Below are 54,678 nucleotides of genomic sequence, written 5' to 3' on the forward strand. Positions count from 1 at the left end.
GCTGGGCCGGCTCACGCCGGCCCTCTTTTTTCGGCGGCACCGTCAGGCCGGTGGACCGCTACGGCGCCACTTCGTCCATGCCCGTGCCCTGCGTCTGCGCCATATGCAGGCGGCGATAGATGCCGTCGCGGGCGAGGAGCCGGTCATGCGGGCCATCCTCGGCGATGCCCTCCGGCGTGACCACCACGATGCGGTCGGCATGGCGGATGGTGGCAAGGCGATGGGCGATGACCAGCGTGGTGCGTCCCTGCGACAGTTCGTCGAGCGAGAGCTGGATCTCCCGCTCGGTCTCGGTGTCCAGCGCCGAGGTCGCTTCGTCGAGGATCAGGATCGGCGGGTTCTTCAGGAAGATGCGGGCGATGGCCAGCCGTTGCTTCTGTCCACCGGAAAGCTTCACGCCGCGCTCGCCGACAACGGTATCGAGGCCATCCGGCAGGCCGGCGAGCAGGCTGTCGAGCCGGGCGCGCCGGGCCGCCTCGACGATCTCCGCCTCCGAGGCGTCGAGCCGGCCATAGGCGATGTTCTCGCGGATGGTGCCGCCGAACAGGAAGATGTCCTGCTGCACGATGCCGATGTTCTGCCGGAGCGAGGCAAGCGTCATGTCGGCAATGTCGATGCCGTCAATGGTGATGCGCCCGCCGGTCGGCTCGTAGAAGCGCGGCACCAGCGACAACAAGGTGGTCTTGCCGGCACCCGAGGGGCCGACAAACGCCGCCGTCTCGCCGGCGCGGATGGAAAGGTCGATGCCGGAGAGCACCGGCCGGCCGGGCGTGTAGCCGAAGCTCACCTGCTCGAAGCGTATGTCGCCGGCAAGCGCGTCCACCGCCACCGCGCCGGGCCGGTCGGCGATGTCGGGCGCGGTCGCCAGCAATTCCTGATAGCGGCGAAAGCCGGCAATACCCTTGGGATAGGTCTCCATCACCGCCGCGATCTTGTCGAGCGGGCGGTAGAACACCCCGACCAGCAGCAGGAAGCCGACGAAGCCGCCGATCGAGAGCTCGCCGCGCACCACATACCAGGCGCCGGCCAGCATCACCGCGAGCTGGACGAGGCGCATCGCCATGTAGTTCAGCGCCTGCCCCACCGCCATCAGGCGGTAGGCGTCGAGCTTGGTGGCACGGTAGCGTGCATTGTCGAGGGCGAAGAGATCGCGCTCATGCGCCTCGTTGGCGAAGGCCTGCACCACGCGCATGCCGCCGATATTCTCCTCCAGCCGGACATTGAAGGCACCGACGCGGCCGAACTGCGTCTGCCAGTTCCGCGTCATCCGCCCGCCATAGCGGGCCACCAGCAGCACGGTGACGGGCACGATCAGCGCGGTGAGGAAGGCGAGCGGCGGGTGCACGTAGAGCATCAGCACGAAGGCCCCGACGAAGGTCATCACCGCGATGAAAAGGTCCTCCGGCCCGTGATGGGCGATCTCGCCGATCTCCTCCAGGTCCTTGGTGACGCGGGCGACGAGATGGCCGGTCTTCACATTGTCGAAGAAGCGGAAGGACAGCTTCTGCAGATGGCCGAAGGCGCGGGCGCGCATCTCGGTCTCGATGTTGATGCCGAGCACATGGCCCCAATAGGTCACGACGGCCATCAGCCCGCTATTGACGGCATAGATCGCCAGCAGAGCCACCGCGGCCAGCAGTATGAGCTGGAGATCGCCGCCCGGCAGCAGCCGGTCGACGAACAGCTTCATCGCCATCGGGAAGCCAAGCTCGAGCACGCCCGAAAGCACCGCGCAGCCAAAATCGAGGACGAACAGACGCCAATGCGGACGGTAATACGAGAAAAACGCCTTGATCATCATTCACTCCGGCGACGCCCCGCGCCGAAACGCGGCAGGGTACATCGCGACGCATGGCTCCCTTTCAGGTCCGGGTCCTGCGAGGGAGGTCGGGCGAGGCGGTCTCGCCACCGCCACCCTGACGAAATTGTTATCCCCCATACGAAAAAACCCGCAGGGGGTCCATCGCCCCATTGGGTAGCCTGTTCCGGCCTTCCGAGGCCGGTCTCGGCGGAGCAAACGGGGAAGCAGGCGGCATGGGGCAGCAAATGGCGACGACGTCCCCGGAGCGCATGCTGGCGCGCCCGGCGGCCGAGCCCCATGGCGAAACCGGCGAGCCTCTCTGGCATGCCTTGCCGCATCACGACGTCGCCCGCCACCTCGGCGTGACCGCCGACGGCCTGTCGCGAGGCGAGGCGAGCGCCCGCCTCGCCCGCCACGGCCCCAACCGCCTGCCGGAGCCGCCGCGCCGGCATCCGCTGCTGCGCTTCCTGGCGCAGTTCAACAGCATGTTGATCTATTTCCTGCTGGCGGGCGCACTGGCCGCCTCGCTGATCGGCCACGGCGTCGATGCCGGCGTCATCCTGGCGGTGGTGCTGGCCAACGCGATCATCGGCTATGTGCAGGAGGGCAAGGCGGAAGAAGCGCTGCACGCGATCCGCGAGATGATCACCCCGCATGCGACCGCCCTCCGCGACGGACAGCGCGTCAGCATCGGCGCGCATGAGCTGGTTCCCGGCGACGTGGTCCTGCTCGAACCCGGCGACCGCGTGCCCGCCGATGCGCGGCTGATGCGCGCCCGCGGCATGCGCATCGACGAATCGGTGCTCACCGGCGAATCGGTCGCCGCCGAGAAGCATGAGGAACCCGCGCCGGTAGCCGCGGCGCTGGGCGACCGGCATTCCATGGCGTTTTCCGGCACCACGGTCGCGGCCGGACAGGGGGCCGCGGTGGTGGTGGCCACCGGAACCCGCAGCGAAATCGGCCGCATCGGCAAGCTGATGGCCGAAGTCGAGCCGATGGCGACGCCGTTGCTGCGCCAGATCGACGGCTTTGCGAGGCGCTTCACCTGGCTCGCCTTCGGCGGCGCCGCGCTGCTGTTCGGCTTCGCCGTCGCCTTCCGCGGCCATGACTGGGCGGATGCGCTGATCGCGGTGGTCGCGCTCGCGGTCGGCGTGGTGCCGGAGGGCCTGCCGGCGGTCATCACCATCACGCTGGCCATCGGCGTACGCCGCATGGCCGCCCGCAATGCGGTGATCCGCCTGCTGCCGGCGGTGGAAACCTTGGGGGCGACCTCGGTTATCTGCTCCGACAAGACCGGCACCCTGACCCGCAACGAGATGACCGCCCGGCGGATCTTCGTGCCGGAAGGCGAGGTCGAGGTGGAAGGCGCCGGCTACAGGCCGGAAGGGCGGATGGACTGGGCCGGCGGCTCCAAGGCCGGCAGCGCGACGCACACGGTACGGCCGCTGATCCGGGCGGGGCTGTTGTGCAACGACGCGCAGTTGCGCCACGAGGCCGGTCATTGGAGCGTCGAGGGCGACCCGATGGAGGGGGCGCTGGTGACGCTGGCGATCAAGGCCGGGCTCGACCCGGCTATGGAGCGCAGCCTCTGGACCCGGCGTGACGAAATCCCCTTCGATGCCGCCTACCGCTTCATGGCCACCGCACATGAAGGCCCCGCCGGCGAGAAGACCCTCTTCATCAAGGGCGCGCCGGAGGCCTTGCTGCCGCGCTGCGGCGCCGATGCCAAACGGTGGGGGGCGTCTATCGAGGCGGCGGCCGGCCATGGCGAGCGCGTGCTCGCCTTCGCCGCCAAAACCGTGGCGCAGCTGCCGGACCGGCTGGATTTCGACGATGCGAACGAGGGCTTCGACTTCCTCGGCCTCGTCGGCTTTATCGATCCGCCGCGCCCCGAGGCGGTGGCGGCCATCGCCGAATGCCGCTCCGCCGGCATCGAGGTGAAGATGATCACCGGCGACCACGCCGCCACCGCGGTCGCCATCGCCCGCCAGCTCGGCATCGCCGAGGAGCCGCTGGCGGCGACCGGCGCCGAGGTCGACGCGGCCGATGACGCGGCGCTGATCGGCATTGCCCGCCGCATCTCGGTCTTCGCCCGTACCAGCCCGGAAAACAAGCTGCGCATCGTGCGGGCGCTGCAATCGACCGGCGCGGTGGTGGCGATGACCGGCGACGGGGTGAACGACGCCCCCTCGCTGCGGCAGGCCGATGTCGGCATCGCCATGGGTCGCAAGGGCACGGAGGCCGCCAAGCAGGCGGCCGAGATCGTTCTGGTCGACGACAATTTCGCCTCCATCGTCGCCGCCGTGCGCGAGGGGCGTACCGTCTACGACAACATACGCAAGATGATCGCCTGGACGCTGCCGACCAATGGCGGCGAGGTTTTGTGCGTCATCGTCGCCATTCTCGCCGGCGCGCTCATGCCGATGTCACCGGCGCAGATCCTGTGGATCAATCTGGCGCTTTCGGCGACGCTCGGCCTCGCCCTCGCCTTCGAGCCGACCGAGCCGGGAATCATGCAGCGGCCGCCACGCCCGGCAAAGGCCGGGCTGCTCTCGCCGTTCATGATATGGCGCATCGTCTTCGTATCGCTGCTGTTCCTGGTCGCGGCGCTGGGGCTGTTCCAGCTGTCGCTGGCGCGCGGTCAGGGTGTCGACCTCGCCCGCACCATCGTGGTGAACGCCATCGTGGTGATGGAGATCTTCTACCTGTTCAATGTACGCTACATCCGCGGCAGTTCGCTGACCTGGACCGGCGTGGTCGGCACGCCGGCGGTCATCGCCGCCCTCGCCGCCGTGGTGGTGGCGCAGTTCGCCTTCACCTATCTGCCGCTGATGCAGGAGGTCTTCCTCACCCGACCGGTGGCGCTGCTCGATGGCCTCATGATCATCGGCGTCGGCGTGGCGCTGATGGCCGTGCTGGAGACCGAGAAACTGGTGCTGCGCCGGCTTGGCCTGTTTACCGCCGAGAATATCTGAGGGATGACGAACGCATCGGGAGCATGGACGGAAGTGGATGGCATGCAGACTGTGACGACGCCGAGCCGGCTGGTGCTTGCCACCGATCTGAGCCCACGCTGCGACCGGGCGCTCGACCGCGCCCGCCAGCTCGCTGCGCAGTGGCACGCCCAATTATTCGCCGTCCACGCGCTCGAGCCGGGCGAGGCCGACGGCTGGAGTGGCCCCACGACAGACACCACCGCTTCCAGTCCGCTTGTCCTCGCCAATCGGCGGCTGCGCCGGAGCCTCGGCGATGCCATCGACGATATCGAAGTGATGGTCGTCGCGGGGCGGTGCGAGGCGGTGGTGAGCGAGATCGCGCTGGCGCGCGACGCCGGGCTGGTGATCACCGGTGTTGCCCGCGACGAGGTGCTCGGGCGCCGGCTTATCGGCCGCAGCGTCGCCGCACTGGTGCACGAGGCGCGCCTGCCGTTGCTGATCGTGCGTGACCGCCCGCGCGACGCCTATCTGCGGGTGGTGGTCGCCAGCGATTTCAGTGATGGCTCCGCCCTCCCGCTGGTCACCGCCGCCACCTGGTTCCCCACCTCGCGGCTGGCGCTGCTGCACGCTTATGAGCCGCCTTTCGCCGGAATGACCGCCGATCGCGCCGCCTATGAGGCGGATTATCGAGCCGTGGTGGCGAAGGAGGCCGATGCCTTCCTCGCCACCACCCCGCTCTCGCGCGGTCAGATGGAGGTGGTGCTGGAGCCGGGCGACGCTCCCGCCGTGCTCACCGAGCACGTGGAAGCCCGCAACATCGATCTGGTGGTGATCGGCAGCGGGGAGAAGGGCCTGCTCCACCGGCTGCTCGCCGGCAGCACCGATACCTCCATCCTTGCCGAAGTGCCCTGCGACATCCTCGTCGTGCCGAAAGGCTCGCCGTTCGAGGAGAAGGCCTGACCCTGGTCTCCCCCCGCCCGGCACCCCGCTCCGCCGCAAGGCACGAACCGTGCGCTGCGTGACGCAACGGCCCATCGCTTCGCAGCTGCAGCAAGTCGAAATGTAATCATTGCAAAATTACGACAGATTCTATTCCCAATAGATCAAAACAAAATCTGCAAAATGGTAACATGGGGTCTCGAACGCCGCCGATCAGCAAAGGTTCCATCGACGATCATTAATTTGTTGATTGACGAGATCGGCGATCTGGTTTCTTGTCGCCGCAGCAATGAGCTTCGCGGCATCTCCGCAGGCCGAATCACTTCTTGATGGCGCAAGCTACCCCCGCATCTCGACGATGGCGGGGTGATGGCATGTGGCTTGATTCGATCCCGGAAAAGCGCGCGAGGACAATACGGCCTGCCGCATGGCAGGCGCCGCAGGCATGGAGGATCGCAGAGATGTCGATTGAACCCCCGAACAGCTCCCGCCCTCAGATAGAGACGGCTTACACGCTTTATTTCACCGGGCCGCTTTCCGACGATCCACTCCAGCCGATGAAGCGATTGCGCTTCGCTTCCATTCCCGACGCCGTCGACCGCGCCCTGCAGATGAAGCGCGAAGGCCAGTTGAAGCCGGTAGAGGTGCGCGACCAGCAGGGCCGCCTCGTCACCTGCGAACTGATCGGCTGGCGCTTCTCGCCGCTCGCCACGCGCGCGCCGATGCCGGAGCGTGTGGAAACCCGCGGGCGTTTCACCGCCTGAGCCCTGCTTCTCCGTGCATGCGCCGGATCCCGGCTGGATCCGGCGCCGAGATGCCTGCTCCCCAGCAGCCGACTAGGCCTTCCGGCGCGGCGGGGGGGCGGGCTCCGTCCCCGTCCGCTTGGCCGTCGCCTTCCGCTGCACCGGCGGCGCCTGGGGCGAGTCTTTGCCGGCCGCGGCGCTGCCGTCCTCGTTCGCCGCACGGCTGCGACAGGCCCGTTCCTCGAACTCGGCCCGGATGCGCTCTAGCTCGTCCTCGTCCAGTTCCTCGAGGTCCATCAGCTTTTCGCGGGGCCCGTCGAGGCGGGAGATCAGTTCGTCCAGCTTGATGTGCACCGCCGCGGTGTCGCGATTCTGGCTGTTCTGGATCACGAACACCATCAGGAAGGTTATGATGGTGGTCGAGGTGTTGATGATCAGCTGCCAGGTGTCGTTGAAGCCGACGAATGGCCCGGTGACCGCCCAAATCATGATGATGCCCACCGCCCCGATGAAGGTCGCCGGGTGCCCGGTCCAGTGGGCGACCGTCTGGGTGAAGCGGGTGAAGGCGGAGCGCTTGGGGGCGCCGGAGCGGCGATCGGCCGGGGATGTCGCGGGCATAGCGGGTTTCCATTCCAAACGGGCGGCAGTCACCCGCCCATGCAGCTGTCTCAGGCGGTAGGCGATGTCATGGCGGTACAATGAGCGGCGTCGTGTCACGGTTCCGCGATGAGGTCGCCTTCCGCGATTCCGTCAGCCGCACGTCGGCGATCACCGGCAGATGATCTGAGGCGTCCGCCGCTTCCGGATCGCTGAAGCAGGCGAGCACGGCCAGCCCGTCATTGCAGTAGAGCCGGTCGAGGCGCAGCAGCGGCCGGTGCGCCGGAAAGGTGCGCAGCCGGCTGCGCCAGCCGAACACGCCGGCGAGCCGCCGGCGGGCCTGGCCGAAGGAAGCCCAGTCGTTGAAATCGCCGAGCATCAGCGTCGGCTCGTCCCGGCCGCGCGCGCCCAGCCGGGCGAGGGTTCGCACCTGGCTCATCCGTTCGCCGATGGCGAGACCGAGATGCACCGAAACCACGTTGATCGGCCCGTCATCGGTGGCGATACGCGCCGAAATGGCAAAGCGCGGCTCGCGCCGCCGCACCGAGAGATCGTGCAGTTCCACCCCGCTGGTCTCCCAGCGGCTGAACAAAGCGTGGCCGTAATGCCCGTCCGGCGCGACGATGGTGCGCGCCTCGGCGAAATAGCCGGCGCGCAGGCCGCGCAGCGGAGCGAGGCAATCGACATCGCGCCCGCGGGTGTCGATCTCCTGCAGCGCCACGATATCCGGCCGGTGGCGGGCGATCAGCGCGGCGATGCGATCGAGATCGAAACGCCGGTCCGGGCCTATGCCACCATGGATATTCCAGCTCATCAGCCGGATGGTGCCGCTCATGGCATGTCGCCGATCAGTTTGCCGGCCACGCCCGGTTCACCAGCAGCTGGAAGCTGAGCGACAGCACGATCCACAGCGCCACGAAGCCGACCAGCAGCGCCATCGCGCCCAGCGACGGATCGGCAAGCACGCCGACGATCTGTCGGCCCAGCGCCGTCATCACGATCAGTCCCGGAGCCAGGCCTAGAATGGTGCCGGCGAGATAATCCACGAAAGGGATGCCCACGGCGCCGGCGACCAGATTGACGAAGGTGAAGGGCGCCGCCGGCACGAGCCGCACCGTGGTGACCGCCAGCACGCCGCGATTGGCGAGGCCGCGGCGGATGCGGTTGATCCGCGGGCCGATGAAGCGGCGCACCAGCCGCGCCCCGAGCGTGCGTCCCACGGCATAGGTGGCGAGCGCGCTGGCCAGGGCGCCGGTGCCGGCAAGCACGGCGCCGGCCCAGCCGTCGAACACCGCCACCGTCGCGACGATGAGGAGGGTGACCGGAAACGCCACGAAGCCGCCGGCGACGAAGGCGGCGATCACCGCCGCCGGCGCCCAGGGCGCGTCGGCCAAGTGCTCGAAGGCCTGCATGATGCGATCCGGCTCGGCAAAGGGCGAATAGCTCCAGGCCAGGGCGAGACCGCCGATCACCGCCAGGGCGGCGACCAGGCAGAGCAGCCGGCGCCAGTGGCGAGGTGCCGGTACCGCGATGCCGGATTCCTCGTAGAGCGGCTCGATGGGATCGGCGAGCGCGTCGATCATCGGCAGCGGCAATTCGGCTGTATCGGGCTCATAGGGCACCGCGGCGAGGCGGCGATCCGGCGCGGGGGCCTCGAGCAGCGCCGTCAGCCCAGCCCCGGCAAGCGCCTTGCCGACGGCTTCCGGGGTGAGGCCGAGATGCTCGCCGAGGAGGAGGTTGCGCACCCGCGCGATCCCGGCACGTTCCGTGTCGTCCCTCGCCTCCACCACCAGGTCGCATTCGCTGTCGAACCCCATGGAGCGGTTGCACAGATTGGCCGAGCCGATACGCATCAGCCGGTCGTCGACGATGATGATCTTGGAATGCACCATCACCCGGCCGGCGGCATCCTCGGGGCCCACTTCCGGATAGACGAAGCGCAGGCGATCGGTCAGTCCGGCCTCGGCGACCATGCGCATCACCCGGTTGCGGCCAACGCCCATGGCCCGATGCTCGAACCAGGAGCGGTAGCCCATCGGCATCACCACGACCGCCTCCAGCTGCGGCCGCTCGCGCAGCCGCGCGATCAGCCGCTCGGTGGTGCGTCGGCAGGTGAAGAACTGGTTCTCGATGTAGACGTAGCGTTCGGCGGCATCGATCATGTCGAAGAACAGCGCCTCGACCTCGCGAACGCTCGGCTGCCTGCCATATGCCGGCAGCGTGCGGCTGATGCCGACGGCGATGTCCTCGAACTCCGGTGCCAGCCCGTCCGGCCACGGCGAGGGGCTCGATCGCCCATCGTCATCGCCGCGCGGCGGCGCCAGCCTTTCGCAGGCTGCGCGGCGCCAGCGCTCGCGCAGCATGTCACCAAGCGCCGCCGCCGCCGGTCCCTCGACCAGCATCTGCACGTCATGGAACGCGCCATAGACGGTACCGGCGGGATCGACCCTGAGATCATGCGCCGGCAGATGCTCCGGCGTGTCCCAGCGCCGGCCGGTAAGGTCGAGGCCACCGGAAAATGCCACCCGGTCGTCGATCACCACGATCTTCTGGTGGTGCGAGGCGCCGAAGGGCAGCGCATCGTCGAGGCAGATCTCGATCTGCGGCGGGGTGTTCCACAAAAACGAATAGAGCGGCATCAGCTCCCGCTCGAAGGCGAACACCATCGAATAGTCCCAGAGCAGCAGGCGAATGCGCAGTTCCGGCCGGCGCTTCACCAGCGCCGAGAGAAAGTCGGCGAGTTGCTCGGGCAAGCCATCCTCCGCGTGGCCGCTGGGGCCGACCAGCTTCATCCGGCTGTCGAGATCCCAGCCGGCGATGTACACGGAGTTCCTCGCCTGCATCAGCGCCGAGCGCAGCGCCTCGAAATAGGCCGCGCCATCCACCAGCACCGCCGCCCGCTCGGCCGTTTCGATGCGCCAGACGTTGCGCTCCTCGCGCAATACCGGCGCGGAGGACCGCTCGGCGGGGGTTTCGAGGGGCAAACGCTGAACGCGGTCGAGCATGGCGGGACGTTTCTCCGTAACCGGTGGCGTGGGTCAACGGTGGCGGCGGCGCCGGGTTCCGCGTTGTCCTGCCGGGGAGCCCTCGCCACGGCCGGCATGCGCTGCTACAGCGCTTCGGTCATGAATCCGATGCTGGACATTCGCTGCGAACGCCCCTGGCTGGTGCTGCGCCTGGCCGCCCCCCACCGGATGGTGAGCTGGTCGCTCAACCGGCCGGGGCTGGTGGAAGCGACGGCCATAGCCTGGCGACAGGTCGCGACTGACGAGCTGACGCCCGAGCTCGACCCGGCGGGCTGGTTCGCGAACGAACTCGCGACCGCCGGGCTGGAGGGCGCGGTCGGCCTGATAACCGCCCGCGACATCGCCACCCATGTCCACCGCGCCGCCGAGGTCGAGGGCGCCCGCGCCGATTGCGTGGTGACCGCGGGCCTCAATAATGGCGAGCGCATCGGCCACCGCCATGCGGCGGCGCCGGCGCTCGCGGGCACGGTGAACATCGTCTGCCGCTCGGCGGTGCCGCTGACCGAGGCGGCGCTGCTGGAGGCCGCCTCGCTGGTGGCGCAGGCACGCACCGTGGCGATCATGGAGGCGGGCTATCGCCGCCCCGGCGGCCGGCACGCGGTGACCGGCACCGGCACCGACTGCATCGTGATGGCCGCTCCCGTTGCGGCGCCGATGACCGGCGCGCCGCAGGCCTATGCCGGCATGCACACCGCGATCGGCGAGGCGATCGGCGCCTGCGTCCACGAGGCCACCCGCCTCGCGGTGGCGCAGTGGATCGCCGCGCGGGGCTGATCAGGCGGCGGGCGCCAGCAGCCCCTCCAGCGCGTCGGCGAGCTGGTCGGCATGATCGGCGGTGACGCAGAGCGGCGGGCGGATCTTCAGCACATTGCCGAACTGGCCGGCGGCGCCGATCAGGATGCCCTTCGCCTTCAGCCCGTTGATCAGCCCCTTGGCGATGTCCGCGCGCGGCCCGCTCTCGTCGCCGAAGGCGACGCCGAGATAGAGGCCGGCCCCGCGCACGGCGGTGATCGGCGCCCGGCCCATCAGATGCGTCAGCCGCGCCTTCAGGTGGCGGCCGACGCGGTCGGCATTGGCGATCAGCCCGTCCTCCTCGATCGCCTCCAGTACCGCCAGCGCCGCCGCCGTGGCGACCGGGCTCGCCGCGAAGGTGTTGAAATAGCCGAAATCGGCGCAGAAATCGGCGAGCAGCTGCGGCCGCGTCACCAGCCCGGCCACGGGATAGCCATTGCCCATCGGCTTGCCCATGGTGACGATGTCCGGCTCCACGCCATGGCGCGAGAAGCCCCACATGCCCTCCCCGGTGCGTCCGAAGCCGGGCTGCACCTCGTCGGCGATGACGAGGCCGCCCGCCCGGCGCGCCACCGCCGCCGCTTCCTTCAGAAAGCCCGGCGGATCGGCGAACACCCCGTCCGAGGAGAAGATGCTGTCGACCAGCAGGCCGGCGAAGCGGATGCCGTCCGCCTCCATCGCCGCGATGGCGCCGGCGACCGCCTCGGCAAAGCCGTGCCCGACATCGTTGCCGAAGATCGCCGGATCCGGCGGCGGCACCATTCGCACATGCGGCGGCGGCGCCCCGGTGCGGTAGGAGGACGGCGAGACCTCGGTCACGGCAGCGGTGTTGCCGTGATAGGCGGTCTGCGTCACCACGAAGCCGGTGCCGCCAGACGCCTTCTTGGCGATGCGCAAAGCGAGGTCGTTGCTCTCGCTGCCGGTGCAGGTGAGCACGAGGTTCGACAGCGCCGCCGGGAAAGTGGCGAGCAGCTTCTCGGCATAGTCGTGCGACACGTCGAACAGGTAGCGCGAGTGGATGTTGAACTGCGCGACCTGCCGCTGCACCGCCTCCACCACCTTCGGGTGGCAGTGCCCGACGGTCGGGACATTGTTGTAGAAATCGAGATAGGCGCGCCCGTCCGAGGCGTGGAGATACGGCCCTTCCGCCTTCACCACCTTCAAAGGCACGTCGTAGAACAGCACCGAGCCGGCGCCGAAGGCGCGCTTGCGCCGTTCCACCAGCGCGGCGATGTCGGACGGCAGCGCCGCGCCCTCGCCGGAAAAGGCGTTGAGCGACAGGATCTGGAGTTCTGCTGCCTTGGTTCCAGTGCTCATGCCGCCCTCCCATGGGTTTCGAGGAAGGCACGGCCGAGCGCGACGGTACCGCGCGTATAGGCCTCGCCCATCGCCTGCGCGGTCGGCGTCTCCGCATGGGAGGCGACCCAGGCGGTGAGCAGCATGCGCCGGAGCATGATGAAGGTCGGCAGGATCGCGCACTCCGCGTCCGACAGGGGCGCGACGGTGCGGTAGCCCTCGATCCAGGCCGCCTGCAGCGCGGGGATATAGGGCTCGTGCTCGGTGAAGCTGATGGCGGCGGCGAAGTCGTAGAGATACCAGGAGAAGCCGCAATCGTCGAAATCGATCACCGACAGCCGGTCGCCGTCGACCAGCAGGTTGGCGACGCGCATATCGGCATGGACAAGGCCGAAGCGGTCCTCCCCCGTGCCATAGGCGTCGAGCTTCTCCTTCAGCAGCCGCGCCACCTGTTCGAGCAGCGACCTGCCCTCGGCGTCGAGGCCGAGCCCCTCGCGCCAGTCGCCCCACAGCAGCACGTCGCCGAGCATGGCGTCATAGTCCCAGCGCTTGCGCACGAAGCCGGCCGGGCGCTCCCAGCTCTTGGCATGGGCGTGCAGCCGGGCATTGATGGCGCCGAGCTCGCGGAACCAGCGCGGCAGGTCCTCGCCTTCCGCCGGCTCCCGGCCGCTGACCAATTCGAAGGCGACGGCATGGCGGATCACCCCGCCTTCGTCGAGATCGGCGATCAGCGTGCCGTCGGCGAGCGGCACCGGCGTCAGCGTCGCCACCACACCCTCGCGGCCGAGCGCCTCCAGCCAGGCGAGCTCGGAGGCGATCTCCGCGCGCGTGTGGTAGCCCGGCCGGTGCACCCGCAGCACCAGCTCGCGGCCGGAAGCCGCATCGCGGGCACGAAACGTCGCGTTCTCGGAGATGGTGAGCAGCTTCACGTCGCTGTCCGGCGGCAGCCCCCAGCGGGGCAGCGCGGCGCGCAGGCTCGCCTCCAGCCGGCCCAGGAAGTCGTCGCTGTACATGGCATCGGTCATGATTAAAGCTTCATCAGTGACTTGAGGTCGGCGAGCGCCATCACGTTGCAGTAGATCATGTTGATGATCTCCAGCTCGCGCGCGTGCAGGTCATCGGTGGCGGCGGCGCAGCAATCCTCCAGCACCACGACGTCGAAGCTCTCGTCGGCGAGGCTGCGCACGGTGGAGGAGACGCACTGATCGGTGAAGATGCCGACGCAGACCACGGTGCGGATGCCGAGATTGGCGAGGATCAGCCGCAGATTGGTGCCGGTGAGCGCGCTGTCGGTGGTCTTGATGACGGTGATCTCGTCGCCGACCGGCGCCAGCGCCTCGACGATCTGCGAGGCGTGCTCGTCCTTGGGCAGCAGCAGATTGTTGAAGCCGGGCTTCTTCTGGCTGAGCGAGCGGTCGCGCCCGTCCGCCGTCGCACAGGCGATGCGGGCGAACAGGCATTCGATGCCCTTCGCCCGGAACAGCGCGAGCAGTTCGGCGATGTTGGGGATCACCGTTCCGTGCATGCGCTCGTGGAACGGCGTCCAGCCGTCGAAATGCAGCCGCTCCGCCGCGCTCAGGCTGTCGCGCGGCGGCCGCTCCAGATAGGTGTTCTGCACGTCGATGACGAGCAGCGCCGTGGTCGCGGGATCGAGCCCCGGATCGTCCGGCTCGGGCGCCAGCGCGTAATAGAAGGAGCGGTTGCGCGTCTTCCAGCTCATCGCGCGTCCTCCCGATGCGCATCGAGAAAGGCGAGCAGCCGGGCGTCATAGGCGGCCGGCTCCTCGTAGAACGGCATATGCGACGAGTTCTGGAACACCGCCATCTCGGACTGCTTCAGGTTCTGCTTCATGCGAAGCGCGCAGGCGGGGGTAATCTCGTCGTGCCGGCCGACGGTGATCAATACCGGGCATTGGATCCGGTGGAGATCGGCGGTCCGGTCCCAGTCCTTGAGGTTGCCGATATAGAGGAACTCGTTCGGCCCCTGCATCGCCATGTACGGCGCCATGTTCCAGTCGGAGAGCGAGGCCATGAGCGGCGCCGGCCACTCCTGCAGCCGGCACACATGGCGGTAGTTCAGGAGCGTGATCGCCGCCTGATATTCGGGATGGTCGTAGGAGCCCTCCGCCTCATGGGCGAGCAGCATCTCCACCGTCTCCGGCCCCAGCGCGGCGCGCAGGCGGTGCATCTCGCCCATCAGATGCGGCAGGTCGGCGGCGGTGTCCTGGAGGATCAGCGTCTTCAGCGCCTCGGGATGCGCCAGCGCATAGTCGATGGCGAGCCAGCCGCCCCAGCTATGGCCGATGAGATGCACCCGGCCGAGCCCGAGCGCCATGCGTACCGTCTCGACCTCCTCGACATAGCGTTCGATCCGCCACAGCGAGGCATCGTCCGGCCGGTCGGAGGCGCCGCAGCCGAGCTGGTCGAAGGCCACGACGCGATAGCCATGGCCGGCGAGGAAGGAATGCGCGTCGCGCAGATAGTCGCAGGGCAGGCCCGGCCCGCCATTCAGCAGCAGCACGACCTCGTCGCCGGCGCCGTAGCTGTAAGCGACGACCTTGTGGCCATCGACCACGATCTCGATCCGCTCGTCTGCGGGTAACTGCTGCCACATGGTAGGAACCCTATTTCCGCGCCACCGCCACCTCGACCCCTGCACGGGCGAGCGCGCGGGCGAGCGCGCCATCCGGCGCCGTGTCGGTGACGAGACGCTGTATGTCCGGCACCCGTGCCCAGATGGCGAGCGAGGGCACGTCGAATTTCGAATGGTCGGTGACGATGATGGTCTCCTCGGCCCGGTTCATCATCGCCTTGTAGACCCAGGCCGCCGGCGCCTCGGCATCGGCCAGCCCCTCCGGGGTGATGCCGGACACGCCGAGGATGGCGCGGTTGACGTTGTAGTTCTGCAGGAACTCGATGGTCTCGACCCCGACCATCATGCCTTCGCGGCCATTGTAGCGGCCGGGGCAGACGATGACCTCGATGGTCGGGTTCGCCGCCACCACCGTCGCCACCGAGAAGGAATGGGTGATCACCGTGAGATCGCGGCATTCGGCGGCCATGCGGCGGGCGACGTGGGTGGTGGTCGCCCCGGCGCCGATGGCGATGACCTCCTGCGGCTTGATGAACTTCACCGCCCGCGCGGCGATCGCCTCGCGCTCCGCCACCATCATCCGGTGGCGCTCGCTCACCGCCGGCTCGGAGCCCAAGGGCCGCACGGCGCCGCCATAGGTGCGGTTGATCAGCCCGCGCTCCTGCAATTCGAACAGGTCGCGGCGGATGGTTTCGGTGGAGACGTTGAGGTCGGCGGCGAGGTCGCCGACCCGCAGCGTCGCGGCAGTGCGCATCTCGGCGAGGATGCGCTCGTGCCGCGCCGCCTTGTCGAGGCGCGGGCGGCGCCGGTCGGCAAGCGTGTCGGAGGGCTCGCTCATGCCGGCTGCCGCCGGCGCAGGAGCAGCATGACGACCCCGCCGCCGAGCAGCAGGCTCGCCGCCCCCAGCGTCGCCATGGTGCCGAGCGCCGGCACCATCGGCGTATAGCCGGCCACCATCTTGGCGTAGAGCCATTTCGGGATCGTACTGTCCGCCCCCGCCGTGTAGAGCGACAGCGGGAAGTTGCTCCACGACAGCAGGAACGCGAACAGCATGCCCGACCAGATGCCCGGCCACAGCAGCGGCAGCGTCACTTCCTTGAAGACTTGAAGGCGGGAGCAGCCGAGGTCGTAGGCCGCCTCCTCCAGCGAGGGGTCGAAGCCGTAGACCTGGATGGCGATCACCAGCGTCACCACCGGCACGATCCACACCAGATGGGCGAACACCGCCGTCAGCCACGAGGTCTGGATGCCCACCGCGTTGAAGCCGAGCAGCAGGGCGAGCCCCAGCACCGGCTGCGGGAAGAAGATCGGCAGGATGATCAGCTTCTGGTAGAGCCGCCGCCCCTTCCAGTCATAGCGGGCGAAGGCGAGCGCGCCGAAGGTGGCGATCACCACCGAGATCGCCGTCACCAACAGGGCGATGGCGATCGAGTTGCGCACTAGCATGCCGATCTCGATGGAATCGAGGGTCTTCTGCCACCATTCGGTGGCGTAGATTTTGATCGGGAAGCCGAAATAGCGGCTCTTGTTGAAGCTCGCCAACGCGCCGCAGAGGATCGGCAGATAGACGGCGACGAGAACGAACACCGTCCACACCCAGATGAGGGCGTTGGAGCGTCGGCGGGCAACAGCCGGTGTGGTGGCCATGGTTCAGCGCCTCCCCAGCATGCGGTCGAGATCGAGCTTCGACAGCGCGAACAAAGTCAGCGCGGCGATGAAAACGCTCACCACCACCGCCAGCGCCGAGCCCAGCGGCCAGTTCTGCGAATAGGTGAAGGCGATCTCGATGTCGTGCGAGATGACGATGATCGACTGCCCGCCGAGGATCTTCGCCTCCGCCGTGGCGCCGATGGCGAGCACGAAGGTGAGCAGCATGCCGATGAGGATGCCCGGCATGGCGAGCGGCAATTCGATCTCGCGCCAGATGAACAGCCGCCCGGCGCCGAGGTCGCGCGCCGCGTCGACGAGATCGCGCGGCACCAAGGCGAGGCCAAGCGTCATCGGGAACAGCATGAACGGCAGATAGGTGTAGACCATGCCGAACAAGGTGACGCCCGGCGTATAGAGCACCTCCGGCCCGCCGGGCAGGCCCAGCCATTTTAGCGTGCCGTCGAGCACGCCGTTCTTGATGAAGAACAGCACCCAGCCATAGAGCCGCACATTTTCCGAGACGAAGAGCGGGAACACGAACAGCACGCTGATGAGGCCGGCCCAGCGCCCGAAAACCGCGTTCAGCCCATAGGCGATCGGGTAGGCGATCACCGCGAGGATGGCGACGGTGAACAGCGCGAAGCCGACCGACCAGGCGAAGGACAGCCACACCGTGTTGGTGGGATCGAAGATGCTGGCGAAATTCTCCAGCGTGAAGGAGCGGAACACGTCGAAGCTGCGGGGCGTCGCGAAGGAATAGGCGAGGATCGCCACCATCGGCGCCAGGAAGCCGATGCCGAGCAGCACCGCGACCGGCAGCGCGCAGCGCGCGCCCACCGAGAGCATCCGGGCGTGGCGAATCTCGCGCGCTGTCTCCGGCGCGCGGGCGAGTGCGATGTCGGCCATCGTCCCCTCCTCAGCTGCCCAGCGTGAAGGCGTCGGCGGCGTCCCAGCCGATCGTCACCTCGCGCGAGGCGCCCGGCGGCAAGGCGCGCGCGCGGGACAGCTCGACCAGCATCACCTTCTCGCCGGCCTCCTTTGAGCCCACCCGCACCTGGTACTGGATGCGCGAGCCAAGCGAATATTCGTTGTAGACGGTACCCTTCAGCTGGTTGTCGGCGCGCTCGCCGGGGCCAAGGAAGCGCATATATTCCGGCCGGATCACCACGAAGGCCTCGTCGAGCGCCGCGCCGCTTTGCGGCGGGGCGAGCGTGAAGGTGCCGGGCACGTCGACGCCCTGCCATTGCTGGCCCACGCGCTTCATTCTGAGGGTGTTCACCTCGCCGACGAATTCCGACACGAAGCGGTCGACCGGGGCGCCGTAGATCTCCTCCGGCGTGCCGACCTGCACCAGCTTTCCGGCGCGCATCACCCCGATGCGGTCGCTCATCACCATCGCCTCCTCCAGCGAATGGGTGATGTAGATGAAGGTCTTGCCGGTCTCGCGGTGCAGGTCCTTCAGCTCCTTCTCCAGCGCCTTCTTCAGCTTGTAGTCGAGGGCGGAGAGCGGCTCGTCGAAGAACAGCACCTCGGGGTCATAGGCGAAGGCGCGGGCGAGCGCGACACGCTGGCGCTCGCCGCCCGAGCACTTCATCACGTTCTTGTCGTGATAATTGTCCGGCAAACGAACGATGCGCATCAGCTCCAGCGCCCGCTTCTTCCGGGTCGCGGCGTCGACGCCCTTCACCTTCAGGGCGAAGGCGATGTTCTCGCCGACGCTCTTGTGCGGGAACAGCGCCAGCGACTGGAACACCAGGCAGGTCGGCCGCTTGTTCGGCGGCACGTCGTTGATCAGCTCGCCGCGCAGGGTGATGTTGCCTTCGCTCGGCGTGTCCATGCCGGCCAGCATGCGCAAAAGCGTGGTCTTGCCCGAGCCTGAAGGGCCGACAATGGTCAGGAACTCGCCCTCGCGCACGTCGAGGTCGATGCCCTCCACCGCCGCGAAGCCGCCGAACATTTTCCGCACGCCGACCAGTTGCAGGATCGGCACGGGCGGGACGGCGGTGGCGGTGGAAACGGTGGGCAGGGTCTGGAGCATGGGTCTTCCGGGAACAGAGGGTCCGGCGGCGCGCACGCCGCCGGAAATTCAGCAGGAGCCTTCGTGACCGGCGAAACGATCAGCCGCGCAGGCGCTTGGCAGCGTTCATGAGGTCGAGCGCCTTGTCGTAGTCGGGCACGATGTCGTACTCGACCGAGCGGGCCATCTCCTCTTCCAGGCTGTCCCACTGGATGGCGTCGAGCTCTTCCTTGGTGAACAGGTCGAAACAGGCCTTGTTGCCCATCTGCGCCACCGGGTTGAAGGTACCTTCGGCGAAGGCGACGGTGTGCGCCACGTCCGGCGCCTGCACATATTTCAGGAACTCCAGCGCCAGCGGCGACAGGTTCGGGTTGTTCACCGTCGAGGTCACCTCGATCCAGGAGATGCCGCCCTTGCCGCCGGCCAGCGGCCCCTTCAGCGGGGTGATGGCGCGCAGATTGGGATGGCCGTCGGCGCGGGCCGGCGAGACGGAATAGGTGCCGCCGGTGAGGTGCAGGTCGATCTCGCCGGAGATCAGCGCCTGGTTCATCGAGGCGATGTCGCCGATCAGCTTGGCGCCCTTGAACACCCGCTTGGCGGTCTCCTCGAACTTGGTCATCTCCTCCGGCGTGTGCACCTTGAACGGGTCGATGCCGGCGACGACGAAGATGTTGAACACGTTCCAGTCGTCGGATTCGAGGATGCCGTATTTGCCGGCCAGCGCCGGATCGTTGAACAGGTCCCAGCCGGTCTCCTCGGCGGTCTTGCGGCTGATCTTGTCGGTGTTGACGACGAAGCTATAGGGCCCGAAGCGCTGCACCATGCCGAGCAGGTCGTTGCCGTCCTCGCTCATCGCCCACTTGTAGGGCCATTTGAACTCGGGGAGCATCTGGGCGAAGAAGGGCTCGAACTCCGCCTTCGGCAGCGGCTTGATCAGCTTCTCGGGCAGCATCACCTTGCGCGCCCAGGGATTGTTGACGTTGATCAGGTCCCAGGTGTTGATCTCGCCGGCGCGCAGACGGTTGATCATGGTCGGGTCGTTGGTCAGGCTCTCGGCCTTCACCGTGGCGCCGGTCTTCTCGCGGAACGGGTCGAGCACCTGGGCGGAGTTGTAGCCCTCCCAGCACAGGATGTTCAGCTCCTTCTCGCGCGCGGCGAAGGCGCTGCCGGTGCCGAGCAGCGGCCCTGCCGCCAGCGCTCCGGCGCCGGCCGCCATGCCCTGCAGCATCGACCGTCTGGAAATGCCTGCCATCTCGAAGTCCCCTCTTTATGGTGGCGCGAACCTCGTCCGGCCGCGCATGTTGTGCCGCATCGGAGCCATGGCGAATGTGGCTCTGATGTTGGAGTTTGTGCGATCCTAAACATCTCGATTTGGGCTTTACAACATCAATTTTGCATCGCACCCTGATCAAAAGACAGGCAGCCCAGAGTTTCGGCACCCAGGGCCGGGGCTTGGGCGTCCCGGCTTCAATCGATTGAAAACGCTAAATTTCTTCCAAGGGAAATCACGTCACATGTTTACGCCGCTCGCAGGCAAGACGGTCATCGTCACCGGTGCCAGCAAGGGAATCGGGCGCGGCATCGCGCTGCGCTTCGGTCAGGCCGGCCTCAATGTGCTGGTGGTCAGCCGCCACCTTGCCGAGGCCGAGAAGGTCGCCGCCGAGATCGGCGCGAACGCTTCCGGCTTCGCCGCCGACATCACCCGGGTCGCCGATTGCGACGCCATGGCCACCGCGGCGGTCGAGCGCTACGGATCCATCGACGTGCTCTGCGCCAATGCCGGCATCTTCCCGGCGGCCAGGCTCGGTGCCATGACCGAGGCGGATTTCGACCATGTGATCGGCACCAATCTCAAGGGCACCTTCCTGTCGGTCTCGGCGGTGCTGCCGCAGATGAAGGCACAGAAGCAGGGCCGCATCGTGCTCACCTCCTCGATCACCGGCCCGATCACCGGCTTTCCCGGCTGGTCGCATTACGGCGCCTCGAAGGCCGGCCAGCTCGGCTTCATGCGCACGGCGGCGATCGAGCTGGCACCGTGGAACATCACGGTAAACGCGGTGATGCCCGGCAACATCCATACCGAGGGCATGGACGGCATGGGCGAGGCCTATATCGCCTCCACCGCCGCCTGCGTGCCGATGAAGAAGCTCGGCAGCGTGTTCGACATCGCCAATGCGGCGCTGTTCTTCGCCTCCGAGGAGGCCGGCTACATCACCGGCCAGGGGCTGTCGATCGATGGCGGGCAGGTATTGCCGGAATCGCCGATGGCGCTCGACGAGATGGGCACCGCCTGAGCCGGGGCCCGCCGCCGGCAAAGTGCCGGCTGAAAAAGGCTTCCCGCGAACGGAAAGGGCACCGCCGCGGCGGTGCCCTTTTTGTTGATGCCGGCACATCTGGGCCGCCACACCTATTCGGAGCGGGCGCTCTTCGGCTTCAGCCAGGCGAACATGGAGCCGACGCCCTTCGGCTTGATCTCATTGGGCAGACGGGCCACCACCACCATGTGGTCGATCTTGCCCTTCTTCCAATGGGCGAGGAAGGCGTCGTAGTTCTTGAACGAGATGCAGCCATTGGAATCGCCGCGAGGACCCAGCAGGTAGCTGTGGGTCAGGATGCCGTTGCGGCCGAACATCGGCTCCTTGCCCACCGGCGTCATCCGCAGCGCCTCGACGCCGTGGAACAGCGATTCGCGCATGGTCAGCTTGTAGGTATTGGGCGGCGTCGGGCCGAACATCTTCACCGAGATATGGCGTGGATCGTCGAACCGGTCGCCATAGCCGGAATGCGCCTCGAACTTGGTGCCGTCAGGCATGTACACGACCTGGCCGACGATGTCGTAGACGGCGAAGCGGTCGCCCGATTTCGGCAGACGCACCTCGGCGGAGGACATCGGAATGCCGGTGGCTTCTTCCGGCGACACCTGCGGCGGCTCGGTCGGCCCGAGGTCGAGCTCGCCCTCGCCGGTCGACAGCGAAGCCAGCCGCACCTTGCGGGCCAGCGGATTCTTTTCCGGCGTCGGCGCGTCGGCGGCGAGGTCGCCCGAGGACAGCGCGTCCGGGGTCTCGGCTGCCGAAGCCGCGGCGGTCTGGCTCCGGCCGGCGCCGCGCGGGTCGGAAGGCGGCAGCGGCACCGCATGGGCCATGGCGACCACCGCGCCCTTCGGCGCCGCGCTGCCGGCAAGGTCGGAACTCGGCCGCATCGGCGCGCCCGCCACCGTCTCGCTGGGAGCGGCGCGCAGCGGCATCTGCATGTCGGGGCCGAAGATCCAGTTCGGCGCCAGCGCCACCATGCCGGCGGACTGGAAGTTGCGGATTTCCCGGACGCTCGCCTCCATCTTCATCGGCGGCGGCGCCATCTCGAACGGGGTATCCTCCGGCATTGGCGGCGGAAGATCGGCGGGCGCCGCCTTGTCCCGGCCGAACCCCGGCAGGCCGGCAACGGCACTCGCCTCGGTCACGCGCCATTCGGGAGCGGTCGCGGAAGAAGGTGCCCAGGCGGCACCGAAGGAGACAGCGGCGGTCGCGGCCGCGCCACCGGCGCCGATGATCAGCGCAGCGACGAAATGCCAGCGAGGCCGAACCGGCCTCGTCACCATCGGCGCGCGCGTGCCAAATCCACGGGTGCGAGCTTTTCTGCCCATAACTCCCCAAAACCCACATTCACACCGCCGATGCGTTGCGAATGGCATCGCCGCATCGGTCGATCACGCTCCCGCCTTCTAACGAGGCGGGCTTACTACGCGTGAATCCATAGCGAAACTTGGTAAGCAATTTATTGATATCCGACGGCAATGCAAACGCGAAACGCGGGATCGGCAATTCCCGCCCCGTCATGCCGCAATAAAATACCGCCGCCCGCCCGGTGGCGGCAGCGTGACGGTGCCGCGATCCGCTCTCGTGCGCGCCCGCCGGTTCATGCGATAAGCCATGCCGCCGGGCGACCGGCCGGAGCCGGCCACTAACGGGGAAGACGTGCATGACCGACGGTATCATTCCTGCCCTCGCGGACCGCCTCGACGAACTGACGGCCTGGCGGCGCGATCTGCACAGCTTCCCCGAAACCGCCTTCGAGGAACACCGCACAAGCGACTTTCTCGCCGAGAAGCTGCAGGGATTTGGCCTGCCGGTGCATCGCGGCCTCGCCGGCACCGGCCTCGTCGCCACGCTTGAGGGACGCCTGGGAGCGGGGCCCGCCATCGGCCTGCGCGCCGATATCGACGCCCTCGACATCACCGAGGCGACCAATCTGCCCTGGCGGTCCACCAATCCCGGCAAGATGCACGCCTGCGGCCATGACGGCCACATGACCATGCTGCTCGCCGCCGCCGAGCACCTCGCTGCCCACCCGGATTTCGCCGGCACGGTGCATTTCGTCTTCCAGCCGGCGGAAGAGAACGAGGGCGGCGGCAAGGTGATGGTCGAGCAGGGCCTGTTCGAGCTGTTCCCGATGCAGGCGGTCTATGGCCTGCACAACTGGCCGAACGCCGCGTTCGGCAGCTTCCTCGGGCGGCCGGGGCCGATGTTCGCCGCCTTCGACATTTTCGAGGTCAAGATCGGCGGGCGCGGCGCCCATGCCGCCATGCCGCATCGCGGCATCGATCCGGTGCTGGCGGCCGCCCAGCTGGTCGCGGCTCTCCAGTCCATCGTCTCGCGCAGCGTCGATCCTTCCGAGGCGGCGGTGGTCACCGTCACCCAGATCCATGGCGGCGATACCTGGAACGTCATCCCGGACGAGGTGGTGCTGCGCGGCACCGCCCGCACCTTCACCCACGCGGTGCGCGATCTGGTCGAGAGCCGCTTCAAGGCGATCTGCGCCGGCATCGGCGCGGCGAGCGGAACCGAGATCGTCGTCGATTACCAGCGCCGCTATCCGGCGATGGTCAATCACCGCGCCGAGCTCGACGAGGCCTTCGCCGCCGCCCGCGCCACCAGCGGCGACGCGAACGTCGTCACCGATTTTCCGCCGATCATGGCGGCGGAAGACTTCGCCTACATGCTGGAGAAGGTGCCGGGCGCGTATCTCTGCCTCGCCAGCGGTCCGGGGCCGAACCTGCACAACGCCCAATACGACTTCAACGACAAGCTCATCCCGGTCGGCGCGTCCTACTGGGTCAATCTGGTGCACCGCCTGCTGCGGCCGTCGGACTGACCGGCGGCGGCCTCACCACGCCACGGCGGCGGCACGGGCGTAATGCACCACGCCGTCCATCACCAGCTTCAGCGACAGCAGGAACAGCGCCCCGATCACCAGCCGGAAGAACAGTTTTTCCGGGATCACCCGCGTCAGCTTCACCCCGGCGAAGGTACCGGCCACCGCCACCGGCGTGAGCGCCAGGGTGACCGCGAGATTGGACACGCTCAGCTGGCCCAGCGTCCAGTAGGGCACCAGCTTCATGGCGTTGATCGCGGCGAAAAGCAGCGTCGAGGTGCCGGCGAACACCATTTTCGGCAGGCGCTGCGGCAGCATGTAGGTCTGGTAGGGCGGGGCGCCGGCATGGGTGACGAAGCTGGTGAAGCCGGTCAGCGTGCCCCAGAACAGCCCGCGCGGCACGTCTGCCGGGCGCGGCGTGGTCGGCACGCGGCCGAACCAGCGGTTGAGGCAGAAGCCGAGCCCGATCAGCCCCACCATCAGCATCACCGCTTCCTCGCTGATCACCGAGGCGGTGGCCCAGCCGATGCCCACCCCCAGCGCGCTGGCCGGCATGAGGATGGCGAGGTTGCGGCCGGAATATTCCCGCCGGTAGTTCCACACGCCGAACATGTCGCTGATCACGTAGACCGGCAGCAGCAGGCCGGCGGCGGTGAGCGGCGACATCACCAGTGACATGATCGGCACGGCGAGCAGGCCGATCATCGGCAACCCGCCCTTGGACAGGCCGACCGCCGCCGCCGCCAGGCCGGCGGCCAGCGCGAACCCGATCTGCGACGGGTCGAGCATGATGGAGACTACCTCGGGAAAAACGACAACGGGCGACGGCGCGTCGGCCGTCACCCGCGCTGATGCGACGGAGCTGGACGTTGGGCGCGGCTCAGGCCGCCTGGGCGCCCTTCAGCCGCGCGCTCACATTGGCGCGCAGGCTGTTCAGGTCCCTCACGAACTGGCGGATGCCCTCGGCGAGCTTGTCGGTCGCCATCGGGTCCTCGTTCATCGCGAAACGGAACGCCTTCTCGTCGAGATGCAGCCGCGCCGGCGCGCCGGCGGTCTCGGCCGGATCGAGCCGGCGGGTCAGCGGGCCCTCGTCGGCCGCGAGCTGGTCGAGCAGCGCCGGGCCGATGGTCAGGCGGTCGCAACCGGCCAGCGCCTCGATCTCGCCGGTGTTGCGGAAGGAGGCGCCCATCACCACCGTCTTGATGCCGTGCGCCTTGTAATAGGCATAGATGGCCCGCACCGAGACGACGCCGGGATCGGTCTCGGCGGTGAACGGACCCTCGCCGGCCTTGACGTGCCAGTCGAGGATGCGCCCGACGAAGGGCGAGATCAGGAACACGCCGGCGTCGGCGCAGGCCACCGCCTGCGGCAGCGCGAACAGCAGCGTCAGGTTGCAGTCGATGCCTTCCTTCTGCAGAACCTCCGCCGCGCGGATGCCCTCCCAGGTGGAGGCGATCTTGATCAGGATGCGCTCGCGGCCGATGCCGCGCTCTTCATAGGCCTTGATGAAGGCCCGCGCCTTGGCGAGGGTCGCCTCGGTATCGAAGGAAAGGTCCGCGTCCACCTCGGTCGACACCCGGCCGGGCACGATGCCGGCGAGCTCGGCGCCGAAATTGAGCGCGAGCCGGTCGCAGGTGGCCTTCACCACCGCGTCGTGGTCGCCGCCCTGCTTGGCGCCCCAGGCGATCGCCTCGTCGACGAGCCGGGCATAGGCCGGGGTCTCGGCGGCCTTCAGCAGCAAGGTGGGGTTGGTGGTGCAATCCTGCGGCTTGAGGCGCCGCACCGCCTCGATGTCGCCGGTATCGGCGACGACGACGGTCATGGCGCGCAGCTGTTCGAGCTTGGAGGGCATATCGGTCTCTCTATCCTGCGGCGGCGCCCGCCGCGCCGCATCGGCTCATTTCACATATGGGGCTGCGATCACAAGGCTACGACCCTTGGACCACAAATTGACCCGCCGCTTCAAGATGCTCCACCCGCTCTTTCCGCCATCCGGCCCCCCCTGCATCGCGGTCTTGTGAGCGGCGCGGCACGGGCGTAAATGCTTGGGATCAACGCGGCGACCGGCCGCCGCTTCCCGAGGTCGCTCATGGACGACATCCACTATCGCGAATACAAAATCCTGCTGCGTCCCGAGCGGTTCTTCGATCCGCGCCAGTTCGAGGTGTTCTGGCACAAGGCCACGCAGGTGGCCGCGGAGCACAAGGTCGGCGTCATCACCAACAAGGACGGCTTCAAACGCCAGGTGCGCGAGGTGCTGTTCTACGACACGCCCGATTACGATCTGTACCGGAACGCCTTCATCCTGCGCAAGCGCACCTTCTACACTGATGGCTGGCCCGAGAACGAGCACGAGCTCACCTTCAAGTTCCGCCATCCCGATTTCAAGGAAGCGGCGCAGATCGACGTCACCCCGCATCTTCAGGGCGCCGCCGACATCAAGTTCAAGGAGGAGCTGCTGCCGCTGAAGGAAAAGCTCGGCGGCATGCGCAGCCTCTTTTCGCACAATTGCGTGCTGCGCTCGGCGGGCCTTGTGCTCGATGCCGGGCTGGAGCGCATCGCCTCGGTGTTTCCGGTGCTGTCGGAACTGTGCCCCGCCCAGGCCGGCACGCCGGTGTCGCTGGTCAACAACCTGCCGGTGGAAGAAGTGCAGGTGAATGTCGGCGCGTTCGATTTCGGCCATGGCCTCGTCGCCAAGGCGACGATCGCGGTGTGGCGCGACCGGCCGACCGAGAGCTCCATCGTCGGCGAGTTCGCCTTCCAGGCCAAGTTCGATCGCTATGACGAACTGCACACCAAGGCCAAGGCACGGTCGGAGGCGTTCTTCCTCGATATGCAGCAGCAGATGCCCGAGTGGGTGTATCTCGGCGCCACCAAGACGGCGCTGGTCTATAATTTCGGCAAGCTCGCCGTGGCCGGTCGCGAATGAGCCATCCTGCCCCGGCCGACGCCGCCGCCCCCGCTCCGCCCGCCGGGCCGGTGGAGTTCGGCGAGATTTTCGTCACCTTTCTCGTCATCGGGGCGACAAGCTTCGGCGGCGGCGTCGTCGCCTATCTGCGCAACGCGCTGGTGCTGCAGAAGGGCTGGCTGGACGAGGAGCGCTTCCTCTCGGCGCTGGAGATCGCGCAGGCTTTGCCCGGCCTCAACGCCACCAACATGGCGATCATCGTCGGCGACCGGCTGCGCGGCATCCCCGGCGCCATCCTCGCCTTCATCGGCATCACCCTGCCCGGCGCCGCGCTGATCATGGCGCTCGGCGTCGCCTATGCCTCGAACGCCCACAACCCCTATGTCAACGCCGCGCTGATCGGCGTCGGCGCGGCGGCGGTGGGCATGCTGGCGGCGGTGACCCTCCAGATCGGCCGCAAGCAGCTCGGTTCGCTGGTCGACATCGCCATCATCCTCGTCACCGTCGGGCTGGTGAGCTTCCTGCACGTCTCGCTGATCTGGGTGCTGCTCACGGTCGGGCCGGCGGCGGTGCTGATCTATCGCCCGCGCAAGGAAGCCGCCGCGGCGGAGGCCGACCCGACATGAACGAGAATCTCTCCGTCCTCGGCGTGTTCTCGCTGCTGTCGGTGCTGGCCGTCGGCGGCGGCGCGGCGGTGCTGCCCGAGACCAAGATGCTGGTGGTCGAGACGCATCACTGGCTCACCGACGACCAGTTCCGCGACATTTACGGCCTCGGCCAGGTGGTTCCGGGCCCGAACATGCTGATGGTGATGATGATCGGCTATCACGTCACCGGCTTCCTCGGCGCATTGATCGCCTATCTCGGCTTCTTCGTGCCGGCGGGGGTGATCTCGCTCGGCGCCTCCCGGCTGTGGGACCATTTCGAAGGCTCGCCCTGGCGCGCCTCGCTGCAGCGGGGCATGGCGCCGCTGGTGGTGGGGCTGATGGCGGCCGGGGCCATTGCCATCGCCCGGACCGCCATAGACGGCGCGATGACGGTGGCCATCGCCATCGCGGTGTTTCTCGGGGTGTTCTTCGTCAAGCGGATCAACCCGGCGATCCTGGTGCTGGGCGGCGGCGTGGTGGGCTTGATCGCGCTGCGCTGAGCTGGGCGCCGGCCTTCCCAGCGCCGGCGCGCTCAACCGCCGCGCTGCGGCAGGTAGGACGCCAGCGCATGCGCGAGGCCGGGCAGGGTCAGCGTCTGCAGCCAGACCTTGCCGGGGCCGGACAGCCGCACCAGGAACAGCCCGTCGCCGCCGAACAGCGCATTGGCGACGCCGCGCATGGTGGTGATCTCGAAGGCGACGCTCTCCTCGAACAGCCCGACATGGCCGGGATGCACCAGCAGTTCCTGGCCCGGCTGCAGTTCGTAGGCCACCAGTTCGCCGCCGAGCTCCACCCAGGCGCGGGCCTCGCCGGAGAGTTTCTGCAGCACGAAGCCCTCGCCGCCGAACACCGCGCCGCCGAGTTTCTGCTGGAAGGCGCTCGCCACCTCGATGCCGGAGGTGCCGCAGATGAAGCCGTGGCGATGCACCAGATAGCCGCGCCCCGGCGCCACCGCGATTTCGACGATGTTGCCGGGCAGCTTGGCCGCGAAGGCGATATTGCCGGGGCCTCGCTGGGCGCGGAATTCGGTCATGAACAGCCCGGCGCCGGAGACCGCCCGGCTGACCAGCCCGAACAGCCCGCCGCCGCCGCCGAAGCCCGTCGAGGTGGTCATGCCGATGTCGCCCGACATCCAGGAGAGCTGGTCGGGCGCGCCGACGACGCTCTCGCCGGGATCGAGGCCGATCTCCAGCACCGGCAGGGTGGTTCCGATGATCTTCGAACGCATGGCAGCAACTCCTGGCGCGCGGCGCTCCCGGCCGCCGTTGCGGCAGATTAGCCGAGCCATCGACGGCCGGCCAAGGCCGACGAAATTTTAGCCCCAGCATGGGTTTAGAGGTGCCGCGCCGTCGGCGCGTGCTATCATCGCCACGTTCGTCGAACCACTAGGGAGACACCCATGCCCGGTCTGCCTGCCTTCGGCCTTTCTTCGCGTATCCGCCGTCTCGTCCTGCCGCTCGTCGGTGCGTTCGCCATCGCCGTCACCCTCGCCGCCACGCTCGGCCTCGGCACCCCGGCACAGGCCGGCGTCGCCATGCCGGCACTCGCCGCCGCCCCCGCGGTCCAGGCGGCTCCCGGGGCCGAACCCGTGCGCTGGGTCTGCGGCCCGTGGCGCTGCGTCTGGCGTCCCAACTATCCCGGCTACTGGTACCTGCCGCCTTATGCGCGCGGCTGGGGCCCGCCGGTACGCCCGGCCTGCTACTGGCATCGCACCTGGGGTGGGGGCTGGGTGCATACGTGCCCCTGAGCGCCGGCTGCCTCTGAGCATCGATCCACCTGCCGCCGCGCAAGGGCCTTCGTCTTCGGCGCGGCGGCGGCCCGGCCGGCGGCTATCCCGCTCGCATCGACTCCGTTCCCGCGACAGCCGCATGCCGTAACCCGTCCGGCGGCGCGCCGGGGCGCCATCTGCACCGCCTCCCTTCCGATCCCCGAGCCTCATGACCTTCGACACGCCGACCGGCACCCGCCTGCGCCCGCTGCTCTTCGCCACCCTCGCCACCCTGATCGCCGGCTTCGTCGATGCGGTCGGCTATGCCTATCTTGGCGGGCTGTTCCTCTCCTTCATGAGCGGCAACTCGACCCGGCTCGGCATCAGCCTCGCCTCCGGCCAGCTTCTCGCCGCCGTGCATGCCGCCATCGTCATCGGCTGCTTCGTCGTCGGCGCGCTGATCGGCACGCTGATCGCCGATGCCACCGCCCGCTGGAAGCTGGTGCTGATCCTCGCCGTCGAGGTGGTGCTGTTCACCCTCGCCGCCGCGCTGGCGCAGCGCGACATCGGCTTCGTTGCCCTGTTGCCGGTGGCCGTCGCCATGGGCCTGCAGAACGCCGTGCACCAGCTCATTGCCGGCGCCGATGTCGGCAAGAGCTTCGTCACCGGCGCGCTGTTCGGCATGGGCCAGGCGCTGGCGCGCCGGCTGACCGGGCGCGGCTCCGCCGCCGAGGCGGCGAGCTATGCGCTGTCCTGGGCGGCCTTCGTCATCGGCGCGCTGATCGGCGCGCTGATGCTGGCCGGCACGGGACTGACGACGGCGCTGGCGGTCGCCGGCGGGCTGCTGGCCGTGCTGGCCGCGGTTGCCTTGGCCTTCCACCGGCATCTGGGGCCGGCGGTGGCGCAGTATGGCGGCGACTGACGCCGCCGCGACCAGCCGCTATTCCAGGCCGATCGCGTCGCGGGCCTTGGCCAGCGCCTGATGACAGGCGTCGGAATCCTCGCGCTCGTCGGCGGCGCGGGCCTTGTCGAGCTCGGCCTGCGCCTGTTCCGGGGCGACGCCCTCACCCAGTTCGGCCTCGGTCTGCGCGAGGCCGCCGGGGGTGGGCTCGTGGCTCAGCGTCGCGTCTTCGCTCTCCGGCGCGGTCGGGCCGTTGGCGGCGAGATCGGCGATCAGCCGGTCCAGCGCCTCCTGCGTCGAGACGATGTCCTGGGTGCAGGGCCCGGCCAGCACGGCCGGAGCCGATCCCAGCAGCAGGGCGACGACGAACGGGGCGACGGCTTTCAGGCTCATGACATCCTTCCCTCGGCGGACCCGCGAACGGAATCAGCCCACCGGCGGCGGCATTCTAGCAAAGTCTGCCGCCCGGTATCGAGGGCACGCGTGAGAACACGCGCCGCTGGCCCTTGCCTCCGCCCGGGCGGCGGCGATCAGTCGCGGGCGCTCAGCTCGCGCTCGCCGCGATGGACCGGCAGCGCGGCGGGCGGCCGGCCGGCGGCCCGGCGCCTGAACATCGCCGGCCGGCGATACCGCAGCGCGCCGCGCCCGCGCCGGCGCAGCTGCGCCGCGCCGATGACCAGCCGGCCGAGCGTCGGGTAGGCGGCGGCATGCGCGCCGGCGGCATCGGTGATGAGCATCGGCAAGCCGAGCAGCGCGCTCCAGAAGCGCCATTCGGCGACCACGTCGTCGACATGCGGGGCGCTGTACAGCGTCACCGACAGCTCGACATCGTCATGTACCAGCACCACCGCGACGCCTTCGTCCTCGCCCTCGGGGTCGAGCAGGGCAATGGCGAGCCCGCGATAGCGCGCATACTCGATCGCCTCCCGCAGCGGCAGGCCGCCGAGCCGGCGGCGCAGCACCACATGGCCCGGATGCAGCTCGACGCGACGGCCGCCGCCATCGGCGCCGGCATCGGCGGTATCGAACACCACCGGCCAGCTCGCGCTGCCGGTCGGCCACGCGAGCGAAACATACTCGTAAGATGAAACCGGAGGCCGAGCCTCCGTCGCGCAGTGACGCCTCATGGTTCTCCCCGCCGGTTTTTCGACTTTGCTGTCCCGGTCGTGGGCTGAACCCTAGGCTGGCCCCTGTCGCTTCCGGCTTAAGGGACATGGTTGATCGTTTCTTTGCCGCCCCAATCGCCGTCCATGCTTGACGGAATCTTGCCGAAACGCGCGCAATCCTGCCAATGCGCATGCGCCGCACCTCAGCCATGCATCGTCACGCTTGCGTCCGGCGCGTGCTGCGCCTAATTCGCTGTCGATGGATCTGTCCCCGCCCCGCAACCCGATTGCCGTGCCGCCCGATGCCGGCGCGGTCGCCGAGCAGCTCGCCGCCGTCGTGGTGGAAGCGGGCGGCGTGGCGCGCGACATGTTCGCCCGCGGCATCACCTCCTGGTCGAAGCACAACGACTCTCCGGTCACCGATGCCGACATCGCCGTCGACACCCTGCTCAAGCAGAAGCTCGGTGCCCTCGCCCCCGACTATGGCTGGCTGTCCGAGGAGACGGCGGACATGCCCGCCCGGCTGGAGCGGCGGCGGGTGTGGATCGTCGACCCCATCGACGGCACCCGCGCCTTCATGGCCGGCGGGCCGGATTGGGCGGTGGCGGCAGCGCTGGTGGAGGATGGAAGGCCGATCGCCGGCGCCCTGTTCGCCCCGGTGACGCAGGAACTGTTCCTGGCGGCAGTGGGATGCGGCGCCACCCGCAACGGCGCCCCGATCCGTGCCTCGAACGCATATGCCGTCGCCGGCGCCCGCGCCGACGGCCCGGCGCACTGGCTGTCGCGGGTCGACCGCGCCGGCATGCTCGCCCGGGTGCCGCGCATCCGCTCGCTCGCCCTGCGCATCGCCAGGGTGGCCACCGGCGAGCTTGATGCCGCCTTTGCCGCGCCCAACGGCAATGATTGGGACCTTGCCGCCGCCGACCTTTTGGTGCACGAAGCAGGGGGCCGGCTGACCGACCTCGACGGCCTCCAGCTGATCTACAACGCTCCTGTGCCTCGGCACGGCGCTCTGGTTTCCGCGGGCGCTGGGCTGCACCCGTCGGTGATGGACGCGGCGCGCCGGGACGAGGAATGACATAGGAATCCGATGGCAATGGCTGACAGCGCGACGAGCCCCCAGCTTCTCCACCTCGTCTTCGGCGGCGAGCTCGACAGCATCGACGGCGTGACCTTCAAGGATCTCGACGGCCTCGATGTCGTCGGCATCTTTCCGAATTACGCCACCGCCCACGTGGCGTGGAAGGCCAAGGCGCAGCAGACCGTCGACAATGCCCAGATGCGCTATTTCATCGTCCATCTGCACCGGCTGCTCGATCCCGACACCGCCGCGAAGAACTGACGGACAGCATCGGTCCCATGTGGCGTAAGCTGCGACGCTCGCAGGCTGTCCGCACCCTCCTCGGGCGCGGAATGGCCTCTTATCTGCGCTTCGTCTGGCGCTCCTCCCGGGTGGTGATGGAGCCGGCGAACCTGCATGAGCTCGCCGACCAGCAGCTGCCGATGATCCTCACCTTCTGGCACGGGCAGCATTTCCTCACCCCGTTCCTGGTGAAGCCGCATCACCGTGCCAAGGTGATGATCTCGCGCTCGCGCGATGCCGACGTCAACGCCATCGCCGCCGAGGCGCTCGGCATCGGCACGGTGCGCGGCTCGGGCGCGCAGGGGCGCAATTTCCACGAAAAAGGCGGCCTCAACGCCACCATGGAGATGATCCGCAACCTCCAGGAGGGTTGCAACGTCGCCATGACCGCCGACGTGCCGAAAATCTCGCGCGTCGTCGGCCTCGGCGTCGTCACCATCGCCAAGCATGCCGGCCGGCCGATCTATCCGGTGGCGATCGCCACCTCCAACCGCATTCTGGCGAAAAGCTGGGACAAGGCGGCGATCCACCTGCCATTCGGCCGCGCCGCCGTGGTCGCCGGCGACGGCGTGCGGGTGCCGGCCGATGCCGATGCCGAGACGCTGGAGGCCGCCCGCCGCGAGGTGCAGCGCCAGCTCGAGGAAATCACCGCCCGCGCTGAGGCGCTGGTCGGCCGCCCTTCCGCCGGCTCCCGCGCCGGCAGTGCCGAAGACGGTGCGGGCAGCTCCGCCGGCGGCGTCCACACCGGCAGCCTCAATGCCTAGGCGCCGGGCGACGCTGCTCATCCATCTCTACCGCCTCCTCACCTGGCTGGCCTCGCCTTTCGCGCGGCTGCTGCTCGCCGGCCGGCTGCGACGCGGCAAGGAGGATCCCGCCCGCCTCGCCGAGCGCTTCGGCCGCGCCTCGCGCCCGCGCCCGAAAGGACCGCTGGTCTGGCTGCACGGCGCCAGTGTCGGCGAGATCATCGCCATCATGCCGCTGATGGACCGGTTGCGGGCTCTCGGCTTCAAGGTGCTGCTCACCTCCGGCACGGTGACCTCGGCGCGCCTTGCCGCCGCCCGCCTGCCGCCGGATGTGGTGCACCAGTTCGTGCCGCTGGATTCGCCGGCCTTCATGCGCCGCTTCCTCAAGCACTGGCGGCCGGACCTGGTGCTGCTGGTCGAATCCGAGCTGTGGCCGAACCTGCTTCTCGAGGTCGGCCGGCGCCGGGTGCCGCTGGTGCTGGTCAATGCCCGCATGTCGGAACGCTCCTTCGGCCAGTGGAGCCGGCTGCCGAAGAGCGCCGCCGCCCTGCTCGCCCATGTCGATCTGTGCCTGGCGCAGGGCCCGCAGGATGCCGAGCGGCTCGGCGCGCTCGGCGCCGCGCGGGTCACCCCAACCGGCAACCTCAAATTCGATGCGCCGCCGCCGCCGGTCGACCTCGCCGCCTTCGACGCCCTGCGCGCCGCCACCGCCGGACGGCAGGTGATGGTGGCGGCCTCCACCCATCCGGGCGAGGAGGCGATGGTGGTGGAGGCGCACGCCACGCTGGCGCGCCAGCTGCCGGACCTGCTCACCATCATCGCCCCGCGCCATCCCGAGCGCGGCCGCGAGGTGATCGGCGTCGCCACCGAGGCCGGCTGCCCGGCGGTGCTGCGCTCGGATGGCTACCTGCCGGACCGGGGGACGCAGATCTATGTCGCCGACACCATCGGCGAGCTCGGCCTTTTTTACCGGCTGGCGCCGGTGGCGCTGCTCGGCGGCTCGCTGATCCGCCATGGCGGCCAGAACCCCATCGAGCCGGTCAAGCTCGATGCGGCGATCCTGCACGGCCCGCATGTCGCCAATTTCGCCGCGCTCTATGCACAGCTCGACGCCGCCGGCGGCGCGGTGCCGGTCGCCGATGCCGGCGCGCTGGCGGCGAGTGCCGCGACGCTCATCGGCGATGGCGCGCTCCGTCGCCGCATGCTGGCGGCGGCGCAGGCGACCATCGCCACGCTGGGCGGCGCGCTGGAACGCACGCTCGCCGCCATAGATCCCTATTTGGTGCAGATCCGGCTGGAGCGGCACCCCGGATGATGCGCCCGGTCCGCCTTTCCGCCCTCCTCTCCTCGCCCCGCCGGAGCTGAGGCGATGCGCGCACCCTCCTTCTGGTGGCAGCCTGAACGGAGCCTGGCGGCGCATCTCCTCTCGCCCCTCGGCAGCCTCGTCGGCGGCGTCGCCGCCCGCCGCATGCGGCAGCCGGGGGTCAGCCTCGGCGTGCCGGTGATCTGCATCGGCAACCCCACCGTCGGCGGCGCCGGCAAGACCCCGACCGCGCTCTATCTCGCCCGCCGCATCGCCCGCAAGGGCCATCGGCCGTCGATCCTGACGCGTGGCTATGGCGGGCGCATCGAGGGGCCGGTCCAGGTCGATCCTGTGCGGCACCGCGCCCTCGAGGTCGGCGACGAGCCGCTGCTGCTGGCCACCGTGGCCCCGACCTATGTCGCCCGCGACCGGCCGCACGGCCTCGCCATGGCCGTCGCCGACGGCGCCGACGTGGTGCTGATGGATGACGGCTTCCAGAACCCCTCGGTGCAGAAGACGCTTTCCATCCTGGTGGTCGACGCCGCCGTCGGCATCGGCAACGGGCTATGCGTGCCCGCCGGGCCGCTGCGCGCCCCGCTCGCGCCACAGCTCGCCCGGGCGCAGGCGCTCCTGGTGGTCGGCCAGGGCGAGGCCGGCGCCGAGGTGGCGCGGCTGGCGCGCGCCGCCGGCCTCGCGGTGCTCACCGGCCGGCTGGCGCCGAATGCGGCGGTGATGGCGCGGCTGATCGGCCGGCGGGTCCTGGCCTTTGCCGGCATCGGCCGGCCGGAGAAATTCTTCGCCACGCTGCGCGGCCTCGGCGTCGCCTCGGTGGTCACCCGCGCCTTTCCCGACCATCACCCGTTCAACGCCAGCGACATCGCGGCGCTGGTCGAGCGGGCGGCGGCGGACGATCTGATGCCGGTGACGACGGAAAAGGACGCCGTGCGCCTCACCGCCACGCCGGAAGGCCGCGACCTGCTGCGGGCCAGCGTCGTGCTGCCGGTGCAGCTGGTGCTGGAGGAGGAGAGCGTCGTCGCGCTCGATCGGCTGGTGGCGCGGCAGTTCGTCGACGGCTGAGCGACGGCGCCGCCGGAGCGTCCATGCCGGCGCGCCGCAAGGGTCAAACCGGTCGGCGGGTCAGGCGCCGGTGAAATCGCTGCGCAGGCGGCCGGGATGCAGGCGGCTCAACACCGCCTCGGGGCTGGAATAGGCCTCCTGCAGGTCGACGCTCCAGTAGCGCAGCTCGTCGAGCGGGATCGGCTGGCCGGTCACGGCGCAGCGCACGAAGGTGCCGGGGCGCACCACCCGGAAATCGCCGTCGAGATAGCGCAGCTCGGCCTCGCCGGATGCGGAAAACCGTTCGAAGCGGTTCATCGTCGTCCCAAATCCTGTCTGGCCGCCCTTTCGGGCGACAATAGCCAATACCGCCCCGCATCGACAAGCCAGAAGCCGCTCGCGCCGGTCTCCCCGCTTATGGGCGGTTCCGCGCTCTTGCGTCCAGCGGGCACCGCCACCCCCTGCGGGGGGTCCTAATCGTCGAACAAGGTGGGCTGCGCCGGCGGGTTCGGCAAGGTTTTGGCCTCCGCCTTGGCGACCCGCCCGCGCGTCGCCCGCTTCGGCGGCGAGCCGGACGGGCTGGCGGCGGTCGGGCGCGGCGTATCCGGGTCTCGTTCGCCGGCCACCGCGCCGACATGCCCGTCGGCGAATTCGAGGTCGAGCGCCTGCCCGCCGGCAATGGCGGCGGCGCTGCGCAGCGGCTGGCCATCGGCATCGCGCACCAATGCGAAGCCCCGGGCCAGCACGCCGCGATAGGACAATGCGCCCATCAGCTTGCCGATGGCGTCGAGCCGGCGGCCCCGTTCGGCAAGCAAGCGCCGCCATGCCGGATCGAGCCGCGCATGCTGGCCCTCGAATCGCTCGCGGGCACGGTGGATGCGCTCGCGGTGCGCATTGGCGTTGGCACGCAGCGCCGCGTCGAGCCGGCCGGCGACCAGCGTGAAGCGTTCGCGCCGGCCCGCCACCAGCTGGGTGAGCCGGTGCGGCGAGAGCCGCCCCTCGGCGCGGGTGAGCTGGAGCCGATGCGCCGCCGCATTTGCCTTCAACGCCCGCGGCAGCCGCCCCGCCGCCAGATCCAGCCGCTGGCGGGGCACCGCGAGCAGCGTGTCGGCGCTCGGCAGCAACCGGGCGAGGCTGCGCAGATCGGCGCGCCGGCGCTCGCCGGCGCGGGCCATGGTTGCGGAAAGCCGCGCCCCGCCGGCCTGGATCGCCGCGAGCAGCTCGCCGCGCACCGGCACCGCCATCTCGGCGGCGGCGGTGGGGGTGGGGGCGCGCACATCGGCGGCGAAGTCGATCAGCGTCACGTCGGTCTCGTGGCCGACGGCGGAGATCAGGGGAATGGCGCTCTCGGCGGCGGCGCGGACCACCGCCTCGTCGGAGAAGCCGAGCAGGTCCTCCAGCGAGCCGCCGCCGCGCGCGACGATCAGCACGTCCGGCCGCGGGATCGGCCCGCCGGGTGCGAGCGCGTTGAAGCCGCGAATGGCGGCCGCGACTTCCGGCCCGCATGTATCCCCCTGCACCCGCACCGGCCACACCAGCACGCGGCGCGGAAAACGGTCGGAAAGCCGGTGCAGTATGTCGCGAATCACCGCTCCGGTCGGCGAGGTGACGACGCCGATCACCCGCGGCAGGAAGGGCGGCCGGCGCTTGCGTTCGGGCGCGAACAGACCTTCGGCGGCCAGCCGGCGCTTGCGCTCCTCCAGCATCGCCATAATGGCGCCGGCGCCGGCATATTCCAGCTGCTCGATGACGATCTGGTAGGAGGACTTGCCGGGAAAGGTGGTGATGCGCCCGATGGCGACCACCTCCAGCCCTTCCTCGGGCTTGAGCTTCAGCCGCGAGAAGCTGGTCTTCCACACCACGGCGTCGAGCCGGGCAGTGGTGTCCTTCAGGCTGAAATAGGCATGGCCGGACGAATGCGGCCCGCGATAGCCGGAAATCTCGCCGCGCACCCGCACATGGCCGAAGGCGTCCTCCACCGTGCGCTTCAGCGCGCCGGAGAGTTCGGAGACCGTCCAGTCGGGGGCATTGGAGACGGGCGATTCGGGGATGAGGTCGGACATGCGCCTGTCATAGCGGGTTTCGCCGGCGGGCGAAAACCAAGGCTCCTCCGGAGAGATCTCCCGCAGAGGACCGTCATGGCCGGGCGCGTCCCGGCCATCCACGCTTTCCCGCCGGGGCAGGCTGCAACCGCCTCCCTGCCGCCCCGCACATCCCCGCCTTGATCGCCGCCCCCTCTCCCACTAGGTTGCGCGCGATTTTCCGCCAACCGCCGGCTCCGTCATGATCGATCCCGCGCTGCCACCCCATATGCGACCCGACCGGTCGTTCCAGGGGCTGATCCTCGCTTTGCACGCCTTCTGGGCTGACAAGGGCTGCGTCGTGCTGCAGCCCTACGACATGGAGGTCGGCGCCGGCACCTTCCATCCCGCCACCACGCTGCGCGCCATTGGGCCGAAGCCGTGGAAGGCCGCCTATGTGCAGCCCTCGCGCCGCCCCAAGGACGGGCGCTATGGCGAGAACCCTAACCGGCTCCAGCATTATTACCAGTACCAGGTGATCCTGAAGCCCTCTCCGGCCGACCTGCAGGATCTCTACCTCGCCTCGCTGGAGGCCATCGGCATCGACCTGAAGCTGCACGACGTGCGCTTCGTCGAGGACGACTGGGAGAGCCCGACGCTCGGTGCCTGGGGCCTCGGCTGGGAGTGCTGGTGCGACGGCATGGAAGTGTCGCAGTTCACCTACTTCCAGCAGGTGGCCGGCATCGAATGCGCGCCGGTCTCCGGCGAGCTCACCTATGGGCTGGAGCGCCTCGCCATGTATGTCCAGGGGGTCGAGAACGTCTACGACCTCAATTTCAACGGCCGCGAGGGCGCCGAGAAGGTTACCTATGGCGACGTCTTCCTGCAGGCCGAGAAGGAATATTCCCGGCACAATTTCGAGCATGCCGACACGGCCATGCTGCTGGAGCAGTTCCGCATGGCCGAGAGCGCGGCGGCGGCCTATCTCGAAGCCGGCTGGAACGACGACCGCACGCGCCATCTGATGGCGCAGCCGGCCTATGACCAGTGCATCAAGGCGAGCCACGTCTTCAACCTGCTCGATGCGCGCGGCGTGATCTCGGTGACCGAGCGGCAGAGCTACATCCTGCGGGTGCGCGAACTGGCGAAGGCCTGCGGCGCCGCCTGGCTGGCGACGGAGGCCGGCGGCACGCCGGCCTAGGGTCCCCGGCGCGACCCGTCAGGGCTGTGCGGCGGCGGCGGCCGCCGAGCCGTCGAAGACTTCGGTGAACTCCACCGCCAGGCCGTTCTCGAAGCGCCAGAGATGCGCGATGGCGACGGTCGCGGTCTTGCCGGTGGCCTTGTAGGTCCAGCTGGTGTGGCCGAACATCACCACCGAATCGCCGTCGGCGACGAAGATCTCCGGCTCGAAATACCGCATCGCCCAGCCATCGCGCAGGCTGTCGAGATAGGCGGTGAGCTGTTCGCGCCCGGCGCCCGGCCGGGTGAATTCCAGGCCGGCCGCTTCGGCGCCGATGGGATTGAGGCGGATATTGTCGTCCGCCAGCGCGTGCCACATGCTGCAGTCGCCGCCCTTGCAGGCGTCCCACGCCTTGTAGGCCTTCTTCACCCGCGCAATGTTGTCGGTCCCCGCGTCGCCCATCTCCGCCTCCCCAGGTTGCGAGCGGCGAACTATCGCGCCGATCCCGGCCTGCCGTCCACTCAAACCGGGGCGAATCCGCCCGCCGGTTTCCGGCCGGCCTTGACGCGGCCGCCAAGCTGGGCGATTTCGGCCGGACTTTCCGGGCAGCCGGTTCCGGAAGAGCCAACATGACTGGCGGCCGCTATGCCCGATCTTCTGCTCGAACTCTTCTGCGAGGAAATCCCGGCCCGCATGCAGGCCGGCGCCGCCGACAGCCTGCGCAAGCTCGTCACCGACGCTCTCGTCGAGCGCGGCCTGCTTTATGAGGGCGCCAAGGCCTTCGTCACCCCGCGCCGCCTCGCGCTGGCCGTGCACGGCCTGCCCGCCAGCCAGCCGGACACCCATGAGGAGCGAAAGGGCCCGCGCGTCGGCGCGCCGCAGGCGGCGATCGACGGCTTCCTCAAGGCGTCGGGGCTGACCTCCCTCGATCAGGCGAAGATCGAGAGCGACCCGAAGAAGGGCGAGTTCTACGTCGCGCATCTGCACCGCCACGGGCGGCCGACGCCGGAGGTGATCGCCGAGATCGTCCCGGCCGTCATCCGCGCTTTCCCGTGGCCGAAGTCGATGCGCTGGGGCTCCGGTTCCCTGCGCTGGGTGCGCCCGTTGCAGTCCATCGTCTGCACCTTCGGCCCGGAGACCGAGGAGCCCGAGGTGGTGCCCTTCGAAGTCGACGGCATCCGCTCCGGCGACGTCACGCGCGGCCACCGCTTCCTGTCCTCCGGCAGCATCCGCGTGCGCCGGCTCGACGACTGGCTGACCAAGCTGGAAGCCGCCTTCGTGGTCGCCGACCGCGAGCGCCGCAAGGACATCATCCTCGCCGACGCCAAGGACCTCGCCCTCGCCCACGGGCTGGAGCTGGTGGAGGATGCCGGCCTGCTGGACGAGATCGCCGGCCTGGTCGAATGGCCGGTGGTGCTGATCGGCGCCTTCGACGAGAGCTTCCTCGACGTGCCGGACGAGGTGATCCGCGCCACCATCCGCGCCAACCAGAAGTGCTTCGTGCTGAAGGACCCGAGAACCGGGCGCCTCGCCAACCGCTTCATCCTGGTGTCGAACCTCGCGGCGACCGACGGCGGCGACGCCATCGTCGCCGGCAATGGCCGCGTCATCCGCGCCCGGCTGTCGGACGCCAAGTTCTTCTGGGACACCGACCGCAGGACCAATGCGACGGTGCCGCTGGCCGAGCGGCTGGAGAAGTTCCGCAACGTCACCTTCCACGAGAAGCTCGGCTCGCAGTTCGACCGCATCGAGCGCATCGCGGCTTTGGCCGAGACGCTGGCTCCGCGGGTCGGCGCCGACCCGAAGCTGGCCCGCGAGGCCGCGCTCTACGCCAAGAGCGACCTTCGCACCGAAGTCGTCGGCGAGTTTCCCGAAGTGCAGGGGCTGATGGGCAAGTATTACGCCCGCCTCGAAGGCCGTCCCGAAGAGATCGCGCTCGCCGCCGAGGAGCACTACAAGCCGCAGGGCCCGACCGACCGCGTGCCGGTCGCCCCGGTGTCAATCGCGGTGGCGCTCGCCGACAAGCTCGACACCCTCACCGGCTTCTGGGCCATCGACGAGAAGCCGACGGGCTCGAAGGACCCCTTCGCCCTGCGTCGCGCCGCGCTGGGCGTGGTGCGCATCGTGCTCGACAATGGGCTAACGCTGAAGCTGTCGGAGTTCGTCGAACCGGACCTCCTCTCCTTCTTCGCCGACCGCCTGAAGGTCCATCTGCGCGAGCAGGGCGCCCGCCACGACCTCGTCGACGCGGTGTTCGCCCTCCCCGGCCAGGATGACCTACTGCTGGTGGTGAAGCGCGTCGAGGCGCTCGGCCGCTTCCTGCGCACCGAGGACGGCCGCAACCTCCTCGCCGGCACGAAGCGTGCGGCGAACATCCTGCGCATCGAGGAGAAGAAGGACGGCGCCTCCTATGACGGCGGCGTCGACGTCACCCTCCTCGTCGAGGCGGAGGAGCGTGCGCTGGCCGATGCCATCGCCACCGCCGGCCCGCTCATCGCGACGGCGCTGGCGGCCGAGGATTTCGAGGGCGCCATGGGCGTGATGGCCTCGCTGCGCGCGCCGGTCGACGCCTTCTTCGAGAAGGTGACGGTAAACGCCGAGGACAAGGCCTTGCGCGCCAACCGCCTCGCGCTGCTCGCCGACATCCGCGCCATCACCCGCCAGGTCGCCGATTTCGACCGCATCGAGGGGTGAGCGGGGACGAGGCGCAAGGCCATGAGCCTCGTCCACAACGAGCGCACCAAGCTGACGGCCACGTTGCTGAATAACGTGGCCGCCGCCATGCTCATCACCGGCGGCGGCGGGCTCATCGTCGCCCTCTCCTACGGCCCGCCCGGTCTCACCGGCGGATGGTCGGCCCTCGGCATCACCGCGATTTGGATTTCCAGCGGTGCGGCCATACATTACATGGCGAGGCTGCTCCTCAAGGGATCGAAGCCATGACCGTCGCAACCGTCGCGTGGTACGTCGCCCCGCTCATTCTGGTAGCGGCGTGTTACGTCCTCTTCCTCGCCACCCGCGCGAACGGCCACCACGCCAGCCCGGCCGAATAGCCGCCCGCGCCGCCTTCGGCATCGTCACCGGGAACCTTCCCGTACCTCCGGCCGTTCCTGTCGGGACCCCACCGGAGACCTACCCAATGGCCGTCAGCTTCGTCGCCATCCAGCCCATCGTCGCGCTGATCGCCGGCATCCTCATCCTGGTGATACCGCGCCTGCTCAACTTCATCGTGGCGATCTATCTCATCTTCATCGGCGTCATGGGCCTGATCGGCAACGGCACGCTCAATCTGTGACGCCCGCGCCGCTCCCGCGGCTCTCACGAAAATGGCCGGGACATGCCCGGCCATTTCCCATTTGCGCGCAAGAGGCGGGCGATCTCAGATCTTCTTGCCGATCAGCCGGTCGACGCTCCACGGGCCGGGGCCGGCGAAGGCAAGGAAGAACAGCGTGAAGCAGTACAGCGCCGCCAGTTCGCCGCCATTCAGGATCGGGAAAAAATCCCGCGGCGCATGCACGAGGAAGTAGGCCACGGCGGTCATGCCGGACAGCACGAAGGCCACCGGCCGCGAGAACAGGCCGATCAGCAGCAACGCGCCGCCGAACAGCTCGAAAAGTCCGGCGATGCCGCCCGGGGTGGTGAAGCTGACCCCGGTCTGCGGCGTGACCGGGAACCCCAGCACTTTGGTGGTGCCGTGCTGCATCAGCAGCAGGGCGGTCATGATCCGCAGAAGGCTCAGCACATGCGGCGTGAGCGAGTCGACAATTCTTGTCATTCCCCAGTATCCCTTCGTACGCTCGGTTTTGCTCCCGGCGGCGGGAGGCTGCCGCAAGGTCGATCGGGACGCAATCGCCCTATCCATCACGTTGCAGTGCGATATAATTCGCCGCACTGCAAATGATGGATTGAACGAAACACCTCAAAAGGCTAGACCAGAGATGGAAAAGCCATCCGGGATGGCCTTCCCAATAAGATGAACCCCTTGATGGGGCTCCCTTTTCGAACTCGCCAGCATTTCCATAGAGGCTATGATCGTGCGGTCCAGGCACGTTCAACCAGCGGGACTTCCGAAATGACGAAATGGGTCTACACCTTCGGCGACGGCGCGGCAGAAGGTGCGGCGGACATGCGCAACCTCCTGGGCGGCAAAGGCGCCAACCTTGCCGAGATGTCCAATCTGGGACTGCCGGTACCACCCGGCTTCACCATCTCCACCGAGGTCTGCACCTGGTATTATGCCCATGGCAACGTCTATCCGGCCGAGCTGAAGGGCAATGTCGAGGACGCCCTCGCCTATGTCGGCAAGCTAGTGGGCAAGACCTTCGGCGATCCCGCCAACCCGCTTCTCGTCTCCGTCCGCTCGGGCGCGCGCGCGTCCATGCCGGGCATGATGGACACCGTACTCAATCTCGGCCTCAACGATGTGACGGTCGAGGCGGTGGCGGCGGCCTCCGGCAACCCCCGTTTCGCCTATGACAGCTATCGCCGCTTCATCCAGATGTATTCGAACGTGGTGCTCGATTTCCCGCATCATCACTTCGAAGAGGTGCTGGACGGATACAAGGCCGACAACGGCTACAACCTCGACACCGATCTCTCCGCCGACGACTGGAAGGAGATGGTGAAGCGCTACAAGGCGCTGGTCGAGCACGAGCTCGGCAAGCCGTTCCCGCAGGACCCGCAGGACCAGCTCTGGGGCGCCATCGGCGCGGTGTTCGGCTCGTGGATGAACCAGCGCGCCATCGTCTATCGCCGCCTTCACGGCATCCCCGAGAGCTGGGGCACGGCGGTGAACGTGCAGGCGATGGTGTTCGGCAATATGGGCGACACCTCGGCCACCGGCGTCGCCTTCACCCGCAACCCGTCCACCGGCGAGAACGCGCTCTATGGCGAGTTCCTGATCAACGCCCAGGGCGAGGACGTGGTGGCGGGCATCCGCACCCCGCAGAACATCACCGAGACCGCCCGCATCGAGGCCGGCTCCGACAAGCCCTCGATGGAGAAGGCGCTGCCGGAGGTGTTCACCGAGTTCAACCGGATCGCCGGCGTGCTCGAAGGCCACTACCGCGACATGCAGGATCTCGAATTCACCGTCGAGAACGGCAAGCTGTGGATGCTGCAGACCCGCTCCGGCAAGCGCACCGCCAAGGCGGCGCTGCGCATCGCGGTCGAGCTCGCCAATGACGGCGTCATCACCCGCGAGGAGGCGATCGCCCGCGTCGAGCCCGCCGCGCTCGACCAGCTGCTGCACCCGATGCTCGACCCCAAGGCCGACAAGACGGTGATCGGCTCGGGCCTGCCGGCCTCGCCCGGCGCCGCCTCCGGTGAGGTGGTGTTCTCCGCCGACGATGCCGAGCTGCTGAAGTCGCAGGGCCGCAAGGTCATCCTGGTGCGCATCGAGACCTCGCCGGAAGACATTCACGGCATGCACGCCTCGGAAGGCATCCTGACCACGCGCGGCGGCATGACCTCGCACGCCGCCGTGGTGGCGCGCGGCATGGGCAAGCCCTGCGTCTGCGGCGCCGGCACCATCCGCGTCGACTATGCCGCCGGCACCATCTCGTCGGGCGGCGTGACGCTGAAGAAGGGCGACATCCTCACCATCGACGGCGGCACCGGCCAGGTGATCGCCGGCGCGGTGCCGATGCTGCAGCCCGAGCTGTCCGGCGAGTTCGGCACGCTGATGGGCTGGGCCGACGGCGTGCGCCGCATGAAGGTGCGCGCCAATGCCGAGACCCCGCTCGATGCCCGCACCGCGAAGAATTTCGGCGCCGAGGGCATCGGCCTGTCGCGTACCGAGCACATGTTCTTCGAGGCCGGCCGCATCCGCGCCGTGCGCGAGATGATCCTCGCCGACGACGAGAAGGGCCGGCGCGCCGCGCTCGCCAAGCTGCTCGCCGCCCAGCGCTCGGACTTCCAGGAGCTGTTCGAGATCATGGACGGGCTGCCGGTCACCATCCGCCTGCTCGATCCGCCGCTGCACGAGTTCCTGCCGCACACCGACGCCGAGATCGCTGAGGTCGCGGAAGGCCTCGGCGTCTCCGCCGCCAAGCTCGCCGCGCGCAAGAAGGAGTTCGACGAGTTCAACCCGATGCTCGGCTTCCGCGGCTGCCGTCTGGCCATCGCCTTCCCGGAGATCGCCGAGATGCAGGCCCGCGCCATCTTCGAGGCGGCGGTGGCGGCGCAGAAATCCACCGGCAAGCCGGTGGTGCCGGAGATCATGGTGCCGCTGATCACCGGCAAGCGCGAATTCGACCTCGTGAAGAACGACATCGATTCGGTGGCGAAGAAGGTCGAGGAAGAGACCGGTGCCAAGCTCGACTATCAGGTCGGCACGATGATCGAGCTGCCGCGCGCGGCGTTGAAGGCCGGCGAGATCGCCGAGACGGCGGAGTTCTTCTCCTACGGCACCAACGACCTGACCCAGACCACCTACGGCATCTCGCGCGACGATGCCGGCACCTTCCTCGGCACCTACATCTCGAAGGGCATCTTCGAGGTCGATCCCTTCGTGTCGATCGACCAGGACGGCGTCGGCGAGCTGGTGAAGATCGCCACCGAGCGCGGCCGGGCGGTGCGCCCGAAGCTCAAGCTCGGCATTTGCGGCGAGCATGGCGGCGACCCGGCCTCGGTCGCTTTCTGCGAGGAAGTCGGGCTCGACTATGTGTCCTGCTCGCCCTTCCGCGTGCCGATCGCCCGCCTCGCGGCGGCGCAGGCGGCGCTGAAGACGCAGGCCGCCAGCCAGGCCTGAGGCGGATCGACGGCAATTGCGGCCCGGCGCTCGCCGGGCCGAGCGGGACGATGCGGTGGCCGGGCGAGCAGCCCGGCCATTTGCGTTCGGGCCACCGGCTGGCGGGAACCTTCACACGCGGGCGCCCTCGCGGGCGGGGCATGTGGCGGGGCATGTGCCACGGCACATGCGGTGGGATCGGCCGGCTCGCCCTCGGCCGATCGACAGGCCTTTGCGGCAGGCCGATGCGGGCGGGGGGTTTCCTTTTTGCCGGCGGAGGCCCATATCAAGGTGACCGCTCAATGTGGAGTGCGAAACCGCGGCCATGTCTGGCTGCTCAGATTGGATAGGATTTGCAAGTTCTCGTTCGCGACAACAATGTCGATCAAGCCCTGAGAGTCCTCAAGAAGAAGATGCAGCGTGAAGGCGTCTTCCGCGAGATGAAGGCTCGACGGTCTTATGAAAAGCCGTCCGAACGGCGCAACCGGGAAGCGGCCGAGGCGGTGCGACGCGCCCGCAAGGCGGCCCGGAAACAGGCCATCCGCGAAGGATTGGTCGCCGCCCCGAAGAAGAAGCCGATGCCGGGCCGTGGGCGTCCGGACGCCTCTGCCGGCGCGGTTCAGGCCGACGTGGCAAAATAAAGTCGGCGCAGGGTTGCGAGAACTCGCCCAATCCTGTAAATTATCCACATCGATCTTGCACGTTGAACTTTGTTTGTGCGCCTTGGGCGCTGTGGCGAACTTCCTCTCAAATCGATGGCAATATAACGCTTACATTAAGTAAGCGATCGATTTTCTATGTCGTATGAAAGGAATATCGTCATGGCGACGGGTACCGTGAAGTGGTTCAACAGCCAGAAGGGCTATGGCTTCATCCAGCCGGATAACGGCGGCTCTGATGTCTTCGTCCACATTTCCGCTGTGCAGCGGGCCGGCTGGACCGACCTGCGCGACGGGCAGAAGGTCTCTTACGAGGTCGAGTCCGATCGCCGCACTGGCAAGCAGACCGCTGGCAACCTGCAGGCGGCGTGATCGTGCCGATCGCTCCCGACCACGGATGTACTGGCGGGAGCCGTTGAGCACCATGGAAGGCCGGGGTCATCCCGGCCTTTTTCATTTTGAGAGGATGCCGGCCATGACCGATCCCACCCGCGACACGGCGTTCAAGCCCAATCTCACCAAGACCGAGAGCAAGGCCGAGGCGGTATCGCGCATCGCCATGTCGATGATCGAGCAGGAAACGGCAAAGCGGGACGCGAAGACCGCACGGCTGAAGGAAGCCCGCCTGGCACAAGAAGCCGCGGCCCAGCCGGCAAAGGCCGCCCCCCGCGCGAAAGTGCGCCAAGCGAAGTAGCCTCAGCCCTCCTTATATTTGTCGCCTAAGTCTGCCAAAGGGCAGAGCGACCAATTGATCGCTCTGCCCTCTACTTCAATCTGATCACGCGTATTGGGTGAGAACCCAGGTAACAGCCTTACCCTTATAGGGCGGAAAGACGTTTCCCTTCGCGATGGGAGCCGTGGTGGTGTCCCACGGATCATCGACCTTCCAGATACCACTCTCTGGGCACTTCTCGCCCGTCTTACACTTCGTACCGATAGGCTTACGCGTCATCGTGCCGTAGGTGCCGTACATGGCAACCTCCTTTGCTTGGCAAATAGAGGTAGGGCTTGACATACGCGAGTCAGGCGATTCTACTCGCCGAGTCGAAAGACCGCTATGCTCGGCCAGCCCCACCAAGGAAATGGCCTCGCGCAGCTGGAGTCGCCTGGAGGTTGCCCCCTCCAGGCGACTCTGCGCTGATATGACGCTAGGGCGACTCAGCGGGAACGTCAAGCGGTAGTAGATGTCCACGGGAACAAACCCGGTACTCACTACAATTAGTAGCCCATAAAGCGTCATCTTACCGCTGATAGTCCCTATAAGACGGCCGGTCCCTCCCGTGCTATCTACCCCTTCGCCGCGGCCTTCAGCCGGTACAGCGCCTCATGCGCCGCGCGCGGGGTCATCTCGTCCGGGTCCATCCCCGCCAGCGCCTGCTTCAGCGCCTCGGCCGCCGGGTCCGGCTTCGCGGCCGGCCCGGCCGGAAGCGCCCGGTTGATCGCCGCGAACAGCGGCAGATCGTCGAGGATGCGCTGCGCCGGGGCGGCGCGGTCGGCATTCTCCAGCTCGGTCAGCACCGCCTTCGCCCGCGCCACCACGCTGGCCGGCAGGCCGGCGAGCCGCGCCACCTGGATGCCGTAGGAGCGGTCGGCGGCGCCCGGCACCACCTCGTGCAGGAAGATTACCTCGCCCTCCCACTCCTTCACCTTCACCGTCGCGTTGACGAGGCGGGCGAGGCGCTGGGAGAGCGCGGTCAGTTCGTGGAAATGGGTGGCGAACAGCCCCCGGCAGCGATTCACCTCGTGCAGGTGCTCGAGGCTGGCCCAGGCGATCGACAGGCCGTCGAAGGTGGCGGTGCCGCGGCCGATCTCGTCGAGGATCACCAGCGAGCGCTCGCTCGCCTGGTTGAGGATGGCGGCGGTCTCCACCATCTCGACCATGAAGGTCGAGCGCCCGCGCGCCAGATCGTCCGCCGCGCCGACGCGCGAGAACAGCCGGTCGACCACGCCGATATGGGCGCTGCGCGCCGGCACGAAGCTGCCGGCCTGGGCGAGGATGGCGATCAGCGCGTTCTGGCGCAGGAAGGTCGATTTGCCCGCCATGTTGGGACCGGTGACCAGCCAGATGCGGCCGGAATCGGCGCGGCCGCCGGCATCGTCCGGCGGCGAGAGCTCGCAATCATTGGCGACAAACGGCCCGCCGTCACGACGCAGCGCCTGCTCCACCACCGGGTGGCGGGCGCCCTCCAGCCGGAAATCCAGCCCGCCATCCACCTCCGGCCGGACATAGCCCTCCTCCACCGCGAGGCGGGCGAGGCCGGCGGTGACGTCGATCACCGCGAGCGCCCCGGCGGCGGCGCGGATGCCGTCGGCCTGTGCCATCACGGCGCTCGCGAGGCGGTCGAAGATCGCCTGTTCGAGGGCGAGGGCCCGCTCGCCGGCGCTGGCGATCTTGGCTTCCAGCTCGCCGAGCTCGGTGGAGGTGAAGCGCATCGCCCCGGCCATGGTCTGGCGATGCACGAAGACGGCGCCGAAGGGCGGCTCGCGCAGCCGGTCGGCATGCTGCTGGCCGACCTCGACATAATAGCCGAGCACCGCATTGTGCCGGATCTTCAGCGATTTGACGCCGGTCTCCTCGGCATAGCGACGCTCCAGCGCCGCCACCACCCGCCGGCTCTCGTCGCGCAACGCGCGGGCGGCGTCGAGATCGGGATCAAAGCCGGCATGGGTGAAGCCGCCGTCGCGGCGATAGGGCGGCAATTCGTCGGCCAGGGCGGTGGCCAGCAGCGCCGGCAGCGCCGGATCCACCGCCGCCAGCAGCGTCGCGTTTTCGGCAAGCTCCGCCCCCGCCTCGCCGGCGCGCAGCAGCCCGGCAATGGCGGCCCCCTCGGCCAGCCCCCGCCCGATGGCGGCGAGGTCGCGCGGCCCGGAACGGCCGAGCGCGATGCGGGCCAGCGCGCGGGCGAGGTCCGGCGCCCCGGCGAGCCGCTGCTGCAGGCTGGCACGCAGCTCCGCGTCCTCGACCAGCGCCTCCACCGCGTCGAGCCGGGCGGCGATGCGCGCCGGGTCGGTCAGCGGCTCGGCGAGACGGCGGGCCAGCAGGCGGGCACCGGCCGAGGTCACGGTGCGGTCCACCGCCGCATTGAGGCTGCCGGCGCGGTCCCCCGTCGTGGTGCGCAGGATCTCCAGGTTCACCCGCGTCGCCGGGTCGATCACCATGATGTCGGTCGCCGCCTCGCGCTGGGGGGCGGCGAGCGGCGGACGCTGGCCGAGCTGGGTGCGCTCGATATAGCCGACCACCGCGCTGGCGGCGGTGAGCTCGACGCGGGAGAAGGCGCCGAAGGCATCGAGAGTGGCGACGCCGAAAAAGCCGGTGAGCCGGCGCTCGGCGCCGGCGCCATCGAAGCTTTCCTTCGGCAGCGGCGTCACGCTGGGCAGGCTGCGCCAGATCTCGCGGAAATCGGCCTCATCATACACCGGATCGGGCAGCAGCAGCTCGGCCGGCTCGATCCGCGCCAGGTCGGCGGCCAGCCGGCCGGCATGGGTCTCCATCACCCGGAACGAGCCGGTGGAGATGTCGGCGAAGGCAAGGGCGTAGACATAGCCATCCTCGCCGGCTCCCTCGCCGCCGCGCTGGCGGGCAAGCGCGGCCAGCACGTTCTCCCGCCGGGCGTCGAGCAGGGCGTCCTCGGTGAGGGTGCCGGGGGTGACCAGTCGGGTAACGTCCCGCCGCACCACGCTTTTCGGCCCGCGCTTCTTCGCTTCGGCGGGATCCTCGATCTGCTCGCAGACGGCGACCCGGTGGCCGCAGGCGATCAGCTTGTGCAGATATTCCTCGGCGCGCTCCACCGGCACCCCGCACATCGGGATGTCCGCGCCCTGGTGCTTGCCGCGCTTGGTCAGCACGATGCCGAGCGACCGCGAGGCTATTTCCGCGTCTTCGAAGAACAGCTCGTAGAAATCGCCCATCCGGTAGAACAGCAGGCTGTCCGGATTGGCGGTTTTTATCTCGATATATTGCGCCATCATCGGCGTGACGCGCTCGGCATCGCCGGTCGGCTTCGGGCTGGGAGTCGGGGTCGCATCCATGAGGGAAGGCTTGCAGGCCACCGGGCCCGACTTCAAGTATTTGCCGGGGTTTTCCCCGCCTTACAGCTCGATGCCGCGCAGCGCCTCGGGATCCATCAGCCCCATCAGCCGCCCGGCGGCGCAGCGCGCCAGCCGCAAGGTGAGCGCCTTGCGGTGGTGAGCGGCGAGCGGGTGGCGCGGCGCCTCGCGGAGCAAGGCCGCGCCGAAGCCGTCGGCCACCAGGATGCCGGTGTCCTCGGGCAGGATGTCCAGCGGGAAATCCGGGGCGACGGCGAAAAACAGGCGGTCGCAAAAAGCGCGATACTCGAACCACTTATGATCGGCGCGGAAATCGGCGATCGAGGACTTCACCTCGATCACCCACACCTCGCCCTTGGCGCAGAGCACCGCGATGTCGGCGCGGCGGCCGGTGGCCAGCACCAGTTCCGGCACGCCGACCAAGCCGCGCGCCGCCACATAGCGCAGCGCGCCGCGACGGATGGCGAGCGCCGCCTCCGACTGGCGGCCGTCCGGCGGCAGGACGAGATCGGTAAGGGTGCCATGCATGTCTGTACCCTATACGTTCTCGTCGGCACATGGGAAGCCCCCAAATGGGAGCCCCTTTGGAAAGGCCGGTTACCCGCCGGATCGACTCGTCTATAAGCGAGCATCGCCTCCTCACCGCTGCCCGGCCATGCCGCCCGAAAACGCATCTGTCGCCCCCCAAGCCGAACGCCCGGCGCCGAGCCTGCGCGAGCTGTTCGTCGGTTTCCTGTCGGTAGCGGTGGTGGCGTTTGGCGGCGTGCTGCCGATCGCCCGGCGGGCGGTGGTCGAGCGCTACAAATGGCTGGATTCGGACGAGTTCACCGAGCTGGTCGCTCTCGCCCAGTTCCTGCCGGGCCCCAACATCGTCAACCTGTCCATCGTCATCGGCTCGCGATTCCGCGGCGTGCCGGGCGCCATCGCCGCGTTCTGCGGCCTCACCTTGGCGCCGGCCGTGATCGTCATCCTCGCCGGCACGCTGTTCGCCCGCTACAGCGATGTTCCGGCGATCGCGGATCTCATGGCCGGCCTTGCCGCCGGCGCGGCCGGGCTGGTCATCTCGATGGCCGGGCGCATGGGCGAAGTCCTGTGGCGCCGCCCGAGCGTGCAGGGCCTCGGCATCGCCGCCGCCGCCTTTGTCGGCATCGCCGTGCTCGGCATGCCGCTGCTCTGGGTGATGCTCGGCCTCGCCCCGGTGTCGATTGCGCTCGCCTGGTGGGCGATCCGATGAACGATGACGGCGTGCTCGGCGCGCTGGCGCTGAATTTCCTCGTCCTCTCGCTGCTGGCGGTGGGCGGCGCCAATGCGGTGCTGCCGGAGATGCACCGTCAGGTGGTCGAGGTCGCCGGCTGGATGACCAACGAGCAATTCGCCCAGACCTTCGCCCTCGCCCAGGTGGTGCCGGGACCGAACGTCTTGGTGGTGACGCTGATCGGCTGGCACGTCGCCGGGTTTGCCGGCGCGCTGGTCTCCACCCTGGCGATGTGCGTGCCGACCTGTGTGCTGGCCTATGTGGTCGGCGGCGTCTGGTACCGCTTCCGCGCCGCGAAGTGGCGCCGGGCCATCCAGGCCGGGCTGGTGCCGCTCACCATCGGGCTCATCGCCGCCTCCGGTTTCCTTCTCGCCGAGGGCGCGGCGCGCTCGATACCGACGGCGCTCTACACCGCCGTCACCGTGCTGGCGCTGCTGTTCACCCGGATCAGTCCGCTCTGGATGCTGTTCGGCGGCGGAGCGCTCGGGCTGCTGCGCCTCATCTGACCATATCGGCCGAAAGCCGGCGTCTCAGGGCTCCAGAGCCGCGGCGCCTTCGCCGCGCGCGAAGGGCGGCAGTTCGGGGCCTGCCAGCGGCGCGTCGGCCGGCCCCGGCCGGGTTGTGGCGGCGGCGAGACGACGCACCAGCGCCAGGGCGCTGACGAGCGCCAGCACGCCGAAGGCGACCGATCCGAGCGCCTGGCCGGCGAGCACGCCCTGCGCGCCCCAATAGTGCCCGCCCACCATCACGAAGGGGATGACGCCCAGCGTCGCCCGGCTCCAGTTGAACAGGGTGGAACGCAGCGGCGCGCCGAGATTGTTGAAGGCGGCGTTGGCGACGAACAGCATGCCGAGAAAGATGAAGCTGCCGGCGACCCACAGGCAGTAGAAGACGACCAGGTCCTCGCCCTCCGCCGACAGCCCGAATGCGCCGGCCACGGCATGCCGCCCCAGCGCCATCAACGCCCATATGGCGAACACATAGGCGAGGATGAGCAGGAGGCTGTCGAGGATGGCGCGGCGCACCCGGTCGTAGCGCCCGGCGCCGACATTCTGCCCGATCACCGGGCCGATGGCGCCGGTCAGGGCGAAGAGCGGCCCGAAGGCGACCGGGATCAGCCGCCCCACCACCGCGAAGGCCGCCACCGCCGCATCGCCATGGGTGGCGAGCGCATAGGTGACATAGGCATTGCCGACCGGGGTGGCGAGGTTGGTGAGGATGGCCGGCACCGCAATGCCGGAAAGCGGCCCGACATCGTGGCGGAAATCGCGCCAGCGCAGCGGGCTGGCATAGCCATGGATGCGCAGCACCGCGTACAGCCCGTAGGCTGCCATCGCCACGCGGGAGATCACCGATACCGCGGCCGCGCCCTCGACCCGCCAGTCGAGCACCAGGATCAGCAACGGGTCCAGCGCCGCCGTCACCAGGCCGCCGATCAGCGTCACCAGCATGGAGCGCCGCGCATCGCCCAGCCCGCGCAGCGTGCCGGAGGCCGCCATGCCGATGCCGAGCAGCGGCGTCGACGGCAGCACTATCATCAGGAAATCGCGGGCGATCTCCAGCGTGCGCCCGGTGGCGCCCAGCAGGGAGAGCAGCGGCGTCAGCACCGGCATCATCGCGCCAGCGGTCATCACGCAGGCAAGCGTCATATAGACGAAGCCGGAGGTCGAAATGCGCCCCACCTCCTCGCGCCGGCCGGCGCCGATCGCCCGCGAGATCAACGCCGAGACGGCGATCATCACCCCGATCGACACCGAGGTGACGAAGAACATCACCGTGCCGGCATAGCCGATGGCGGCAGCGAGCTCCTCTTCACCGAGCAGCGAGATGTAGAACAGGTTGAGCAGGTCGACGACGAACACCGCCACCAGCCCGACCGAGCCGGCCGCCGTCATCACCGCGACATGGGCCATGGTTGAGCCGGTGACGAAGCGGGCCGGGGATGCGGATGGCGTCTTCATGGCCCGGCTTATCGCATGGAGGCGGCGGCGGACGATAGCGCCCCGGCAGGGCGAAAGCGCGAATGAAAGCGCGAATTGCGGAAACCCGGCCTCGCCGCGGCCGCCCCGGATCGGACATCGCCGCCACGCCCGCTGCAGCGCGCATAGGCCCACCCGGCCTATTGGCGTATGGTCGCCGCGACCGGCCGGATGCAACAGCCGTCTCGGGACGGCGTGACAGGAGCATGCCATGAAACAGTTGCAGGAACTGCTCTCCCAGGCACAGCACGGCCAGGTGTTCGATAACCTTGCGCGGAGCTACGGCATCTCGCCGGAGCAGGCGCAGCAGGCGGTGGAAGCCCTGCTGCCGGCCTTCTCGGTCGGCCTCGCCCGCAGCACGCACAGCCCGGAAGGACTGGCCGGGCTTCTTGGCGCCATGGCTCGCAATCCCTATTCGCAGGTCTTCGACGACCCGAAGGCGACGCCCGCTCCCGCGCTCCAGGCGCAGGGCACGGACGCGCTCGCCGCCATGTTCGGCTCGCCCGAGGTGAGCCGGGCGGTCGCCGCCCAGGCGTCCTCGGCGACCGGGCTCAGTTCCTCCCTGCTGAAGCAGATGCTGCCGGCCATCGCCGCGCTGGTGCTTGGCGGCCTGATGAAGGGTGGCGGCGCGAGTGGCGGAAGCGGCGGCGGCCTTGGCGACCTTCTTGGCGGCCTGCTTGGCAACCGCCCGCCGGAGGGCTCCTCCACCGGCGCCGCGACGGGCGGTGGGCTCGGCGATCTGTTGGGCGGCATATTGGGAGGCGGGGGCTCGGCCGGACGAGCGGGACCGGCATCCCCCTCCGGTAACCCGTTGCAGGACCTATTGGACGGCCTGGCGAGGGGCGGCGCCGGCGGCGCCTCGCGCGACGGTACGACACCCGGCGACCCGCGCCGCCCGGCCTCGACGGGCAACCCGCTCGACGATCTGCTGGGCGGTCTTCTGGGTGGCGGCCGGCCGGGGACGGACGCGCAACCGGAATCCGGCGCCGCCCCACAGCCGCGGCAGGGCGGCGACCCGATGGGAGACCTGCTCGGCAGCATATTGGGCGGCTTGCTCGGCGGCGGAGCCGGCGCCCGCCCCGGTGCGGGCGTCGATCCGGCGGATCGGCCGCAGGACCCCACACTGTCGCAAGACCCCACGCTGAAGCCCTTCAACGATATTTTCGACCAGTTCAGCCGCAGGGACGGGCGCTGAACCTCCCGGTCCCGCCCCGATCGTTCTCCGCACCCCGGCCCGTTATCGGGACGGGTCGATCGGGATGGGCGCGGCCGAGACAGCCCGATTGAGAAGCGTCATGAAAATCGGCTAGAAGAGCCGGCTGCCGATCACTCGCCGAGAGATGCCGCTCTGATGTCCGACACCACCCTCGAGACCACCGCCGATCCGCTGGACGACCACGCCAAGGCCCGCGTGCTGGTGCAGGCGCTGCCGCACATGCAGCGCTATGACGACGCCATCATCGTGGTGAAGTATGGCGGCCACGCCATGGGCGACGAGCAGGTGGCGCGGGATTTCGCCCAGGATATCGTGCTGC

At 68.9% G+C, this 54,678-nt stretch carries 56 protein-coding genes (1 of these 56 running past the window's edge); 28 read left to right on the forward strand and 28 right to left on the reverse strand.

Going from position 1 to position 54,678, the window contains the following annotated elements:
* Positions 1-58 precede the first annotated feature (58 nt).
* A complete protein-coding gene (locus J2X65_RS03755; RefSeq protein WP_310198194.1) occupies positions 59-1,798 on the reverse strand; it encodes an ABC transporter ATP-binding protein in 1,740 nt (579 codons plus the stop codon).
* Positions 1,799-2,046: 248 nt separating this feature from the next.
* Here J2X65_RS03755 and J2X65_RS03760 point away from each other — a divergent pair, with 248 nt between their 5' ends.
* The 3 genes from J2X65_RS03760 (at position 2,047) to J2X65_RS03770 (ending at position 6,440) form a co-directional block, all read left to right on the forward strand.
* A complete protein-coding gene (locus J2X65_RS03760) occupies positions 2,047-4,776 on the forward strand; it encodes an HAD-IC family P-type ATPase (RefSeq protein ID WP_310198197.1) in 2,730 nt (909 codons plus the stop codon).
* 42 nt (positions 4,777-4,818) lie between these two features.
* Positions 4,819-5,697: a universal stress protein gene (locus tag J2X65_RS03765; protein WP_310198200.1), complete on the forward strand. Its 879-nt coding sequence runs from the start codon at positions 4,819-4,821 to the stop codon at positions 5,695-5,697.
* 353 nt (positions 5,698-6,050) lie between these two features.
* Positions 6,051-6,440, forward strand: a complete 390-nt coding sequence (locus J2X65_RS03770; protein ID WP_310198202.1) for a hypothetical protein — start codon at positions 6,051-6,053, stop codon at positions 6,438-6,440.
* 72 nt (positions 6,441-6,512) lie between these two features.
* Here J2X65_RS03770 and J2X65_RS03775 read toward each other — a convergent pair whose 3' ends face one another.
* The 3 genes from J2X65_RS03775 to J2X65_RS03785 all read right to left on the reverse strand — a co-directional run bounded on the left by J2X65_RS03775 (position 6,513) and on the right by J2X65_RS03785 (position 10,021).
* Entirely contained in the window at positions 6,513-7,037 is a 525-nt protein-coding gene (locus tag J2X65_RS03775) for a low affinity iron permease family protein (protein ID WP_310198205.1), read from the reverse strand.
* A gap of 67 nt (positions 7,038-7,104) precedes the next feature.
* Positions 7,105-7,851 carry an endonuclease/exonuclease/phosphatase family protein gene (locus tag J2X65_RS03780; RefSeq protein WP_310198208.1) on the reverse strand — a complete coding sequence of 249 codons (747 nt, stop codon included), beginning with the start codon at positions 7,849-7,851 and terminating at the stop codon, positions 7,105-7,107.
* Positions 7,852-7,864: 13 nt separating this feature from the next.
* Positions 7,865-10,021 (reverse strand): VTT domain-containing protein, encoded by a 2,157-nt coding sequence (locus J2X65_RS03785; protein ID WP_310198211.1) that lies wholly within the window; start codon positions 10,019-10,021, stop codon positions 7,865-7,867.
* Positions 10,022-10,141: 120 nt separating this feature from the next.
* Between J2X65_RS03785 and J2X65_RS03790 the strand changes: the two genes are divergently transcribed.
* Entirely contained in the window at positions 10,142-10,816 is a 675-nt protein-coding gene (locus J2X65_RS03790) for an adenosylcobinamide amidohydrolase (protein ID WP_310198212.1), read from the forward strand.
* Here the strand turns inward: J2X65_RS03790 and J2X65_RS03795 are convergent, their stop codons facing one another.
* The 9 genes from J2X65_RS03795 to J2X65_RS03835 all read right to left on the reverse strand — a co-directional run bounded on the left by J2X65_RS03795 (position 10,817) and on the right by J2X65_RS03835 (position 19,641).
* Positions 10,817-12,151, reverse strand: a complete 1,335-nt coding sequence (locus J2X65_RS03795) for an aminotransferase class III-fold pyridoxal phosphate-dependent enzyme (RefSeq protein WP_310198214.1) — start codon at positions 12,149-12,151, stop codon at positions 10,817-10,819.
* Positions 12,148-13,155, reverse strand: a complete 1,008-nt coding sequence (locus tag J2X65_RS03800; protein WP_310198217.1) for a phosphotransferase — start codon at positions 13,153-13,155, stop codon at positions 12,148-12,150. Before J2X65_RS03800 ends, J2X65_RS03795 begins: the two co-directional genes overlap by 4 nt.
* A 2-nt stretch (positions 13,156-13,157) precedes the next feature.
* Complete coding sequence (locus J2X65_RS03805) at positions 13,158-13,850, reverse strand: cysteine hydrolase family protein (protein WP_310198219.1); 693 nt, start codon at positions 13,848-13,850, stop codon at positions 13,158-13,160.
* Entirely contained in the window at positions 13,847-14,743 is an 897-nt protein-coding gene (locus tag J2X65_RS03810) for a proline iminopeptidase-family hydrolase (RefSeq protein ID WP_310198222.1), read from the reverse strand. The genes J2X65_RS03805 and J2X65_RS03810 overlap by 4 nt, the downstream gene beginning before the upstream one ends.
* A 10-nt stretch (positions 14,744-14,753) precedes the next feature.
* Entirely contained in the window at positions 14,754-15,560 is an 807-nt protein-coding gene (locus tag J2X65_RS03815; protein WP_310198225.1) for a DeoR/GlpR family DNA-binding transcription regulator, read from the reverse strand.
* Complete coding sequence (locus J2X65_RS03820; RefSeq protein ID WP_310198228.1) at positions 15,557-16,369, reverse strand: ABC transporter permease; 813 nt, start codon at positions 16,367-16,369, stop codon at positions 15,557-15,559. The genes J2X65_RS03815 and J2X65_RS03820 overlap by 4 nt, the downstream gene beginning before the upstream one ends.
* Before the next feature lie 3 nt (positions 16,370-16,372).
* Positions 16,373-17,278 (reverse strand): ABC transporter permease, encoded by a 906-nt coding sequence (locus J2X65_RS03825; protein ID WP_310198231.1) that lies wholly within the window; start codon positions 17,276-17,278, stop codon positions 16,373-16,375.
* Between the two features lie 10 nt (positions 17,279-17,288).
* Complete coding sequence (locus tag J2X65_RS03830) at positions 17,289-18,410, reverse strand: ABC transporter ATP-binding protein (protein WP_310198234.1); 1,122 nt, start codon at positions 18,408-18,410, stop codon at positions 17,289-17,291.
* A gap of 79 nt (positions 18,411-18,489) precedes the next feature.
* Entirely contained in the window at positions 18,490-19,641 is a 1,152-nt protein-coding gene (locus J2X65_RS03835) for a PotD/PotF family extracellular solute-binding protein (protein WP_310198237.1), read from the reverse strand.
* A 262-nt stretch (positions 19,642-19,903) separates the two neighbouring features.
* On the opposite strand from J2X65_RS03835, the gene fabG reads away from it, so the two are divergent.
* Complete coding sequence (fabG, locus tag J2X65_RS03840; RefSeq protein WP_310198241.1) at positions 19,904-20,683, forward strand: 3-oxoacyl-ACP reductase FabG; 780 nt, start codon at positions 19,904-19,906, stop codon at positions 20,681-20,683.
* A gap of 113 nt (positions 20,684-20,796) precedes the next feature.
* Here the strand turns inward: fabG and J2X65_RS03845 are convergent, their stop codons facing one another.
* Entirely contained in the window at positions 20,797-21,984 is a 1,188-nt protein-coding gene (locus tag J2X65_RS03845; RefSeq protein WP_310198243.1) for a tlde1 domain-containing protein, read from the reverse strand.
* A 64-nt stretch (positions 21,985-22,048) separates the two neighbouring features.
* Positions 22,049-22,366 (reverse strand): hypothetical protein, encoded by a 318-nt coding sequence (locus J2X65_RS03850; RefSeq protein WP_310198246.1) that lies wholly within the window; start codon positions 22,364-22,366, stop codon positions 22,049-22,051.
* Here J2X65_RS03850 and J2X65_RS03855 point away from each other — a divergent pair.
* Positions 22,365-23,537, forward strand: a complete 1,173-nt coding sequence (locus tag J2X65_RS03855) for a M20 aminoacylase family protein (protein WP_310198249.1) — start codon at positions 22,365-22,367, stop codon at positions 23,535-23,537. The two genes, J2X65_RS03850 and J2X65_RS03855, sit on opposite strands and share 2 nt — an antisense overlap.
* 12 nt (positions 23,538-23,549) lie before the next feature.
* On the opposite strand, the gene J2X65_RS03860 is transcribed toward J2X65_RS03855, so the two are convergent.
* A complete protein-coding gene (locus J2X65_RS03860; protein ID WP_310198252.1) occupies positions 23,550-24,326 on the reverse strand; it encodes a sulfite exporter TauE/SafE family protein in 777 nt (258 codons plus the stop codon).
* A gap of 91 nt (positions 24,327-24,417) precedes the next feature.
* Positions 24,418-25,389, reverse strand: a complete 972-nt coding sequence (tal, locus tag J2X65_RS03865; protein WP_310198256.1) for a transaldolase — start codon at positions 25,387-25,389, stop codon at positions 24,418-24,420.
* Between the two features lie 237 nt (positions 25,390-25,626).
* Here tal and J2X65_RS03870 point away from each other — a divergent pair, with 237 nt between their 5' ends.
* From J2X65_RS03870 to J2X65_RS03880, 3 genes are read left to right on the forward strand one after another with little or no spacing between them, the layout of a single operon-like run.
* A complete protein-coding gene (locus tag J2X65_RS03870; protein ID WP_310198259.1) occupies positions 25,627-26,466 on the forward strand; it encodes a hypothetical protein in 840 nt (279 codons plus the stop codon).
* Entirely contained in the window at positions 26,463-27,071 is a 609-nt protein-coding gene (locus J2X65_RS03875) for a chromate transporter (protein ID WP_310198262.1), read from the forward strand. Before J2X65_RS03870 ends, J2X65_RS03875 begins: the two co-directional genes overlap by 4 nt.
* On the forward strand, positions 27,068-27,592 hold the full coding sequence (locus tag J2X65_RS03880) for a chromate transporter (RefSeq protein ID WP_310198265.1): 525 nt from the start codon (positions 27,068-27,070) through the stop codon (positions 27,590-27,592). The genes J2X65_RS03875 and J2X65_RS03880 overlap by 4 nt, the downstream gene beginning before the upstream one ends.
* A 32-nt stretch (positions 27,593-27,624) precedes the next feature.
* Here J2X65_RS03880 and J2X65_RS03885 read toward each other — a convergent pair whose 3' ends face one another.
* Positions 27,625-28,320, reverse strand: a complete 696-nt coding sequence (locus J2X65_RS03885; protein WP_310198267.1) for a TIGR00266 family protein — start codon at positions 28,318-28,320, stop codon at positions 27,625-27,627.
* A gap of 171 nt (positions 28,321-28,491) precedes the next feature.
* Here J2X65_RS03885 and J2X65_RS03890 point away from each other — a divergent pair, with 171 nt between their 5' ends.
* The gene (locus J2X65_RS03890) at positions 28,492-28,839 is read left to right on the forward strand and encodes a hypothetical protein (protein WP_310198269.1); all 348 of its coding nucleotides are present in this window, start codon (positions 28,492-28,494) and stop codon (positions 28,837-28,839) included.
* 190 nt (positions 28,840-29,029) lie between these two features.
* Complete coding sequence (locus tag J2X65_RS03895; RefSeq protein WP_310198273.1) at positions 29,030-29,722, forward strand: YoaK family protein; 693 nt, start codon at positions 29,030-29,032, stop codon at positions 29,720-29,722.
* Between the two features lie 18 nt (positions 29,723-29,740).
* On the opposite strand, the gene J2X65_RS03900 is transcribed toward J2X65_RS03895, so the two are convergent.
* Positions 29,741-30,094: a hypothetical protein gene (locus tag J2X65_RS03900; protein WP_310198276.1), complete on the reverse strand. Its 354-nt coding sequence runs from the start codon at positions 30,092-30,094 to the stop codon at positions 29,741-29,743.
* Between the two features lie 137 nt (positions 30,095-30,231).
* Entirely contained in the window at positions 30,232-30,735 is a 504-nt protein-coding gene (locus J2X65_RS03905) for a DUF6101 family protein (RefSeq protein ID WP_310198280.1), read from the reverse strand.
* A 331-nt stretch (positions 30,736-31,066) separates the two neighbouring features.
* Between J2X65_RS03905 and J2X65_RS03910 the strand changes: the two genes are divergently transcribed.
* The 5 genes from J2X65_RS03910 to lpxK are packed head-to-tail and all read left to right on the forward strand — an operon-like array spanning position 31,067 to position 35,293.
* Positions 31,067-31,885, forward strand: coding sequence for a 3'(2'),5'-bisphosphate nucleotidase CysQ (locus J2X65_RS03910; protein WP_310198282.1), 819 nt, complete (start codon positions 31,067-31,069; stop codon positions 31,883-31,885).
* Between the two features lie 18 nt (positions 31,886-31,903).
* Entirely contained in the window at positions 31,904-32,149 is a 246-nt protein-coding gene (locus J2X65_RS03915) for a DUF4170 domain-containing protein (protein WP_310198286.1), read from the forward strand.
* A 17-nt stretch (positions 32,150-32,166) separates the two neighbouring features.
* The gene (locus J2X65_RS03920) at positions 32,167-32,934 is read left to right on the forward strand and encodes a lysophospholipid acyltransferase family protein (protein WP_404977658.1); all 768 of its coding nucleotides are present in this window, start codon (positions 32,167-32,169) and stop codon (positions 32,932-32,934) included.
* Positions 32,927-34,228: a 3-deoxy-D-manno-octulosonic acid transferase gene (locus J2X65_RS03925; protein ID WP_310198291.1), complete on the forward strand. Its 1,302-nt coding sequence runs from the start codon at positions 32,927-32,929 to the stop codon at positions 34,226-34,228. Before J2X65_RS03920 ends, J2X65_RS03925 begins: the two co-directional genes overlap by 8 nt.
* A gap of 54 nt (positions 34,229-34,282) precedes the next feature.
* Entirely contained in the window at positions 34,283-35,293 is a 1,011-nt protein-coding gene (gene lpxK / locus J2X65_RS03930; protein WP_310198294.1) for a tetraacyldisaccharide 4'-kinase, read from the forward strand.
* Between the two features lie 60 nt (positions 35,294-35,353).
* On the opposite strand, the gene J2X65_RS03935 is transcribed toward lpxK, so the two are convergent.
* Both J2X65_RS03935 and xseA read right to left on the reverse strand, forming a co-directional pair.
* Positions 35,354-35,590: a DUF2093 domain-containing protein gene (locus J2X65_RS03935; RefSeq protein ID WP_310198297.1), complete on the reverse strand. Its 237-nt coding sequence runs from the start codon at positions 35,588-35,590 to the stop codon at positions 35,354-35,356.
* 155 nt (positions 35,591-35,745) lie between these two features.
* The gene (xseA, locus tag J2X65_RS03940) at positions 35,746-37,335 is read right to left on the reverse strand and encodes an exodeoxyribonuclease VII large subunit (protein WP_310198299.1); all 1,590 of its coding nucleotides are present in this window, start codon (positions 37,333-37,335) and stop codon (positions 35,746-35,748) included.
* Positions 37,336-37,555: 220 nt separating this feature from the next.
* On the opposite strand from xseA, the gene J2X65_RS03945 reads away from it, so the two are divergent.
* Positions 37,556-38,494, forward strand: a complete 939-nt coding sequence (locus J2X65_RS03945) for a glycine--tRNA ligase subunit alpha (RefSeq protein WP_310198302.1) — start codon at positions 37,556-37,558, stop codon at positions 38,492-38,494.
* Between the two features lie 18 nt (positions 38,495-38,512).
* Here the strand turns inward: J2X65_RS03945 and J2X65_RS03950 are convergent, their stop codons facing one another.
* Positions 38,513-38,935, reverse strand: coding sequence for a nuclear transport factor 2 family protein (locus J2X65_RS03950; protein WP_310198303.1), 423 nt, complete (start codon positions 38,933-38,935; stop codon positions 38,513-38,515).
* Between the two features lie 183 nt (positions 38,936-39,118).
* On the opposite strand from J2X65_RS03950, the gene glyS reads away from it, so the two are divergent.
* From glyS to J2X65_RS03965, 3 genes are all read left to right on the forward strand, one after another.
* Positions 39,119-41,167: a glycine--tRNA ligase subunit beta gene (glyS, locus tag J2X65_RS03955; RefSeq protein ID WP_310198306.1), complete on the forward strand. Its 2,049-nt coding sequence runs from the start codon at positions 39,119-39,121 to the stop codon at positions 41,165-41,167.
* A gap of 21 nt (positions 41,168-41,188) precedes the next feature.
* Positions 41,189-41,416 carry a hypothetical protein gene (locus J2X65_RS03960; protein ID WP_310198308.1) on the forward strand — a complete coding sequence of 76 codons (228 nt, stop codon included), beginning with the start codon at positions 41,189-41,191 and terminating at the stop codon, positions 41,414-41,416.
* Between the two features lie 196 nt (positions 41,417-41,612).
* Positions 41,613-41,768: a DUF3096 domain-containing protein gene (locus J2X65_RS03965; protein ID WP_310198310.1), complete on the forward strand. Its 156-nt coding sequence runs from the start codon at positions 41,613-41,615 to the stop codon at positions 41,766-41,768.
* Positions 41,769-41,852: 84 nt separating this feature from the next.
* On the opposite strand, the gene J2X65_RS03970 is transcribed toward J2X65_RS03965, so the two are convergent.
* Complete coding sequence (locus tag J2X65_RS03970; protein ID WP_310198312.1) at positions 41,853-42,248, reverse strand: DoxX family protein; 396 nt, start codon at positions 42,246-42,248, stop codon at positions 41,853-41,855.
* Between the two features lie 297 nt (positions 42,249-42,545).
* Here J2X65_RS03970 and ppdK point away from each other — a divergent pair, with 297 nt between their 5' ends.
* From ppdK to J2X65_RS03990, 4 genes are all read left to right on the forward strand, one after another.
* Positions 42,546-45,224, forward strand: a complete 2,679-nt coding sequence (gene ppdK, locus J2X65_RS03975) for a pyruvate, phosphate dikinase (protein ID WP_310198314.1) — start codon at positions 42,546-42,548, stop codon at positions 45,222-45,224.
* A gap of 332 nt (positions 45,225-45,556) precedes the next feature.
* Complete coding sequence (rpsU, locus tag J2X65_RS03980) at positions 45,557-45,844, forward strand: 30S ribosomal protein S21 (protein ID WP_310198317.1); 288 nt, start codon at positions 45,557-45,559, stop codon at positions 45,842-45,844.
* Positions 45,845-46,024: 180 nt separating this feature from the next.
* Complete coding sequence (locus J2X65_RS03985) at positions 46,025-46,234, forward strand: cold-shock protein (protein WP_213364217.1); 210 nt, start codon at positions 46,025-46,027, stop codon at positions 46,232-46,234.
* Between the two features lie 103 nt (positions 46,235-46,337).
* Positions 46,338-46,556: a hypothetical protein gene (locus tag J2X65_RS03990; protein ID WP_310198323.1), complete on the forward strand. Its 219-nt coding sequence runs from the start codon at positions 46,338-46,340 to the stop codon at positions 46,554-46,556.
* An 84-nt stretch (positions 46,557-46,640) separates the two neighbouring features.
* Here J2X65_RS03990 and J2X65_RS03995 read toward each other — a convergent pair whose 3' ends face one another.
* The 3 genes from J2X65_RS03995 to J2X65_RS04005 all read right to left on the reverse strand — a co-directional run bounded on the left by J2X65_RS03995 (position 46,641) and on the right by J2X65_RS04005 (position 50,437).
* The gene (locus J2X65_RS03995) at positions 46,641-46,835 is read right to left on the reverse strand and encodes a hypothetical protein (protein WP_310198326.1); all 195 of its coding nucleotides are present in this window, start codon (positions 46,833-46,835) and stop codon (positions 46,641-46,643) included.
* A gap of 314 nt (positions 46,836-47,149) precedes the next feature.
* Entirely contained in the window at positions 47,150-49,891 is a 2,742-nt protein-coding gene (gene mutS / locus J2X65_RS04000; RefSeq protein ID WP_310198329.1) for a DNA mismatch repair protein MutS, read from the reverse strand.
* A gap of 60 nt (positions 49,892-49,951) precedes the next feature.
* Positions 49,952-50,437, reverse strand: a complete 486-nt coding sequence (locus J2X65_RS04005) for an MmcB family DNA repair protein (RefSeq protein WP_310198331.1) — start codon at positions 50,435-50,437, stop codon at positions 49,952-49,954.
* A 127-nt stretch (positions 50,438-50,564) separates the two neighbouring features.
* On the opposite strand from J2X65_RS04005, the gene J2X65_RS04010 reads away from it, so the two are divergent.
* Both J2X65_RS04010 and J2X65_RS04015 read left to right on the forward strand, forming a co-directional pair.
* Entirely contained in the window at positions 50,565-51,143 is a 579-nt protein-coding gene (locus tag J2X65_RS04010) for a chromate transporter (RefSeq protein ID WP_310198334.1), read from the forward strand.
* Positions 51,140-51,670, forward strand: coding sequence for a chromate transporter (locus J2X65_RS04015; RefSeq protein WP_310198337.1), 531 nt, complete (start codon positions 51,140-51,142; stop codon positions 51,668-51,670). Before J2X65_RS04010 ends, J2X65_RS04015 begins: the two co-directional genes overlap by 4 nt.
* A gap of 24 nt (positions 51,671-51,694) precedes the next feature.
* On the opposite strand, the gene J2X65_RS04020 is transcribed toward J2X65_RS04015, so the two are convergent.
* Entirely contained in the window at positions 51,695-53,125 is a 1,431-nt protein-coding gene (locus J2X65_RS04020) for an MATE family efflux transporter (RefSeq protein ID WP_310198339.1), read from the reverse strand.
* Positions 53,126-53,354: 229 nt separating this feature from the next.
* Between J2X65_RS04020 and J2X65_RS04025 the strand changes: the two genes are divergently transcribed.
* Positions 53,355-54,338 carry a DUF937 domain-containing protein gene (locus J2X65_RS04025; RefSeq protein WP_310198341.1) on the forward strand — a complete coding sequence of 328 codons (984 nt, stop codon included), beginning with the start codon at positions 53,355-53,357 and terminating at the stop codon, positions 54,336-54,338.
* 156 nt (positions 54,339-54,494) lie between these two features.
* A protein-coding gene (argB, locus tag J2X65_RS04030) for an acetylglutamate kinase (RefSeq protein ID WP_310198345.1) crosses the window boundary here: on the forward strand, positions 54,495-54,678 show its 5' end (the start). 731 nt of this gene lie beyond the right edge of the window; the window shows 184 of its 915 coding nt (coding positions 1-184); the start codon lies at positions 54,495-54,497; the stop codon falls past the right edge of the window.

Source organism: Ancylobacter sp. 3268 (genome assembly GCF_031456575.1).
GTDB lineage: Bacteria > Pseudomonadota > Alphaproteobacteria > Rhizobiales > Xanthobacteraceae > Ancylobacter.

Coding starts and splice junctions, on each gene's coding strand:
- ppdK (WP_310198314.1), top strand. CDS start 42,546: ATGACGAAATGGGTCTACACCTTCGGCGACGGCGCGGCAGAAGGTGCG.
- J2X65_RS03795 (WP_310198214.1), bottom strand. CDS start 12,151: ATGAGCACTGGAACCAAGGCAGCAGAACTCCAGATCCTGTCGCTCAAC.
- J2X65_RS03870 (WP_310198259.1), top strand. CDS start 25,627: ATGGACGACATCCACTATCGCGAATACAAAATCCTGCTGCGTCCCGAG.
- J2X65_RS03880 (WP_310198265.1), top strand. CDS start 27,068: ATGAACGAGAATCTCTCCGTCCTCGGCGTGTTCTCGCTGCTGTCGGTG.
- J2X65_RS03945 (WP_310198302.1), top strand. CDS start 37,556: ATGATCGATCCCGCGCTGCCACCCCATATGCGACCCGACCGGTCGTTC.
- J2X65_RS03815 (WP_310198225.1), bottom strand. CDS start 15,560: ATGAGCGAGCCCTCCGACACGCTTGCCGACCGGCGCCGCCCGCGCCTC.
- J2X65_RS04020 (WP_310198339.1), bottom strand. CDS start 53,125: ATGAAGACGCCATCCGCATCCCCGGCCCGCTTCGTCACCGGCTCAACC.
- J2X65_RS03855 (WP_310198249.1), top strand. CDS start 22,365: ATGACCGACGGTATCATTCCTGCCCTCGCGGACCGCCTCGACGAACTG.
- J2X65_RS03780 (WP_310198208.1), bottom strand. CDS start 7,851: ATGAGCGGCACCATCCGGCTGATGAGCTGGAATATCCATGGTGGCATA.
- J2X65_RS03830 (WP_310198234.1), bottom strand. CDS start 18,410: ATGCTCCAGACCCTGCCCACCGTTTCCACCGCCACCGCCGTCCCGCCC.
- J2X65_RS03935 (WP_310198297.1), bottom strand. CDS start 35,590: ATGAACCGCTTCGAACGGTTTTCCGCATCCGGCGAGGCCGAGCTGCGC.
- J2X65_RS03835 (WP_310198237.1), bottom strand. CDS start 19,641: ATGGCAGGCATTTCCAGACGGTCGATGCTGCAGGGCATGGCGGCCGGC.
- J2X65_RS03810 (WP_310198222.1), bottom strand. CDS start 14,743: ATGTGGCAGCAGTTACCCGCAGACGAGCGGATCGAGATCGTGGTCGAT.
- J2X65_RS03995 (WP_310198326.1), bottom strand. CDS start 46,835: ATGTACGGCACCTACGGCACGATGACGCGTAAGCCTATCGGTACGAAG.
- J2X65_RS03895 (WP_310198273.1), top strand. CDS start 29,030: ATGACCTTCGACACGCCGACCGGCACCCGCCTGCGCCCGCTGCTCTTC.
- J2X65_RS03770 (WP_310198202.1), top strand. CDS start 6,051: ATGTGGCTTGATTCGATCCCGGAAAAGCGCGCGAGGACAATACGGCCT.
- J2X65_RS03925 (WP_310198291.1), top strand. CDS start 32,927: ATGCCTAGGCGCCGGGCGACGCTGCTCATCCATCTCTACCGCCTCCTC.
- J2X65_RS03950 (WP_310198303.1), bottom strand. CDS start 38,935: ATGGGCGACGCGGGGACCGACAACATTGCGCGGGTGAAGAAGGCCTAC.
- mutS (WP_310198329.1), bottom strand. CDS start 49,891: ATGGATGCGACCCCGACTCCCAGCCCGAAGCCGACCGGCGATGCCGAG.
- J2X65_RS03920 (WP_404977658.1), top strand. CDS start 32,167: ATGTGGCGTAAGCTGCGACGCTCGCAGGCTGTCCGCACCCTCCTCGGG.
- J2X65_RS03900 (WP_310198276.1), bottom strand. CDS start 30,094: ATGAGCCTGAAAGCCGTCGCCCCGTTCGTCGTCGCCCTGCTGCTGGGA.
- J2X65_RS03990 (WP_310198323.1), top strand. CDS start 46,338: ATGACCGATCCCACCCGCGACACGGCGTTCAAGCCCAATCTCACCAAG.
- xseA (WP_310198299.1), bottom strand. CDS start 37,335: ATGTCCGACCTCATCCCCGAATCGCCCGTCTCCAATGCCCCCGACTGG.
- J2X65_RS03965 (WP_310198310.1), top strand. CDS start 41,613: ATGGCCGTCAGCTTCGTCGCCATCCAGCCCATCGTCGCGCTGATCGCC.
- J2X65_RS03825 (WP_310198231.1), bottom strand. CDS start 17,278: ATGGCCGACATCGCACTCGCCCGCGCGCCGGAGACAGCGCGCGAGATT.
- J2X65_RS03775 (WP_310198205.1), bottom strand. CDS start 7,037: ATGCCCGCGACATCCCCGGCCGATCGCCGCTCCGGCGCCCCCAAGCGC.
- J2X65_RS04005 (WP_310198331.1), bottom strand. CDS start 50,437: ATGCATGGCACCCTTACCGATCTCGTCCTGCCGCCGGACGGCCGCCAG.
- J2X65_RS03755 (WP_310198194.1), bottom strand. CDS start 1,798: ATGATCAAGGCGTTTTTCTCGTATTACCGTCCGCATTGGCGTCTGTTC.
- tal (WP_310198256.1), bottom strand. CDS start 25,389: ATGCCCTCCAAGCTCGAACAGCTGCGCGCCATGACCGTCGTCGTCGCC.
- J2X65_RS03985 (WP_213364217.1), top strand. CDS start 46,025: ATGGCGACGGGTACCGTGAAGTGGTTCAACAGCCAGAAGGGCTATGGC.
- J2X65_RS03765 (WP_310198200.1), top strand. CDS start 4,819: ATGCAGACTGTGACGACGCCGAGCCGGCTGGTGCTTGCCACCGATCTG.
- lpxK (WP_310198294.1), top strand. CDS start 34,283: ATGCGCGCACCCTCCTTCTGGTGGCAGCCTGAACGGAGCCTGGCGGCG.
- J2X65_RS03970 (WP_310198312.1), bottom strand. CDS start 42,248: ATGACAAGAATTGTCGACTCGCTCACGCCGCATGTGCTGAGCCTTCTG.
- J2X65_RS03785 (WP_310198211.1), bottom strand. CDS start 10,021: ATGCTCGACCGCGTTCAGCGTTTGCCCCTCGAAACCCCCGCCGAGCGG.
- J2X65_RS03910 (WP_310198282.1), top strand. CDS start 31,067: ATGGATCTGTCCCCGCCCCGCAACCCGATTGCCGTGCCGCCCGATGCC.
- J2X65_RS04010 (WP_310198334.1), top strand. CDS start 50,565: ATGCCGCCCGAAAACGCATCTGTCGCCCCCCAAGCCGAACGCCCGGCG.
- J2X65_RS03820 (WP_310198228.1), bottom strand. CDS start 16,369: ATGGCCACCACACCGGCTGTTGCCCGCCGACGCTCCAACGCCCTCATC.
- J2X65_RS03805 (WP_310198219.1), bottom strand. CDS start 13,850: ATGAGCTGGAAGACGCGCAACCGCTCCTTCTATTACGCGCTGGCGCCC.
- J2X65_RS03760 (WP_310198197.1), top strand. CDS start 2,047: ATGGCGACGACGTCCCCGGAGCGCATGCTGGCGCGCCCGGCGGCCGAG.
- J2X65_RS03875 (WP_310198262.1), top strand. CDS start 26,463: ATGAGCCATCCTGCCCCGGCCGACGCCGCCGCCCCCGCTCCGCCCGCC.
- J2X65_RS04025 (WP_310198341.1), top strand. CDS start 53,355: ATGAAACAGTTGCAGGAACTGCTCTCCCAGGCACAGCACGGCCAGGTG.
- fabG (WP_310198241.1), top strand. CDS start 19,904: ATGTTTACGCCGCTCGCAGGCAAGACGGTCATCGTCACCGGTGCCAGC.
- J2X65_RS03890 (WP_310198269.1), top strand. CDS start 28,492: ATGCCCGGTCTGCCTGCCTTCGGCCTTTCTTCGCGTATCCGCCGTCTC.
- J2X65_RS03800 (WP_310198217.1), bottom strand. CDS start 13,155: ATGACCGATGCCATGTACAGCGACGACTTCCTGGGCCGGCTGGAGGCG.
- J2X65_RS03860 (WP_310198252.1), bottom strand. CDS start 24,326: ATGCTCGACCCGTCGCAGATCGGGTTCGCGCTGGCCGCCGGCCTGGCG.
- J2X65_RS03790 (WP_310198212.1), top strand. CDS start 10,142: ATGAATCCGATGCTGGACATTCGCTGCGAACGCCCCTGGCTGGTGCTG.
- J2X65_RS03960 (WP_310198308.1), top strand. CDS start 41,189: ATGAGCCTCGTCCACAACGAGCGCACCAAGCTGACGGCCACGTTGCTG.
- J2X65_RS03845 (WP_310198243.1), bottom strand. CDS start 21,984: ATGGTGACGAGGCCGGTTCGGCCTCGCTGGCATTTCGTCGCTGCGCTG.
- J2X65_RS04015 (WP_310198337.1), top strand. CDS start 51,140: ATGAACGATGACGGCGTGCTCGGCGCGCTGGCGCTGAATTTCCTCGTC.
- glyS (WP_310198306.1), top strand. CDS start 39,119: ATGCCCGATCTTCTGCTCGAACTCTTCTGCGAGGAAATCCCGGCCCGC.
- J2X65_RS03915 (WP_310198286.1), top strand. CDS start 31,904: ATGGCTGACAGCGCGACGAGCCCCCAGCTTCTCCACCTCGTCTTCGGC.
- J2X65_RS03850 (WP_310198246.1), bottom strand. CDS start 22,366: ATGCACGTCTTCCCCGTTAGTGGCCGGCTCCGGCCGGTCGCCCGGCGG.
- J2X65_RS03885 (WP_310198267.1), bottom strand. CDS start 28,320: ATGCGTTCGAAGATCATCGGAACCACCCTGCCGGTGCTGGAGATCGGC.